The 43,359-nt window shown below is 64.0% G+C and carries 42 protein-coding genes and 3 pseudogenes; 36 read left to right on the top strand and 9 right to left on the bottom strand.

All coding sequences use genetic code 11. The annotated features are described in order from the left end of the window. Positions 1-218 precede the first annotated feature (218 nt). Genes EJI01_RS25855 through EJI01_RS25840 form a run of 4 tightly spaced genes read left to right on the top strand, consistent with a single transcriptional unit; the run spans position 219 to position 12,813 of the window. Positions 219-866, top strand: a complete 648-nt coding sequence (locus tag EJI01_RS25855) for a hypothetical protein (protein WP_126839979.1) — start codon at positions 219-221, stop codon at positions 864-866. A 35-nt stretch (positions 867-901) separates the two neighbouring features. Further along, positions 902-11,599, top strand: coding sequence for a DNA/RNA non-specific endonuclease (locus EJI01_RS25850; protein ID WP_126839978.1), 10,698 nt, complete (start codon positions 902-904; stop codon positions 11,597-11,599). Positions 11,600-11,608: 9 nt separating this feature from the next. Continuing rightward, positions 11,609-12,010: a hypothetical protein gene (locus EJI01_RS25845; protein WP_126839977.1), complete on the top strand. Its 402-nt coding sequence runs from the start codon at positions 11,609-11,611 to the stop codon at positions 12,008-12,010. A 59-nt stretch (positions 12,011-12,069) separates the two neighbouring features. Then, complete coding sequence (locus EJI01_RS25840) at positions 12,070-12,813, top strand: hypothetical protein (protein ID WP_185879058.1); 744 nt, start codon at positions 12,070-12,072, stop codon at positions 12,811-12,813. A 100-nt stretch (positions 12,814-12,913) separates the two neighbouring features. On the opposite strand, the gene EJI01_RS25835 is transcribed toward EJI01_RS25840, so the two are convergent. Further along, positions 12,914-13,972: a DNA-binding protein gene (locus tag EJI01_RS25835; RefSeq protein WP_126839975.1), complete on the bottom strand. Its 1,059-nt coding sequence runs from the start codon at positions 13,970-13,972 to the stop codon at positions 12,914-12,916. Positions 13,973-14,094: 122 nt separating this feature from the next. Between EJI01_RS25835 and EJI01_RS25830 the strand changes: the two genes are divergently transcribed. The 4 genes from EJI01_RS25830 to EJI01_RS29485 all read left to right on the top strand — a co-directional run bounded on the left by EJI01_RS25830 (position 14,095) and on the right by EJI01_RS29485 (position 16,857). After that, positions 14,095-15,219 (top strand): site-specific integrase, encoded by a 1,125-nt coding sequence (locus tag EJI01_RS25830; protein WP_126839984.1) that lies wholly within the window; start codon positions 14,095-14,097, stop codon positions 15,217-15,219. Positions 15,220-15,313: 94 nt separating this feature from the next. Next, entirely contained in the window at positions 15,314-15,526 is a 213-nt protein-coding gene (locus EJI01_RS25825) for a type II toxin-antitoxin system VapB family antitoxin (protein ID WP_126839974.1), read from the top strand. Then, the gene (locus EJI01_RS25820) at positions 15,526-15,909 is read left to right on the top strand and encodes a type II toxin-antitoxin system VapC family toxin (RefSeq protein WP_126839973.1); all 384 of its coding nucleotides are present in this window, start codon (positions 15,526-15,528) and stop codon (positions 15,907-15,909) included. Before EJI01_RS25825 ends, EJI01_RS25820 begins: the two co-directional genes overlap by 1 nt. A 609-nt stretch (positions 15,910-16,518) precedes the next feature. After that, complete coding sequence (locus EJI01_RS29485) at positions 16,519-16,857, top strand: hypothetical protein (protein ID WP_260602686.1); 339 nt, start codon at positions 16,519-16,521, stop codon at positions 16,855-16,857. Positions 16,858-17,232: 375 nt separating this feature from the next. Here the strand turns inward: EJI01_RS29485 and EJI01_RS28915 are convergent, their stop codons facing one another. Then, positions 17,233-17,460: a 3-keto-5-aminohexanoate cleavage protein gene (locus tag EJI01_RS28915; protein ID WP_260602685.1), complete on the bottom strand. Its 228-nt coding sequence runs from the start codon at positions 17,458-17,460 to the stop codon at positions 17,233-17,235. Positions 17,461-17,743: 283 nt separating this feature from the next. Between EJI01_RS28915 and EJI01_RS25800 the strand changes: the two genes are divergently transcribed. From EJI01_RS25800 to EJI01_RS29480, 10 genes are all read left to right on the top strand, one after another. Further along, positions 17,744-18,400, top strand: a complete 657-nt coding sequence (locus EJI01_RS25800) for a TetR/AcrR family transcriptional regulator (protein ID WP_126839971.1) — start codon at positions 17,744-17,746, stop codon at positions 18,398-18,400. Positions 18,401-18,575: 175 nt separating this feature from the next. Beyond that, positions 18,576-18,878 (top strand): 2Fe-2S iron-sulfur cluster-binding protein, encoded by a 303-nt coding sequence (locus tag EJI01_RS25795; protein WP_126839970.1) that lies wholly within the window; start codon positions 18,576-18,578, stop codon positions 18,876-18,878. A gap of 23 nt (positions 18,879-18,901) precedes the next feature. After that, positions 18,902-19,489 (top strand): NAD(P)H-dependent oxidoreductase, encoded by a 588-nt coding sequence (locus EJI01_RS25790; protein ID WP_126839969.1) that lies wholly within the window; start codon positions 18,902-18,904, stop codon positions 19,487-19,489. 9 nt (positions 19,490-19,498) lie between these two features. Next, entirely contained in the window at positions 19,499-20,833 is a 1,335-nt protein-coding gene (locus EJI01_RS25785; RefSeq protein WP_126839968.1) for an amidohydrolase family protein, read from the top strand. Then, entirely contained in the window at positions 20,830-21,300 is a 471-nt protein-coding gene (locus EJI01_RS25780; protein WP_126839967.1) for a RidA family protein, read from the top strand. Before EJI01_RS25785 ends, EJI01_RS25780 begins: the two co-directional genes overlap by 4 nt. 51 nt (positions 21,301-21,351) lie before the next feature. After that, positions 21,352-22,215, top strand: a complete 864-nt coding sequence (locus tag EJI01_RS25775; RefSeq protein WP_126839966.1) for a creatininase family protein — start codon at positions 21,352-21,354, stop codon at positions 22,213-22,215. 63 nt (positions 22,216-22,278) lie between these two features. Beyond that, positions 22,279-23,271, top strand: coding sequence for an ABC transporter substrate-binding protein (locus EJI01_RS25770; RefSeq protein WP_126839965.1), 993 nt, complete (start codon positions 22,279-22,281; stop codon positions 23,269-23,271). Positions 23,272-23,273: 2 nt separating this feature from the next. Then, positions 23,274-24,110, top strand: coding sequence for an ABC transporter ATP-binding protein (locus tag EJI01_RS25765; RefSeq protein ID WP_126839964.1), 837 nt, complete (start codon positions 23,274-23,276; stop codon positions 24,108-24,110). Positions 24,111-24,217: 107 nt separating this feature from the next. After that, positions 24,218-25,003: an ABC transporter permease gene (locus EJI01_RS25760; protein ID WP_126839963.1), complete on the top strand. Its 786-nt coding sequence runs from the start codon at positions 24,218-24,220 to the stop codon at positions 25,001-25,003. A gap of 90 nt (positions 25,004-25,093) precedes the next feature. Continuing rightward, on the top strand, positions 25,094-26,470 hold the full coding sequence (locus EJI01_RS29480) for an FAD-binding oxidoreductase (protein ID WP_126839962.1): 1,377 nt from the start codon (positions 25,094-25,096) through the stop codon (positions 26,468-26,470). 60 nt (positions 26,471-26,530) lie between these two features. On the opposite strand, the pseudogene EJI01_RS29475 reads toward EJI01_RS29480, so the two are convergent. Then, a pseudogene (locus tag EJI01_RS29475) lies at positions 26,531-26,797 on the bottom strand (TRAP transporter large permease subunit); the annotation flags it as partial. A 137-nt stretch (positions 26,798-26,934) separates the two neighbouring features. Between EJI01_RS29475 and EJI01_RS25740 the strand changes: the two are divergent. After that, the gene (locus tag EJI01_RS25740) at positions 26,935-27,480 is read left to right on the top strand and encodes a hypothetical protein (RefSeq protein WP_126839960.1); all 546 of its coding nucleotides are present in this window, start codon (positions 26,935-26,937) and stop codon (positions 27,478-27,480) included. Then, positions 27,437-28,013 (top strand): annotated as a pseudogene (locus tag EJI01_RS25735) (amino acid ABC transporter ATP-binding protein); the annotation flags it as partial. The gene EJI01_RS25740 and the pseudogene EJI01_RS25735, both read left to right, overlap by 44 nt. 47 nt (positions 28,014-28,060) lie before the next feature. Here the strand turns inward: EJI01_RS25735 and EJI01_RS29470 are convergent. The 3 genes and pseudogenes from EJI01_RS29470 to EJI01_RS25720 form a co-directional block, all read right to left on the bottom strand. Next, positions 28,061-28,208 (bottom strand): annotated as a pseudogene (locus EJI01_RS29470) (ExbD/TolR family protein); the annotation flags it as partial. A 69-nt stretch (positions 28,209-28,277) separates the two neighbouring features. Continuing rightward, positions 28,278-28,604 carry a type II toxin-antitoxin system RelE/ParE family toxin gene (locus EJI01_RS25725; RefSeq protein ID WP_260602683.1) on the bottom strand — a complete coding sequence of 109 codons (327 nt, stop codon included), beginning with the start codon at positions 28,602-28,604 and terminating at the stop codon, positions 28,278-28,280. After that, positions 28,601-28,852: a type II toxin-antitoxin system ParD family antitoxin gene (locus EJI01_RS25720; protein ID WP_126839959.1), complete on the bottom strand. Its 252-nt coding sequence runs from the start codon at positions 28,850-28,852 to the stop codon at positions 28,601-28,603. The genes EJI01_RS25725 and EJI01_RS25720 overlap by 4 nt, the downstream gene beginning before the upstream one ends. Before the next feature lie 166 nt (positions 28,853-29,018). Here EJI01_RS25720 and EJI01_RS25715 point away from each other — a divergent pair, with 166 nt between their 5' ends. Both EJI01_RS25715 and EJI01_RS25710 read left to right on the top strand, forming a co-directional pair. Then, entirely contained in the window at positions 29,019-29,390 is a 372-nt protein-coding gene (locus EJI01_RS25715; protein ID WP_260602682.1) for a YlcI/YnfO family protein, read from the top strand. After that, the gene (locus tag EJI01_RS25710; RefSeq protein WP_126839957.1) at positions 29,387-29,698 is read left to right on the top strand and encodes a type II toxin-antitoxin system RelE/ParE family toxin; all 312 of its coding nucleotides are present in this window, start codon (positions 29,387-29,389) and stop codon (positions 29,696-29,698) included. The genes EJI01_RS25715 and EJI01_RS25710 overlap by 4 nt, the downstream gene beginning before the upstream one ends. Positions 29,699-30,099: 401 nt before the next feature. On the opposite strand, the gene EJI01_RS25705 is transcribed toward EJI01_RS25710, so the two are convergent. Beyond that, a complete protein-coding gene (locus EJI01_RS25705; protein ID WP_126839956.1) occupies positions 30,100-30,462 on the bottom strand; it encodes a transposase in 363 nt (120 codons plus the stop codon). A gap of 8 nt (positions 30,463-30,470) precedes the next feature. On the opposite strand from EJI01_RS25705, the gene EJI01_RS25700 reads away from it, so the two are divergent. After that, positions 30,471-30,761 carry a hypothetical protein gene (locus EJI01_RS25700; RefSeq protein ID WP_126839955.1) on the top strand — a complete coding sequence of 97 codons (291 nt, stop codon included), beginning with the start codon at positions 30,471-30,473 and terminating at the stop codon, positions 30,759-30,761. Positions 30,762-30,857: 96 nt separating this feature from the next. Here EJI01_RS25700 and EJI01_RS25695 read toward each other — a convergent pair whose 3' ends face one another. Beyond that, complete coding sequence (locus tag EJI01_RS25695; protein ID WP_221885716.1) at positions 30,858-32,564, bottom strand: acyl-CoA dehydrogenase family protein; 1,707 nt, start codon at positions 32,562-32,564, stop codon at positions 30,858-30,860. A 321-nt stretch (positions 32,565-32,885) separates the two neighbouring features. Here EJI01_RS25695 and EJI01_RS25690 point away from each other — a divergent pair, with 321 nt between their 5' ends. The 9 genes from EJI01_RS25690 (at position 32,886) to argE (ending at position 41,080) form a co-directional block, all read left to right on the top strand. Continuing rightward, positions 32,886-33,725, top strand: a complete 840-nt coding sequence (locus tag EJI01_RS25690) for an AraC family transcriptional regulator (protein ID WP_126839954.1) — start codon at positions 32,886-32,888, stop codon at positions 33,723-33,725. 283 nt (positions 33,726-34,008) lie between these two features. Continuing rightward, positions 34,009-35,001 carry a class I SAM-dependent methyltransferase gene (locus EJI01_RS25685; RefSeq protein ID WP_126839953.1) on the top strand — a complete coding sequence of 331 codons (993 nt, stop codon included), beginning with the start codon at positions 34,009-34,011 and terminating at the stop codon, positions 34,999-35,001. A gap of 47 nt (positions 35,002-35,048) precedes the next feature. Then, positions 35,049-35,867 (top strand): hypothetical protein, encoded by an 819-nt coding sequence (locus EJI01_RS25680; RefSeq protein WP_126839952.1) that lies wholly within the window; start codon positions 35,049-35,051, stop codon positions 35,865-35,867. Between the two features lie 61 nt (positions 35,868-35,928). After that, on the top strand, positions 35,929-36,228 hold the full coding sequence (locus tag EJI01_RS25675) for a DUF1330 domain-containing protein (protein WP_126839951.1): 300 nt from the start codon (positions 35,929-35,931) through the stop codon (positions 36,226-36,228). A gap of 81 nt (positions 36,229-36,309) precedes the next feature. Continuing rightward, positions 36,310-37,224: a DMT family transporter gene (locus EJI01_RS25670; RefSeq protein ID WP_126839950.1), complete on the top strand. Its 915-nt coding sequence runs from the start codon at positions 36,310-36,312 to the stop codon at positions 37,222-37,224. Between the two features lie 22 nt (positions 37,225-37,246). Beyond that, positions 37,247-37,972, top strand: a complete 726-nt coding sequence (locus EJI01_RS25665) for an alanyl-tRNA editing protein (protein WP_126839949.1) — start codon at positions 37,247-37,249, stop codon at positions 37,970-37,972. Positions 37,973-37,979: 7 nt separating this feature from the next. Beyond that, positions 37,980-38,612 (top strand): Rieske 2Fe-2S domain-containing protein, encoded by a 633-nt coding sequence (locus EJI01_RS25660; RefSeq protein WP_126839948.1) that lies wholly within the window; start codon positions 37,980-37,982, stop codon positions 38,610-38,612. 258 nt (positions 38,613-38,870) lie between these two features. Further along, positions 38,871-39,944 (top strand): Glu/Leu/Phe/Val family dehydrogenase, encoded by a 1,074-nt coding sequence (locus EJI01_RS25655; RefSeq protein ID WP_126839947.1) that lies wholly within the window; start codon positions 38,871-38,873, stop codon positions 39,942-39,944. Continuing rightward, positions 39,941-41,080: an acetylornithine deacetylase gene (argE, locus tag EJI01_RS25650; protein WP_126839946.1), complete on the top strand. Its 1,140-nt coding sequence runs from the start codon at positions 39,941-39,943 to the stop codon at positions 41,078-41,080. The genes EJI01_RS25655 and argE overlap by 4 nt, the downstream gene beginning before the upstream one ends. A 280-nt stretch (positions 41,081-41,360) precedes the next feature. Here argE and EJI01_RS25645 read toward each other — a convergent pair whose 3' ends face one another. Further along, positions 41,361-41,564 (bottom strand): hypothetical protein, encoded by a 204-nt coding sequence (locus tag EJI01_RS25645; RefSeq protein WP_126839945.1) that lies wholly within the window; start codon positions 41,562-41,564, stop codon positions 41,361-41,363. Positions 41,565-41,680: 116 nt separating this feature from the next. Here EJI01_RS25645 and EJI01_RS25640 point away from each other — a divergent pair, with 116 nt between their 5' ends. Genes EJI01_RS25640 through EJI01_RS25625 form a run of 4 tightly spaced genes read left to right on the top strand, consistent with a single transcriptional unit; the run spans position 41,681 to position 43,307 of the window. Continuing rightward, a complete protein-coding gene (locus tag EJI01_RS25640) occupies positions 41,681-42,124 on the top strand; it encodes a heavy metal-responsive transcriptional regulator (protein ID WP_126839944.1) in 444 nt (147 codons plus the stop codon). After that, on the top strand, positions 42,121-42,369 hold the full coding sequence (locus tag EJI01_RS25635; RefSeq protein WP_221885715.1) for a glutaredoxin: 249 nt from the start codon (positions 42,121-42,123) through the stop codon (positions 42,367-42,369). Before EJI01_RS25640 ends, EJI01_RS25635 begins: the two co-directional genes overlap by 4 nt. 12 nt (positions 42,370-42,381) lie before the next feature. Beyond that, the gene (locus tag EJI01_RS25630; RefSeq protein WP_126839943.1) at positions 42,382-43,077 is read left to right on the top strand and encodes a cytochrome c biogenesis CcdA family protein; all 696 of its coding nucleotides are present in this window, start codon (positions 42,382-42,384) and stop codon (positions 43,075-43,077) included. A gap of 32 nt (positions 43,078-43,109) precedes the next feature. Beyond that, entirely contained in the window at positions 43,110-43,307 is a 198-nt protein-coding gene (locus tag EJI01_RS25625; RefSeq protein WP_126839980.1) for a GDCCVxC domain-containing (seleno)protein, read from the top strand. Positions 43,308-43,359: the final 52 nt, after the last annotated feature.

Below are 43,359 nucleotides of genomic sequence, written 5' to 3'. Positions count from 1 at the left end.
GGGCGTGATCGGACTGCGCGGCGCCGTGAAGGGCCTGAACTACGACCTCTTCGTCGGCGCGCCGATCAGCAAGCCCGAGGGCTACCGCACGGCCAGTACGACCGCCGGGTTCAACCTCAACTTCAACTTCAACTTCTGAAAGCTTTGCTGTGAACCCGTTTTTTCTTCGTGTGATTTCGTGTCTTGCGGTCGTGGGGCTAGCGGGTTGTGCGGCGCGCATGCCCCTGGACAGCAAGACAACTCAGCTCGATCTGGACAAGCAATCGTATGTGCTCGCCAGCCTCGAGATGTCGCAGCGCGACAGCACGCGGCTGGTGCCGTGGCCGCTGGCGGTGAGAGTGCTCCCGGCCGGCGCGACCTCCGCCCGCGACTCGATGCCATTCAAGATCGATGAAGAAGGCATGGACTATGGGGACGGCTCGCGCTATGTGGCGCTGATTCGAATCGCGTTGCCCCCCGGGAAGTACAGCTTTGCCGGCGCTTTCGGACAGATCAAGAAGTTCCCCGTCAATGGAACCTGGCATCTGCCGCTGGGGCTGGCCTTCGAGCTTCCCGAAAGATCGGTGATGTATGTCGGGCGCATCAGCGCGGAACTGCGGCCCAAGAAGGATCACGAGTTTCGCGCCGGCAGCGTCATTCCCTTGATCGATCAGGCCGCGACCGGAATCTCGGGCGGAACCTTCGACGTGGTCGTTGCGGATCGCTCGGGCATCGACCTGGAAGCGTTCCGTTCGAATTTCCCGGCGATGAAGGGCGTGGAGATCAAGACATCCGTCCTCCCGCCATTCGACCGAAGCTCCATCGACCGCGCCTACAGCGGCGTCGAGAAGCCAGCCACGGCTTCATCCGTGTCCGCGGCGCAGTAGTCGCGCTGCTTATCGAGCGACCTCGGGGAAAAAAGATGAACAAGCACCTTCACCGCATCGTCTTCAACGCCGCTCGCGGAGTTCGTATGGCCGTTCAGGAGACGGTTAGGAGCGCGGGCAAGGCGACGGGGGCGACCTCGGGCGTGGTGGCGACCACGCTGGCTGGCCTGCTGGCCGTTGCACCGGCGCCGGCGCAGATCGTCGGCGCGCCGGGCGTGGCGCCCAACCTGCGGCCCACGGTGCTGCTGGCGCCCAATGGCGTGCCCCTGGTCAATATCCAGACGCCCAGCGCAGCCGGTGTCTCGCGCAACCTCTTCCACCAGTTCGACGTTCAGCGCAATGGCGCCATCCTCAACAACAGCCGCACCGATGTGCAGACGCAGTTGGGCGGCTTCGTCCAAGGCAATCCCTACCTGGCGACGGGCCCGGCGCGCATCATCCTCAACGAGATCACGAGCGGCAACCCGACGCAGCTGCGCGGCTACGTGGAAGTCGGCGGCCAGCGGGCCGAGGTGATCATCGCCAACCCGGCGGGCATTGCGGTCGATGGCGGCGGTTTCATCAACGCCAGCCGCGCGACGCTCACGACCGGCACGCCGCAGCTCAATGCGCAGGGCGGGCTCGACAGCTATGTGGTGCGCGGCGGCGCCATCAGCATCGATGGCGCCGGGCTCGATCTGAGCCGCACCGACTACGCGGCCATCCTCGCACGCGCCGTGCAGGTCAATGCCGGCCTCTGGGCCAACGAGCTCAAGGTGGTGACCGGGGCCAACCAGGTCTCGGCCGACCACGGGCAGATCAGCCCGACGACGGGCACCGGCCCCACGCCCACCTTCGCACTCGATGTCGCGCAGCTCGGCGGCATGTACGCCAACAAGATCATGCTGATCGGCACCGAGGCCGGGCTGGGCGCGCGCAATGCCGGCACCATCCAGGCGGCGAACGGTGCGGGCACGCTGGCCGGTGCCGGCCAGCTCGTCGTCACCGCGGCCGGGCGGCTGGAGAACATCGGCACGCTGCAGGCGAGTGCCGGTGCCAATCTGAATGCCGACAGCCTGGCCAACAGCGGCCGCATCGCCGCCGGCGGCGAACTCAAGATCGCGACGCAGGGCACGCTCGGGAACGCGGGCGGCACGCTCGAAGGCCCGAGGGTCGAATTCGCGAGCGCGGGCGGCGACATCGACAACCGCGGCGGCACCATCCGCCAGACCAGCAGCGTCGGCCTGACGGTGGCGGCACCGAGCTTGAGCAATACCGCGGGTGGCGTGATCGGGGCGGAGCCGATTCCCGAGGCGCCTGCGCAGCCCAATCCCGGCACAGGCACGGGCGGAACAGCCACCGGCGGCACCACGGACCCCGGCACGCCGACCACGGGCGATGGTGGTGGCACTGGCACTGGCACTGGCACCGGCACCGGCACCGGCAGCAGCGGCGGCACGGCGCCGTCACAGCCCTACGTGCCTCCCGCCCCCGGCAGCCTCACCGCCGCCGGCGCCATCCTCAACGATGGCGGCCGCATCTATGCAGGCGGCCCCATCGCCCTGCAGACGCCGCAGATCAACAACAACGGCGGCTCGCTCGCCACGACGAGCCTGGCTGTCGGCGGCCCGAGCTTCAGCAACGTGGGCGGCACGGTCAACGTTGCGAACAACTTCAGCGCCCATGTCGACCGCTTCGACAACACCGGCGGGAGCCTGCGCGCAGGCAGCCTGAACATTGCCGCGACCGGCGACGTGGTCAACCAGGACGGCAAGCTCGAGAGCAACAGCGATGCGAGCTTGAGCGCCGGCGGCGCGCTCGACAACGCGCGAGGCACCGTCTCCGCGGCAGGCAGCTTGACGGCCAATGTCAGCGGCGCACTCGACAACAGCGCCGGCACCCTGCTGGCGAACCAGGGCGTTGCCCTCGATGCGCAGTCGCTCGACAACAGCAAGGGCAGCATCCAGTCGGCCACTGCCGGCACGCGGCTCACGGTGACGAATCAACTGCAGAACGCACAAGGCACGATCGGCGCGGCCACGGACCTGTCGATCCAGGCGGGGAGCCTGAGCAACAGCGGTTCGCTGCGCGGCAGCAACGACACCAAGATCGACGTGGCCGGCGCACTCGTCAACGACGGCAGCATCACGGCCGGGCGCCACGCGACCGTCACCGCCGGCAGCCTGCAAAGCACCAGCGTGCTGGGCGCCGGCATCCAGGCCGATGGCAAGCTCGGCAGCGCCGGCGATCTGAGCGTGACGACCACCGGCGCGTTGGTGGCCACCGGCACCCAGCTTGCCGCGGGCGATGCCGTGCTGCAGGGCGCGAGCGTGGACCTGTCATCCAGCACCACCAGCGCGGCGAACATCGCACTGACCGCCACCCAGGGCAATGTCACCACGAGTGGTGCGACGGTCGCCACGCCGGGCACGCTGAGCGTGACCGCCAAGGCGCAGTCTGCTCAAACGCTGGTGAACGATGCGGGCATCCTCAATGCCGGCCAGCTCGACCTCCACGTCTCCAACATCGCCAATACGAACGGCGGCGAGATCGTGCAGACCGGCACCGGCGCAACCACCATCGCGGTGTCGGGCTCCCTCGACAACAGCGGCGGCACCATCGCAAGCAACGGTGCCACCACCATCGCGGCGGGCAGCCTGGGCAACCAGGGCGGCACCATTCGTGCGGCCGAAGACTCCGATCTCGCGCTGACGGTGACGGATCTGCTGGACAACAGCCAGCAGGGCGAGATCGGCGCCGGCGGCAACATCACGATCCATGCGGGCCGCCTCGGCAACGACGCCGGGCGCATCACCGCGGTGGGCGACGTGTCCAGCACAACGACCGCTGCCACCAGCAACGCCGTTGGCACCATTGCTGCCAACGGCAACACGACCCTGAACGCCGGAAGCCTGAACAACAACAAGGGCACCATCTCCGGGCTGGGCAGCGTGACGGCAAGCGTTCAGGGCGCAGTGATCAACAACACGGGCACCCTGATCGCCAACCAAGGCCTGACGCTCCATGCCGGCGCGCTGGACAACGCGCAGGGCACGATCCAATCGGCACAGGCCAGCGCTCGGCTGAACCTGGGCGGAGCGTTGACCAATGCCCAAGGCCAGATCAGCGCGGCGACCGACCTGAGCATCCAGGCCGGCAGCCTCGCCAGCAGCGGCAATTTGCGCGGCAGCAATGACGCCACAGTCACAGTGGTTGGGCAACTGGCCAACGACGGCAGCATCACGGCCGGCCGCCATACGACGATCAATGCTGGCAGCCTGCAGAGCAACAGCACCGGTGTGCTCGGCGCTGGCATCCAGGCCGATGGCAAGCTCGGGGGGGTGGGCGATCTACACGTGACGACCACTGGTGCACTGGTGGCCGCGGGCACCAACCTCGCCGCCGGCGATGCCGTTCTGCGAGGCGACGACATCGACCTGTCCTTCAGCAACACCAGTGCCGCCAACGTTGCGCTCACCGCCACCCAGGGCAACGTCGCTACGAGCGGAGCAACCATTGCCACGCTGGGCGAGCTGAGCGTGACGGCCAACAGTCAAAGCAGCCAGACGCTCGTCAACCAGGGCGGCAAGCTCAATGCCGGCCGACTGAGCCTGAGCGTCTCGAATCTTGTTAACACCAATGGCGGCGAGATCGTCCAGACCGGCACCGGCGCGACGACCATCGCCACCTCGGGTGCCATCGACAACACCCAGGGCCGCATCGCCACCAATGGCCAGGACCTGAGCCTCTCGGCCGCGAGCTTCGCCAACAGCGGCGGCAAGATCGAGCACGCGGGCAGCGGCGCCCTGAGCATTGGCGGCGGCAGCTACAGCGGCGCCAACGGCCAGATCACTGGCAACGGCGCGCTGATCGTCAACCTTGCGGGCGACTTCAACCAGGACGGGGGCCACACCTACGCCAAGCAGATCACCATCGATGCCGGCGCCTTGAGCAACCAGGGTGGCAAGATCGTCCAGGGCGAAGCGGGCGCCACGCGCATCACGGTGGTGGGTGCCTTGAACAACAACGCCGGCACCATCGCGAGCAACGGCAACACCGCCGTCGCCGCGGGCAGTCTGAGCAACCAGGGCGGCACCCTCCGTGCGGCCGAGACTTCGAACCTCGGCCTGACAGTCGACGGCATGCTGGACAACAGCAGCAAGGGAGAGATCGTCGCGGGCGGCAATGCCACGCTGAATGCCGGCAGCCTGAACAACAACGCCGAAGGGCGTATCACCGCGGTCGGCGATCTCAGCGCGACCGTTGCCGGTACCCTGACCAACGTCGACGGCACCTTGGCCGCCAACGGCAACACCACTGTCGAAGCCGCCAGCCTGGACAACACGCGCGGCATCACCGCGGCCGTCAACGGCGACCTGCGCGTCACCACCGCAGGCATCACCGACAACAGCACCGGCAAGCTGCAAGCAGGAGGCGACGTCGCGCTCGCCAACGGTGGGCTCGTGAACGCCGGCGGCAAGGTGGGCGGCGACAGCCTCTCGGTCGACACCCGCGGCAACGCGCTGAACAACACGCAGGGCACGCTGGCGGCGACGCAGGGCGTCGACCTGAAGTCGGGCGTGCTCACCAACACCGCCGGCCTGATCCAGTCCGGCGGTGCGATGCGCATCGACACCAATGGCCAGGCGCTCATCAATACTGCAGCCGCCAGCTACGACAACAAGCAGGGCGGCATCACCAGCGGCGACACGCTGACGTTAAGCACCGGCGCCGTGAACAACACGGCTGGCTTCATCGGCGCGAAGGGCGCGCTGAGCGCCAGCACGCAAACCTTTACCAATGCCACCGGCGGTATGGTGCTCGGCCAGGGCGCGGTGGCCATCCACACCAATGGCGCCGGCTACGACAACCGCGGCGGCCAGACGCAGGCCATCGGCGACCTGCGCATCGATGCCGGTGCGATCGACAACACGGCCAGCCTGATCCGCTCGCTCGCGACGACGACGCTGAATGCGGGCACGCTGGCGAACGCCAGCACGCAGGGCGCCGAGCAGGGCATAGAGGGCCAGAACGTGGCCCTCTCGACCGGCAGCCTGAACAACAACACCGGTGCCATCCGCGCCGACGTCAACGCCACCATCACCAGTGGCGGCAGCGTCGACAACACTGCAGGCCTGATCTCCGCCGGCGACACGCTGACGATCAAGGATCCGAGTGCGGCCAATCCCGCGGCCAAGACGCTCGACCTGGCCAACACGAACGGCACGCTGGTGGCGGACAAGACCCTGCGGATCGATGCTGCCCGGTTCAGCGGGGACGGCCGGGCCGTCTCGGGCCAGGACCTAAGCATTGCCCTGTCGCAGAACATCGTCAACAACGCCGAGGTGGCCGCCAACGGCAACCTGACCTACACCACCACCGGCGACTTCATCAACAACGGCAAGCTGCTGGCAGGCGAGACGCTCACCGTCGGCGGCAACAACGTCGAGAACACCGCCAATGCGGAGATGGCGGGACTGAACACGACCGTCAACGCCGCTGGCACCCTGACCAATCGCGGCTTGATCGACAGTAACGGCGCCACGCAGATCAACGCTGGGATCGTCAACAACGTGGGAACCGGCCGCATTTACGGCGACCGAATCTCCATTGCTGCCGGGACGCTCAACAATGACGCCGAAACCGCAAACGGCGTGACCAAGGCGGGCACCATCGCCGCGCGCTCAAGTCTCGATATCGGGGCCAACACCATCCGCAACCGCGAGCATGCGCTGATCTTCAGTGCCGGCGACATGTTCATCGGCGGTGCGCTGGACGCCAACCGCTACGCCACGGGCCAGGGCGCCACGCTCAGCAACCACAGCGCCACCATCGAATCGCTGGGCAGCATGGCCATCGCCATGGGCGCCATCAACAACTGGGACATCCATTTGCAGGTGGGGCAGCAAAGCACGCATTCGACCACCTCGATACTCGCCACCATGGACGGCAAGTCCTGGGACCGTAGCGACACCTGGGGCGATGACGCCAGCCGCTACGTGTTCCATCGCAACGCCGACGGCTCCGTCGTCGTCGTGGGACAGGGCTGGGGCATCTGGGACAGCACCATCGACGCCACTACCGACTACGCCACGCACACCGACCCGGCGCGCATCGTGGCCGGCGGCAACATCGACATCAACGGCTTCCTCCACAACCGCGACAGCCAGGTGCTCGCCGGCGGCACCCTCACCGCCGCAGGCTCCAAGAACGAGGCCACGCAGGGCACCAAGACCTCCACCGTCACCACGCTTGTCACCGGGTACATGGCCAGCAAGCCGGGCACGGGTCCGAACAACTTCACCGTGCTGGGCCCGAACACGACGACCGACACCATCAACGTCGGCAGCGTCCGGTATGAGTCCAACTACCTTGGGATCAGCGGCTCCGCACCGGCTTCGGCAACTGGTGCGGCCGTGAATGCCAATGCGGGCGGCACCGGCGGCGTGAACGGCGGCCCGCGCCCCGGCACCATCGTCGAAGTCCCGGCCAACGTGGGCGGGGTCGCCAAAACCTCGGGCAGCAATGCCGGCGCCGCCGACGGCCTCGGCGGGCCTGGCGGCACCACGTCCACGCAACCGAGCGGCGCCGACGCCACCACCGTGGATGCAACGGGCAGTGCCGGTGGCAGCACCGCATCGAGCTCCGGGGCCGGGGCGAGCCGGACCATTCCGATGGTCGTTCGCACCAGCACGCCCAACACGTCGGTGCCCACCGCCAGCCTCTTCAACACACGCCCCGACCCCGGCAGCCGCTACCTGATCGAAACCGATCCGCGCTTTGCCAACTATCGCAACTGGCTCGGCAGTGACTATCTGCTCGACAAGCTGGGACTGGACCCCGACACCATCCAGAAGCGACTGGGCGACGGCTTCTATGAACAGAAGCTCATTCGCGAGCAGGTCGCCCAGCTCACCGGCTACCGCTATCTCGACGGCTTCTACAACGACGAGGACCAGTACACCGCGCTGATGAATGCGGGGGCTACCTTCGCGCAGCAATACGGCTTGCGCCCCGGCATCGCGCTCACAGCCGAGCAGATGGCGCAACTCACCAGCGACATCGTCTGGTTGGTCGAGCAAACCGTCACCCTGTCCGACGGCAGCACGCAGCAGGTATTGGTGCCGCAGGTCTATGTGCGTGTGCGCCCGGGTGACATCGACGGTTCGGGCGCACTGCTCAGTGCGGACGCCGTCAAGATCAAAAGCAGCGGCGACGTGACCAACACCGGCACCATCGCAGGCCGCACCTTGGTGAGCATCAACGCCGACAACATCAACAACTTGGGCGGGCGCATCAGCAGCGGCAATGTCGCCCTGGATGCCGTCAACGATCTGAACAACATCGGAGGGACGATCGATGCGCGCGACAGCTTGTCGCTCAAAGCCGGGCGCGACATCAATGTCCGCACCACGACCACCACCAACAGTGTCGGCCTGAACAGCACCACCAGCATCGACCGCGTGGCGGGCCTGTATGTGACCAACCCCGGCGGCACGCTGGTGGCCAGCGCGGGCCATGACGTGAACCTGATCGGCGCCATCCTCGAGAACAAGGGGCCGGGCGGCTTCACCTCGATCAGCGCGAAGAACGACATCAACCTGGGGACGGTGCGCGAGTCCACGACCGTCGTGGGCATGGGCATCGGCAGCAACAACTCGATGAGCGCGTCCTCCTCGCGCGAGCTCGGAACCACCATCACGACCAATGGCACCACCGTCCTCAAGGCGGAGCGCGACATCAACGCACGGCAAGCCACCGTGGATGCCGGCAAGGGCCTCTTGAGCGTGCAGGCCGGGCGCGACATCAACATCGCGTCGGGCCAGGCGCAAACCTCCGGCAGCTTCTCTGCGCAGTGGACCGACAAGGGCGTGACGCGCAGCACCGACAACAAGCTCAGCAGCGAGTTCGCCAACAGCACCAGCATCGGCAGCAGCTTCTCGGGTGGCCTCGTTTCGCTCGCTGCGAAGAACGACATCTACATCGAGGGCTCCCACATCAGCGGCACGCAGGGCGTGATGATCGACGCCGGGCGAGTCTTGAGCATCGTCGAGGGACGCAACACCACCTATTCCTCAGCCGAACAGGACCGCAAGACCAGCGGCGTGAGCGGCTTGCTGGGGATGGCGGTGGGCGCGCCGATCACCCCCGTCTTGCCCTTCTCCAAGGGGAGCACCACAGGCATCGAGCTGCAATCCGATACCGCTTCCGCCAGCACCATCACCAGCAGCCAGGGCGGCGTGCTGCTGCAGGGCGGCACCGTGAACATGGTGGGCGTGCAGGTCGATGCCGCCAAGGACATCACCATCAACGGCGGCCAGGTCACCATCCAGGCGGCCACCAACACCAGCTCGGTCACCGGCACCAGCAGCACCAGCGGCAAGGGCCTGACAGCCAACCAGTTTATCTGGCACGACCCGAGCACCGGCATCAACGCGAAGCGGACCATCACCACCGAGATCCAGGACAGCACGCTCACGCGTACCACGCTCAATGGTGCCAACGTGACCATCAGCGCCGCCGACACGCTCGCCATGTTCGGCACCACGGTGAACACGCCGGGCACCCTCGCGCTCAACGCGGACACCCTGCTCCTGGGCACGCAGACCACCGAGCACAGCCAGAGCGAAACCAGCCAGGGGCGCGACCTCGGCTACCAGAAGGCGAAAGACAAAGGCACGCAGGACCAGACCACCCACTACAACCAGTTCAATGTCGGCAACCTGGCGGTCAACGCCAACCAGGTGCAGGCCGGACTCGGCGCGAGGGACAGCCTCGAACAGCTCGCCAAGCAGCCCGGCATGGGCTGGGTGGAGCAACTCAACAACGACCCGAAGCTGCAGGGCAAGATCGACTGGGTCAGGGTCGAGGAAGCACATAAGAACTGGAACCATGAGCAGCAGGGGCTCACGCCGGAGGGCGCGGCCATCGTGACGCTGGTGGTGGCGTACTTCACGGCCGGGGCCACAACTGGCGCAGGCGAGGCTGCGGGCAGTTCGCTGGGGGCCGCCAACTCGATAACGCTCTCGAACGGCACCCTCTTTGTGGGCCAGGGCCTGTCGACTTCCGGCGCCGTCATTGCGGGCGCCACCACGGCCGGCCTTACGGCACTGGCCAGCCAGGCGGCCGTGGCGCTGATCAACAACCAGTTCGACATTGGCGCGACGCTGGACGATCTCGGATCGAGCTCCAGCGTCAAGAACCTGCTGACGGCCATCGTCACGGGCGGGGTGCTCCAGGGGCTGGATCTCAACCCTACCGGCTTGCCGACCGTTGGCGGTGGTACTCAGCAGTTCATGACGCAGTTGGGCCAGAACCTCACCGCCGGCGCCGCGAGAGCGGTGATTGGCACGGCCATCAACGGCGGCAGTCTTGAGGAGAACTTAAAGGAGGGGCTCAAGTCGGCCATCCTGGACACCATCGCTGCGCAAGGTGCCAATGCGATTGGTGACAACCTCGACGGCTTTGCCAACAAGGTGGCGCACGCGATCGCGGGGTGCGTGGTTGGGGCGGCCAAGGCCGATAGTGCGAGCGGATGTGGGGCCGGTGCGCTCGGTGCAGCGATTGGTGAGATCGCGGCCGAGGCCTACGGGCGCCAAGCCGACACGGTGCAGTTCGCCGGACTCATGAGTGGCCTCGCAGTTGCCGTCACGGGCGGAGATGCAAGCCAGATCAATATCGGCAGTCAGGCGGGGAGCAATGCTGCGGCGAACAATTTCTTGGCTCACGACGAAAACCAAGCCAGAAAGAAGGCCATCGTTGCTTGCAATAGCGGAGATGACGCAGCCTGCGCCGAACGCGACGCGTGGAATGCCAAGGACAAGGCACGCGACGACAAGCTGCGCGCGGCGTGCTATGCCGATGGTGCGAGCCAGCAATGTGCTCAATGGATCAGCTTTGCGAAGGCGGCGGAAGCCACGTACCGAAGCACGCCGGACAACGCTTCGCTGCGCGATGAAATCCGCTTCGGCATGTACTCGGATGCGGCAGAGCGAACCGAAATCCAGCGGCTTATCAACAGCACCCCTCATGCGACCCCAATGGGCGCGCAGGGCGAAGCAGTTCTCAGATCACTGGCCGAGCTCACGCTCGATCTAACGCCCGTCGTCGGGGACATCAAGGGGCTCTTGGAGGCCGAGACGCCGTTCGACTACACCCTGGCGGTAGTGGGTGCCCTAGGGCCGATGGGCGATGCGGCCAAGCTACTGATCAAAGAGGCCAAGGCGCTGTTGGATGCCGGCGATGCGGCTGGCGCGGCAGTAAAACTGGCGGACGCGCAAAGCACGATCAAGGCGACCGTGGGCAGCAAGGGCGCGTGGGACACGGCATTGAACGGTCAACTCAAGCCCGGAGCGGTCTATGAATTGAGCAACGGACACAAATACGTCACCGATGCTTCTGGCCGGGTGGACAAGGTCGAGGGCACGTTGGCGCTGAATGCAATGGACCGCAATCCCTATCAGCAGTGTGCTGCTGGAAAATGCGGTGCAGCAAAGGACGAGGGCGGTCATTTGATTGCCTCCAGCCTGGGGGGCGCAGGTGACAGAATCAACATCGTGCCGCAGGCGTCCACGCTGAATCGGGGTGACTGGCGAGCGATGGAAAACGAATTCAGAAATGCGCTCAAGGAAGGAAAATCTGTGACGGTGAAGATCGATGTGGGCTATCCGGCTGGGGGAGGGGTCAGACCGAACGCTTTTCTTGTCGAGGCGACCGTCGGAGGTGTTATCAAACGTTTCCCTTTCACGCAATAGAGGCTAGTGATGATTGAAACTGTCGAAGATGCATATGAAGCGATTGGGAGAGTCCTTGCCAATAAGGCCTCTCCAGATTGGTCATCCCTGCGTGCCGTCTGCCCTATTCTCAACAAGGGGTGTGGTGGCGTTGTGACCCTTCAAGCAGGCGCTAAGGGCGAAGCTGACATTCCGATCGGGATGGACGTCTTTGCGCTGCAAGATGCCTGCATTTTTCTCCGAGATGATCTTCTCAGGACCACCGGCCAGCGCATCTGGGGCCTGACCTTCACGCTCTATCCTGATGGCAAGTTCAACATTGAGTACGACTACAACAAGCCCGAGGGCTACGAGGAAACAGACGAGACCATGGACCTCTCGCAAGCGCTGGAAGACTTGCAAAAGCAGGGTATCAGCGCTCCCAAAAAGTAGGCACAACGCGACCAGATCAGAAGACAGAGATGCCAAGCGGCGTTCGCAATCCAGTGTCCATGTATGGCATCAGCCGTGGGGCCAGGCGCTGGAAGGCGTCTATCACGCGCAACAAGGTGCGCCTCTTCAAATCATTTGCGTTCGGTACGCACGGTGGGCGCGGGGCCGCGCTCGCGCATGCGCAAGCTTGGCGCGACGAGATCATGCGCAGCCATCCGCCCATCTTCAGGCGAGAGAAAGCAGTTCAAGCACGCAGCAACAGCAAAACCGGCATACCCGGCGTCACCTGCCGCACCGACGCGCGGGGGAAGCCTCTGGGATGGACGGCAAAAACCCAGCTTGAACGTGGCGTACAGGTCCAGAAATGGTTCTCGGTCGTCCGCTACGGCAACCACGCCAAGGAACTGGCCATCGCCGAGCGCCAAAGGCAGTTGGAGCAACTGACGGGCCATTTCTTCGCGCATCCGTCGGACCGCGTGGCGGCGGCAATGCCCGCACAGAAGCGGCCGGCCCCGCTCCCGGAACCGCTTCTCAGGCGCAGGAAAGCCCAGACGGCAGCGAGCACCAACACGAGCGGAACTCCGGGTGTGACGTGCTTGCGCTGGCCGGACGGTACGCCCCGGGCGTGGAAAGCCAAGACGCAAAAGAAGGGAAGCAAGATCTTGGAGAAGACTTTCTACGTTGCCACCTACGGTAACGACGAAGCCAAGGCGCTGGCGATCGCCGAACGCCAGCAGCAGCTACAGCAGATGGAAGGATGGGCTTCTCCGCGTCCGACAGAATCGGATTGTGGGGTGGCCTGAAGCGGAGTAGTGCACTAGGGGTGTCTCGGCCGGCGCCATCGGGACGGCGCGCCTCGCCGCGGAAGCCGAGGCGCTCGCCGCGAGAGGCTCCGGCGCACGCCTACGCCTTACCTCTCCCAGCGGATGGCTTGCGTGCCCCTTGCGGTTTGCGCACTACAGCCAACGCACCCGCCAGCAGCGCACGTGTTGCGTCATGCGATTTCTTCTCTTCGCCGGACTGCCGCTGGAAGTCGTCCAGGCGCTGCTGCAGCGCTGCGCCTTGCGACTGGGCCTGCGCCAGCGCGATGCCGTGAGCGGCGAGCTGATCCCTCAATGCGCGTTCAGTCTGCTGGGCGGCCTGCTGAGCATCGCGCAGCGCCTGGCGGTCGACGTCACGCAGCTGGGCCGCGGCTTCCTCGCCGCGCACCCTGCGTTGCTGTTCTCGGGCCAGCTCCGCCTCGAGCTGCTTCGCCGCCTGACGCGCGCGGTCGACGTCGGCGAGCATGCGTTTTTCCTGCGCGGCATGGCGTGCCTCGGCATCCCGCAGGTCGCGGTCTCGCGCGGCCAGAGCCGCGGCATGCTCCTGCCGCAATGCCTCCTTGCTGGCGCTGGCTTCCAGCAGCAGGGCATCGAGCCTGGCGATTTCGTGATCGGTCGAGGCGCGAAGACGCTGCGCCTCGACCGCCTGCTCGGCCAGCTGTCTTTCCAGGGCCTCGCGAGCCTGCTGAGAGGAGGCGAGGGCCGCGTTGAGGCTGGCACGCGCCTGCTCGAACGCGGCTTCGCGCTGAACGAGCTCGGTTTGCCCATGGCGCAGAGCTTCTTCGTTCTCACGCAGCTCGGCACGTGCGGCCTCCATCTCCTGGCGCTGCACCTGCTCAGCTTCGCGACGTGCCGTCTCCCACAGCAGCCGCGTGGCGTTGCGAACGCTCACCGGCACGCCATCCGCGTCGTTGCCCGCCGCAAGGTTCGCCGAAGGGGTGGCGCCGCCGGCCAGCCGCGCCCCCAGCGACGCGAACCAGCGCTCGAGCATCGGACTCACGGTGTTGGGCGACCCGCGCCCGATCTTCTGGCGCACGCGCTCGATCGTGGGCCGCAGGCCTTCGTGAAGCAGCAGGTCGGCCGCGCCCCAGACGTCGTCTTCCTGGATGCCGCGGGAGAGTGTTTGTCGAATTTCAGCCATCTGACCCTCGTACTTTCCGTAACCACCGCCCGGCCCCGCCCAATATTTACCCTCGATAAGGGATAGTTATCGTGACTTATTCGTGTATGATGTATCAGATCATACGTCATACATATGAAATCATGAAGCCAGCAGCTCCTCAAGAATCAGGGTTGGTGCCCGCGCAGGAGCGAAGTCTCGGGCTCGATCCCGCGCGGCTCACCGGCATGGCCGAGGACGCCGCGCGCGCGCTGCTGCGCGAAGGCGAATCGGCCAACACCCGGGCCTCTTACGGCTCGGCCATGCGGTACTGGGCGGCCTGGTACGCCGCGCGCTACGGTGATGTGTTGCGCATGCCCGTTCCGGTGCCGGTCGTCATCCAGTTCATCGTCGACCACGCCGCGCGCAAAGCGGACGCAAAGGACACGAAAGGCGAAGCCGATCTGGTCAGCGAGCTGCCACCGGACGTTGACCAGGCGCTGGTGGCCAACGGCTACAAGACGCGGCTCGGCGCGCCCGCGCTCAACACGCTCGTGCACCGCATCGCGGTGCTGTCGAAGGCACACCAGCTGGCCAAGGAGACCAACCCCTGCGCCGACCCGCTGGTGCGCGAGCTGCTCGGCCGCACGCGCCGCGCCTATGCCAAGCGCGGCGCGCGCCCGCACAAGCAGCGCGCACTCACCAAGGACCCGTTGCAGGCGGTGCTCGCGACCTGCGACGACTCCCTGCGAGGAAAACGTGATCGCGCCCTGCTCCTGTTTGCCTGGGCGACCGGCGGGCGGCGCCGCTCGGAGGTGGCCGCGGCCACGCTCGAGAACCTGCGCCGCGTCGATGCAAAGTCTTATCTCTATACGCTTGTGCACTCCAAGACCAACCAGGCCGGCGCCGAGCGACCGGAGGATGTGAAACCGCTGGTGGGGAGCGCGGCGCTCGCCGTGCAGGATTGGCTCGCCGTGCTGACGGAAAGAGGGATCAAGGAAGGCGCCCTCTTTCGGCGCATCCGCAAGGGCGGCCACCTCGGCGAGGCGCTCGCGCCGGCCGCCGTGCGCGACATCGTGAAGGAACGGTGTGCGATGGCGGGTGTGGAGGGAGAGTTCTCGGCGCACTCGCTGCGGGCCGGCTTCGTGACGGAAGCCGGCCGGCAGAACATGTCGCTGCCCGAGACGATGGCGATGACCGGGCATCAGAGCGTGGCGACCGTCATGGGGTACTTCCGCGCCGAAAGCGCGCTCGGCAGCAAGGTCAGCCGGATGTTGGATGAACCATGAAGACGTTCCACCGCATTCTGTACCCGAGCAGCTCCGATAGCCTACGCGCTCGCATCCAGATTGATGCACAATTGCATCATTTCAGGCGGCTGACATGCGAACGACCGTGACAATCGACGATGCGCTTTACGCAAGAGCCCTGGATGTGGCAGATCCCGGGATGGATAAGGCCGAGTTGTTTCGCGAGGCCATAGAGACCTTTGTTCGCGTCCGAGCTGCCAAGCGCCTCGCCGCGCTCGGTTCGTCTGCACCTAGCATGCGAAGTGTTCCTCGCCGGCGCTCTCGGCGCCCAGCAACGCACTCCTGATGGGGCCCGTTCTTGTCGACACCTCCGTGTGGGTCAACCATTTCCGGCACCGGAACAACGCCCTGATGGCGCTGTTGCAGGCGGATCTCGTTCTGACACATCCGATGGTCGTTGCCGAGCTGGCATGCGGGACGCCGCCGGAACCGCGACGGCGAACACTGGGCGATCTGGACCTATTGCAGAAAGTTCAGCAGGCAAGTCTCACCGAGGTCAGGGACTTCATCGAAAGGGAACGGCTCTACGGCCTCGGTTGCGGCTTGGTGGATCTCTCATTGCTCGCATCCACGATGCTCATGCGGCCCGCCGAACTCTGGACGCTCGACAAGAACCTTGGCGCGCTTGCCGCGCGCTTTGGCGTCATGCATCGGGCAGCACTGCACTGAGCTTGCGCGACCGGCTGTGTTCGCCTTCAGGACCGCGGGTGCGGAGTACGCCTATTCGGGCGACGATCCAGGCCGACCTCCTCCGCGATGTCCTTGTTCCTTGTTCTGCTGCCCCTGCGCCGCAAGCAAGATGACCCCGGCGCGCTGCTGCAGCCACGCCCCGATGCTTCGCTGCTTAGACCGCATGCGCAACCCGCCAATCCGCAAAGGCCAGTTCAATCTCGCCAAGCTGCGTCTTCGGGGCCAGGCCGCGCCTGCAATTTGGAGCGCGGTGCTTTCGGCCTGACATCGCGGCACTCTCGCAATGTCACGCGGCCGCGAACGATTTTCGAGCCCCCTGCACATCGAAAGTTCGGCTTTCGCCTCAAGGAAGAAGCTCTTCATGGTCTCACGGTCGACGAGTTCTCGCCGCAACGGCCCGGATTGGGATCCAATCGACTCGCTTATCCGTTTATGGCGGCCTGCACGAAGATCGGTTCCCAGTCGAGGATGTGCCACGGTCCACTGGCGATGTGCTGAACGAAGACGACGGGGATTGCCTTCGCCACCGGGCGTGCCTTGGTAGAACTGATCCTACGAGCTGCGCGAGATGCGTACCCGCGACCACTCATGGTGCCACACGCGTTGACGGTGGGAGAGATCGCGGCAATCGTTCAAGAGTATGGAGTCGCAGCGCATTTCGCGAAGGAGGCCGGCTTCGATGGGGTGCAGGTTCACGCTGGCAACGGCTTCCTGCTCGATCAGTTTCTGCGCGACGGCCCAACGCTGTTGCGCATGCCATCCTGGCTGGGCGTCGGGCTTCTTGAGGAGCGGGAGCTGCCGCTGGCGCCGGGTGACTACAAGGTCACGCCCGGGGACAGCTGGACAGTGACATTGCTCAAAACCGGCGAGACGATCTACTCGGGCATTGGGCCCGTCGAGGTTATCCGCTCGCCGGCGCCTTTCTAGACCGAACCGATTGCCCAGCGACAATCCGCGGAAGGCCCAAGGCAAGCGCATCTCGTCAGACATTGGCGGCAACGCCCTGCAGACGATCAAGGACATGGGTGCTGCGGGCCAAGCTGGCCCGCACCAGTGCCGGTAGAACTACGCATCGCTGGCGCCATCCGATGAGACGGTGAAGGTCGGCAGGGCGTTCCTGCCGCTGACCCTCGGGTTGGGCGAGGCGATGACAGGAGCGACAAGGCGCTGGTGATCGGTAAGATCTACCGCAAGCTGCAGGTCGTGCACATGAAGCAGTGCGCGTGCGGCGCGCTCTGGTTGGCGATCGACGCCTTTGACGAACCTGGTCCGCTGCCGGCAGGCGAGAAGCCGATATCCGCATCAGGCCCCAGTCACGGTTGTTCCACACGCCTTCACGCCTAGGATCTGGCGCGCCTGCGCCGGGCTCGCGAGCGAAGCACCGAGTTCCTCGACCAGGCGGCGCGCCTTCATCACCTGCTGCGCATTGCTCTCAGCGAAGACTCCCTTGGAGATGAAGGCGTTGTCTTCCATGCGCATGTGCCCCCCAGCAGCACGGATTGCAACGCCATCGGGAATTGGTTGCGGCATCCGAGCGCCTCCATGGTCGTTGATTGGTGTTGGCATCGATCCCGTGCGCCTGCGCGTGTTCCGCGGCGAGCGGGCCGAGCAGCGCGATGCAGAGCTGTTCTGCCGGGACGTATTTGCGGCATCCTTCGTCCCATTGAGTGCATTGGCCCTATACGATGATCGAGGAGGCGAGTGCGCCTCATGTCGGCTTCTGGAAAGTGTGAGGCGGCCATCCAGGCCGCCAGCGGGCAGAATCGGCACCGTCTATCACCCCTCCCCTCCGACCACTGTGTCCGTCCAGTCCATGACCGAACCTGGAATCGATGCCCCATCCGCCGCACTCCTGAGCCGTGCCAAGCAGGGGCGCGAGCGCATCCTGGGCGCCATCCGCGAAGCGGCCATTGCCGAGTTCAGCCGCCATGGGTTCAAGGGCGCGTCTACCAAAGCCATCGCCGAACGCGCGGGCCTGACCAAACCCCAGCTGCACTACTACATCAGCAGCAAGGAAGAGCTCTATGAAGAACTGCTGTACTCCGTGCTCAACGGCTGGTCGGGGGCCTTCATATTCGACAGCAACAGTGACGACCCAAAGAAGGTGCTGAGCAGCTACGTGCGCAAGAAGCTGGACTACGCGCTGGACAACCCGGGCCTGTCGCGCATCTTCACCACGGAGGTGCTGGGCGGCGGGCTCAACCTGGGCAAGTACTGGCCGGTGGCCGTGAAGTCAACCCAGCAGAAGGTAGAGCTGATCAACCGCTGGATCGCCGAAGGCCGCATGCGCGCTGTAGACGCCAGGATCCTGCTCATGCAGATCTGGGGCATGACGCAGCACTACGCCGACTACGGCGTGCAAGTGCACATCATGCTGGGCCTGGCGCCCGATGAACCCATCGACCGTGAGCACATCGTGCGAGAACTCACCACTTTTGTGCTGCTGGGCTGTGGCCTCGCACCAGATTAGGCCACCCCCAACGTTCCGTGCGCGGCAGGTCCGCCCACAGCCCGGCAATTCTCGACTCAAAGGCGAGCGCCCGAATAGGTGGCCTGAAGTGCCCCGGTCGATCCAGAGCGTTGCCAGGCAACACTGGCACACCGCTTGCATAGTTTGACCAATCGATCAAATCGAATGGTCAAAAATGCAAATTCCTGCCACGGCAACTCCCCTGCCTGCCACTGAACAGGCCTTTGAACTGGTGCTCGCGCGCAGCCAGATGCGGCTGCCCGTAGAGCCCGGTGAAAGCATGGCTGACGTGCTGCTACTCGCCGGCGTGGCCATCGACACCCTGTGCGAACAAGGCGTGTGCGGCACCTGCGTCACTCGCTGGCTCGACGGCGAGCCCGACCACCGCGACAGCTGCCTGAGTACCGACGAGCAACTGACCCATGTGGCCGTGTGCTGCGCGCGCAGCCATGGCCCGACTCTCACGCTCGACCTCTGACTCCGTTTGGCAGAGCACCCGCAATGCGCATCCTCGTGATCTATTGCCACCCGGTGGAAACCAGCTACAACGCGGCCCTGCATGCCGAGGTGGTGCGCAACCTGCGCTTGGCCGGCCACGAGGTGGACGACTGCGACCTGTATGCCGAGGACTTCAGCCCCGTGCTGAGCCGCGAGGAGCGCCTGGGCTACCACGAGGTGCCGAACAACCGGCTGCCGGTCCAGGGCTATGTGAACCGCCTGCTGTGCGCCGAGGCCGTGGTGTTCTGCTTTCCCACCTGGTGCTTCGGCATGCCGGCCATGCTCAAGGGCTTTTTCGACCGCGTGCTGATGCCAGGCGTGGCCTTCGACATCAGCGATCCGCACAACGTGAAGCCCTCGCTCACGCACATCAAGCGCATCTCGGCGGTGGTCACCTATGGCCGCCCGCGCTGGACGGCCCTGCTCATGGGCGACCCGCCGCGCAAGTCCGTCACGCGCTACATGCGCCTGCTCACGGGCGGCAAGGCCCGCGTGGACTACCACGCCTGCTACCACATGAACGTGGCCACGCCCCCGCGCCTGGAAGCCTTCAAGGCCCGCGTTGGCCAGGCCATGGCGCGCTTTGCCTGAGGGATCGGCATGCACGTATCCAACGCCCCCGACCACATCGTCCGCGCCCGCCTGCCCCGCTGGCTGCTGCCCCGGCAATGGCCCGCCAGCGGCGGCCAGCCAGCGCTGGCCGATCTGCACTGGGCCCAGGGCCGCATGCGGGGCAAGGTCCCGCACGACCCGGCGCGCCCCCTGCCTGCGGGCGCCACCTGGGACGTGGGTGGCGCCCTGGTTCTGCCGGGCCTGGTCGACGCCCACACGCACCTTGACAAGGCCTTCACCCTGCCGCGCATGGGCACGGTGAAACCCGGCCTGCTGGGCGCCATCGAAGCCATGATGGTGGACCGCCAGGACTGGACGGAGGCCGACATCCACGCCCGCGCCAGCCGCGCCCTGCAATGGGCCTATGACGCCGGCGTGGTGCACCTGCGCACGCACTGCGACTGGTGGGAGCCAGAGGCCCAGCCCCTGGCGTGGAACGTGCTGCGCGAGCTCGCGCAGGAATGGACCGGCCGCATCACGCTGGAGCGCGTGGGCCTGATCCCGCTGCACCTGTACACCGAGCGCAGCGCCGCCATGCACCTGGCACGCACCGTGGCCCAGAGCGGGCCCGGCGCCCTGTTGGGCGGCTTCGTGCACTCGACCAACTGGAACCCGCGGGCCCTCCGCCACCTGTTCGATGCCGCGCAGCGTCAGGGCCTGAACGTGGACCTGCACGTGGACGAGGAACTGCACCCCGGCGCGCTGGGCCTCGCCACCACAGCCGCGCTGTTGCAGGAGCTGCGCTTCGAAGGCCACGTGGTCTGCGGCCACACCTGTGCGCTGGCCGCGCAGGACGAGGCGACGGCGCTGGCGACCCTCGATGCGGTGGCGCGCAGTCCCATCACCCTGGTCACCCTGCCCATCACCAACCTGTTGCTGCAGGACGCCACCACCGGCCGAACACCTCGCCAGCGCGGCCTCACCCTGATCAAGGAAGCGCATGCGCGCGGCATCCCGGTGCTGGTGGCCAGCGACAACGTGCAGGACCCTTTTTGCCCCGTGGGCAGCTTCGATCCACTCGAAGCCCTGGCTTCCGGCGTGCTTGCCGCGCAGCTCGAAGCACCGTTCGACCGCTGGTCCGAATCGCTGTGCCGCACCGACTGGCTGCGCCGCGGCCCGGACGCACTGCCGCTGCAGCCCGGCAGTGCGTCCGACCTGATCGTCTTCAACCAGGCGGACTGCTGGGGCTTTCCTTCGCGCACGCAGCCCCGCGTGGTGCTGCGCCAGGGCCGGGTGGCCAGTGGCCATGCCAGCGCCGCATGGCACGTGGCTGACACCCACCCCAGCACTCCTACCCACACCCCTGCAAAAAGCATCGCATGAGCGCCCCCGCACCCACTACCCCGGGCATCGCCCAGCCCCTGGCCCGCTACGCCGCGTGGCGACGTGCGGGGGACATGGTGTTCCTGTCCGGGATCATTGCGGTCGACCCGGCGGCCAGCCACATCGTGCGCGGCTATGCCGATATACCTGACGAGGCGGCCACGCTGATCGGCCGCACGGGCGAATTCAGCTGCGACATCAAGGAGGGGCCGGTCCTCGCACAGAGCTGGTATGTGCTGGACCGCATCCGCCAGACCATCGAGGCTGCTGGCGGGCAGATGTCGGACGTGATCAAACTGGTGCAGTACTTCAAGAACCTGGACCACTTTCCCCAATACAGCCGGGTGCGCAAGCTGTTCTTTCCGGGCGAGCCACCGGCTTCCACCGTGGTGGAAGTCAGCGGCATGCTGCCCACGCCCGACATCCTCATCGAGGTGGAAGCCACTGCCTGGCTGCCGCAGCGCTGACCGCGCCGCCCGCCTTCCCGCACCGCATCGCCTTCAAGAAAGACCCGCCCCATGCTGCACGGCTACAACCCGCCCCACCGCTACCTGCCCTACCTGAGCTGGACCGAGATCGTCGACCTGCCGGACAAGGAGAACATCGTCATCGTTTTGCCGACCGGCGCCACCGAGCAGCACGGCCCCCACCTGCCATGCGCGGTGGACACGGTGATCAGCGCGGGCGTGGTGGGCCATGCGCTGGACCGCCTGCCGGCCGAGGTGCCGGCCTTTGCCATGGCCCCCATCACCTACGGCAAGTCGGAGGAGCACCTGCACTTTCCGGGCACCGTCACCCTGAGCGGCGAGACCCTGCTGGCCACCATGAACGAGGTGGGCGAGTCCGTGTACCGCGCGGGGTTTCGCAAGCTGCTGTTCGTCAACGGCCATGGCGGCCAGCCGCAGGTGATGGAGATGTGCGCCCGCGAACTGCGCCTGCGCCATGGCGACTTCATCGTGGTGCCCAGCTTCACCTGGCGCGTGCCGCACGTGGCGGGCCAGTACCTGTCGGACAAGGAAAAGAAGCTGGCCATGCACGCAGGCCATGCCGAGACGGCGCTGATGCTGGCGCTGGCGCCCGACACCGTGCACATGGAGCGCGCGGTGGTCAACTACCCGCCCGTCTTCGAGTCGCCCCTGCTCTCGCCCGATGGCCGGCCTGCCTGCGCCTGGAGCGCGCGCGACTTCGGGCCCAGCGGCATCATCGGCGACCCGCTGCCCGCCACGGCCGAGCAGGGCCACGCCATCCTCGATTCGCTGGCCGTGAGCTGGGCCGCCGCCATCACGGAGCTGCACCACCTGCAGTGGGCCGCACGCCCAGAGCCCACCTGGGGCCGTGCCAGCCACACGGGCCACGTGGAGCACTCGTCCAGCCGGGCATGAAAACTGCCCACCGCCTGCAAGCCACTTTCATTTCCTCTCCAACCACCCCACCGGAGCCTTGCCATGATGAAGACTGCCTCCCGCCTTTCCAAACTTGGTGCAGCCGTGCTGCTCGGTCTTGGTGTCATGGGCGCGGCCCACGCACAGGAAAAGTTCACCTACATGACCAACTGGTACGCACAGGCCGAGCATGGCGGCTTCTACCAGGCTGTGGCCACGGGCCTGTACAAGAAGTACGGCCTGGACGTGACCATCAAGATGGGCGGCCCGCAGGTCAACATCGTCCAGATGATGGCGGCCGGCCAGGCCGAGTGCGTGATGGGCTCCAGCGACCTGCAGATGATTCAGATGCGTGAAGGCGGCGTGCCCGTGGTGAACGTCGCGGCCGTGTTCCAGAAAGACCCCCAGGTACTCATCGCCCACGACGACGTGAAGAAGTTCGAGGACCTCAAGGGCAAGACCATCCTGATCGCCTCGTCGGCCCAGCGCGGCTACTGGCCCTGGCTGAAGGCCAAGTACGGCTTCACCGATGCGCAGACCCGCCCCTACACCTTCAACATCCAGCCCTTCGTGGCCGACAAGAACACGGCCCAGCAGGGCTACCTGACGTCCGAGCCCTTTGCCATTGCCAAGGCGGGCGTGAAGGCCAACACGCTGATGTTCAGCGACCAGGGCTACCCCGCCTACGCCACCACGATCTCGTGCATGGAAAAGACCGTCAAGGAGCGCAATGCCGCCGTGGCCTCGTTCGTGAAGGCCTCGATGGAAGGCTGGAAGAGCTACCTGGCCGACCCGGCTCCCGCCAATGCGCTCATCAAGAAGGACAACCCCAACATGACCGACGAGCAGCTGGCCTACAGCGTGGCCAAGCTCAAGGAAATGGGCATGGCCACCGGGGGCGACGCCGCGACGATGGGCATCGGCATCATGACCGACGCCCGCGCCAAAGCGAGCTACGACTTCCTGGTGGACGCCAAGCTGATCGATCCCGCCAAGGTCAAGCTGGCCGACACCTACACCACCAGCTTCGTCAAGGACCTCAAGGTTCTGCCCTGACCATGAGCCCCGCTGACACCCCGCCAAAGGCACAGAGCCCTCACGCGGCACCACCCCCGCCGGCCGTGGAGGTGCTGTCTGCCGAGAAGACCTACCCCAATGGGATCCAGGCCCTGCTGCCCGTGGACCTGACCATCGAGGAAGGAGAGTTCGTCACCCTGCTGGGCCCCTCCGGCTGCGGCAAGAGCACACTGCTCAAGATGGTGGCGGGCCTGCTGGAGCCGACCGACGGCCAGCTGCACCTGTGGCGCAAGCCGGTGGCGCGGCTGGGCGAAAGCGGCAAGAAGATGGCCTTCGTCTTCCAGTCGCCCACGCTCATGCCGTGGGCCAGCGTGCAGACCAATGTGCGCCTCCCGCTGGACCTGGCCGGCGTACCGCGCCAGGAGGCCGACGCGCAGGTGGCAGAGGCGCTGGCGCTGGTGGGGCTGTCGACGTTTGCGGCGGCCCTGCCGCGCGCCCTGTCGGGCGGCATGCAGATGCGCGTATCGATCGCGCGCGGCCTGGTCACCCAGCCCGACCTGCTGCTCATGGACGAGCCCTTCGGCGCGCTCGACGAGATCACGCGCCACAAGCTCGATGCCGACCTGCTCGACCTGTGGCGCAAGAAAAAGCTCACCGTGATCTTCGTGACGCACTCGATCCACGAGGCCGTGTTCCTCTCCAGCCGCGTGGTCATGATGGCTGCACGCCCGGGCCGTGTGGTCGAAGAGTTCCGCATCGACGCCCCCTACCCCCGCACGGCCGACTTCTTGGTGTCGCCCGAGTTCAGCCGCTACGCCAAGCGGCTGCAAGACAGCCTGCTGCGCGCCAGCGCCGACACCGAGGAGGCCCTCGCATGAGCACGCCATTTCCAACCGCTCCCGCGGCCGCACCCATCGCTGCGCGCAGCGCACCGCCGTCCCGTGCAGCGGCCCCGCCCAGGGCCGCAGCACGGCGCACACCGCTCATGGCGCAGCCCCGCGTGCAGCGCGTGGTCTACCCGCTGCTGGTCGGCCTGGTGCTGATCGCACTGTGGCAGGGGCTGGTCACCGGCCTGGAGCTGCCGCCCTACCTGGTGCCATCGCCGCTGCTGATGATGAAGACCCTGCTCACCGACTGGGCCGCCCTGGGCGCCTCGCTCTGGGTCACCGTCAAGATCACGGTGCTGGCCTTTGGCGTGGCCACGGTGGCAGGGGTGTTGATCTCGTTCCTGTTCGTGCAGAGCAAGCGCATCGAGACCGCCCTGTTCCCCTATGCCGTGCTGCTGCAGGTCACGCCCATCGTGGCGGTGGCGCCGCTCATCATCATCTGGGTGAAGGACCCGACGGCCTCCATGGTGATCTGCGCCGCGCTGGTGGCCCTGTTCCCCATCATCAGCAACACCACGCTGGGCCTGCGCAGCGTGGAGCCCGACCTGCAAAGCTACTTCAAGCTCAACCGCGCCACACGGCTGCAGACGCTGCTGCGCCTGCGCATCCCGAGCGCGCTGCCCTGCTTCTTCGGCGGGCTGCGCATCTCCTGCGGCCTGGCATTGATCGGCGCCGTAGTGGCCGAGTTCGTCGCAGGCACGGGTGGCACGGGCGCAGGCCTGGCCTACCAGATCCTGCAGGCCGGCTTTCAGCTCAACATCCCGCGCATGTTTGCCGCCCTGTTGCTGATTTCGCTCACCGGCGTCGCGCTGTTCGTGCTGATGGCCTGGCTCACGCGACTGGCGCTGGGCGGCTGGCATGCCAGCGAGAACTCGCAAGACTAGACCCCTGCCCCTCCCCCACACCTGGACTTCGCCCGCGGGCGATGTGGGGGACTCCTTCGCCTTCACCGCCCTCCCACAGGAGACAGCACCATGACCCCTACCGCCCACCAATTGCCCGACCTGTTGCGTGACCTCGACTGGATTGCCGACCCGCTGCGCGTAGGCCGGCTTTCGCAGGACTTCGCCTGGTTCAGCCCCGTGCTCAAGCGCGACCTGGCGGGCAAGCGCGGTGACATCGCCGTGCGCCCGCGCACCGAAGACGAGATCCGCAGCGTGGTGGCCGCCTGCGCCCGCGCCGGTATTCCCATCACGGTGCGCGGCAGCGGCACAGGCAACTATGGGCAAAGCACACCGCTGCACGGCGGCGTCATCCTGGACCTGAGCGGCTACAACGGCTTCGGCTGGGTGCGCGGCGGCGTGGGCCGTGCGCAGGCCGGCATCCGGCTCGCAGATTTCGACGCACAGGCCAGGCCACTGGGACAGGAGTTGCGCTGGCTGCCCTCCACCTACCGCAGCGCCACGCTGGGCGGGCTGTTCGGTGGCGGCTTCGGCGGCGCGGGCTCCATCAACCACGGACCGCTGGCAGCCCCCGGCAACGTGCTGGCCGTGCGCGCCATGACCGTGGAGGCCGAGCCCCAGATCGTGGAGCTGCGCGGCCCCGAAGCCATGCTGCTGCACCATACCTACGGCACCAACGGCATCGTGCTGGAACTGGAGGTGGCACTCACGCCCGCGGTGGCATGGACCGAATGCATCGCCACGTTCGCGCAGTTCGATGCGGCGCTGGAGTTCGCCGACCGTTTCGGCAGTGCGCCGGGCCTTGAGAAAAAGGAGGTCTGCTTTCTCGCCGCCCCCATTCCGGACTACTTCGCCAGCCTGGCCGAGCACCTGCCCCCCGGCTGCCATGCCGTGATGGTGCTGGTGGCACCGCACTCAGAGGCGGGCATGCGCGACATGGTCGCCCGGCACGGTGGCCAGGTCACCTACTGCAAGACCGCGGACCAGGTGGAAAAAAGCCGCAAGACGCTCATCGAATACACCTGGAACCACACCACGCTCCATGCGCTGAAGGTGGACAAGGGGCTCACCTACATCCAGAGCGGGTTCGACCCCATGCGCAAGCTCGAGCAGGCCAAGGCCCTGGAAGCCGCGCTGAAGGGTGAGGTGATGATGCACCTGGAGTTCCTGCGCACCAAGGAAGGCGCGTTCAACTGCAGCGGCCTGCAGATCATCCGCTACACCACGGAAGAACGCCTGAACCAGATCATGCAGATCTACCGCGACCACGGCGTGCAGATCAACAACCCCCACGTGTACATCGTGGAAGACGGCAAGCAGAACAACCTGGATCCGGCCGTGGTGCGCGTCAAGCGCCGCTTCGATCCTCTGGGCCTGCTCAACCCTGGAAAGCTGCGCAGCTGGGTGCCCCCTGCCACGACAGCAGAATCTGTAGCCCAGACTGCGTAGCCGAGTACGTCCTGCGGCCCTCAGAAGGCGGTCATCGGCCGCTCGCAATCGCGCCGCCACAATCGACGGCGGGATGACCTGCCCTCTCACGCCCGAGGCCGCGATGAGTGCACCGCAGCGAGCCTTGTCGTGGCCTGCGGCCACCATCATCGGCAGAAGCAGCGCGGTGAGCGCGGCTGCATCCGCCACTGCAGACCCCGGCAAGGCCGACAGCAAGACGGCTGCGAGGATCGCCACGTAGCCCAACCCGCCCCTGATGTGGCCGACGAGGGCCAGCGCGATGATGCGCTTGGACAGGCCGCCCACGTTCATGATCTTTGCGCAAAGCTGTGCGGCGTGTCTCGCCAGATTGTGAGCGGTGCATTGAGGCGCCTGCAGCTCGCCGGGGTCGTTTCTCTCGAGTATGGCGGCGTGAGAGTACCTGATGTTCCAGCACTCAATCGGTTTGCCGGCGTTGTCTACCAATGAACGCCTCGAACTTCGGCTCGCCGTCGGTCGTCACCAACCGCTCAGTGCTGAGCACAGCGTCGGCAGTGATTGTGGACACAGGGAACTACTCTACCGGCAGCGAGAAGGCCGCATCGCCGAGATCGATAGCGTGGGTGACAGAGAGCGAATGGGTGGCGCGGCTGCTCAGTGCGCGGTTCGTCAAAGCGTTCAACGAATACGCCTCGGCGATGCGCTACTGGTGCGCCTGGTACGCCGCGCGCTATGGCCAGGCGCTGCGAATGCCCGTTGCGGTGCCGGTCGCCATCCAGTTCATCGTCGACCACGCCGCGCGCAAAGCGGATGCGGATTCCAAGGCCGGCCTGTCGACGGGATTGGTGACCGAGCTGCCGCCGGACATCGACCAGGCGCTGGTGGCCAACGGCTACAAGGCGCGCCTCGGCGCGCCGGCGCTCAACACGCTCGTGCACCGCATCGCGGTGCTGTCCAAGGCGCATCAGCTGGCCAAGGCGCCGAATCCTGGAGCGGCACGAGCAAGGCAGCATTCGCGTCAACGGCGTTGAGTTGAACGATGACCTGCGGCGCATCGAAGAGGTGCGGCGCGATGCCGGCATGGTGTTCCAGCAGTTCAACCTGTTCCCTCACCTGAGCGTATTGGACAACTGCACGCTGGCGCCGATCTGGTCGAAGAAGATGCCCAGGGCCTAGGCCGAGGAACTGGCGATGAGCTACCTCCAGCTTGCGCATTCCCGAGCACGCGCACAAGTATCCGGGCCAGCTTTCGGGTGGCCAGCAACAGCGCGTCGCCACTGCGCGTGCGCTGTGCACGAACCCCAGCATCATGCTGTTCGACGAGCCCACTTCCGCGCTCGATCCGGAGATGGTGAACGAAGTGCTCGATACCATGGCGAGCCTGGCGGAGGAAGGCATGACCATGCTGTGCGTGACCCACGAAATGGGCTTTGCGCGACGCGTGGCCGATCGGGTGGTATTCATGGACGAAGGCAGGGTGCTGGAGATCAATACCCCCAACGGCTTCTTTACGAATCCTCGGCATGAGCGCAGCCGCGCATTTCTCGACCAGATCCTGCGTTGACGTCGGGCGCTAGTGTTGGCAAGAAGTTTCCAGACTAACTGGACCTGCTACTTCGCTTCCGGCTCTGTGATGAAGCCGATCTTGCGTACGCCGGTCTCGCGCGCCCGCCTTGTCGCCGCGGATGTGCAACTCGGGTTGCGGATCCTTGGCCGCTTCGGTCGCAAGTCGCGTCTTCAGTTCGGCGTCGTCGATCTTACTAAATCGCTCCTACATTTCGACAATACAATTTGTCTTATGTTAAATTATTGTTCGAAATGATGTCAATCACTGCTCGCCAAGCTCATCGCGAAGAATGGCGGCAATGTTTTGGCGCTCACCGAGCAGACGGACAACGTCGAGATGATCATCCGATTCAAAGTAGAACCACTGCACGGGAAAGCCCGTGACGCGCCATGCGCGCAGCCGCGGTATGTCGCACAGCTTCCCGAGCCGCGGCGATCCCAAGGCCGGCATGCGCTGAATCGGCTCCAGTGCAGCCAGAGCCGCGTCGAAGAAGCGCTCGCCAAGTGCACGATCGCCCTCGCGTACGTAGTACTGAGCGATTTCGACAAAATCTTGCTCCGCCAGCGGCCTTAGCTTCGCGCGCTTCAACGCGAACTTCCCAGCGCTCGTTGTTTCAACTCAGCGGCGACTTTTCGAGTGACCAAGCGCCCCTTTCCCGACTCGAGCCCCTCTTTGATCAGTTCGCGCAGCTGCTTCTTTGCCTGATCCTCCTGGTCCTTGCGAATCAACTCCCGAAGGTATTCGCTCGTGTTCCCATATGCGCCAGAGCGCACCCGCTGATCAACGTAGCTGCGCAAGGCCTCAGGAAGCGCGAAGCTCATGGTGTTGGTGCTCATGGGGTAAATCTTGGTACGACTATCAATAGTTGTCAATACCATCAACCGCGCGGGCATCGATCAGACAAGCAGTCGTGTGGATTGACGTTCTTCGCTGTCGATATCGCGTACCTGCTGGGCCCCGCGGGGCCCAGCAGGACCTTCAACCTGCGCGCGCCATCCCGGCATGAAATTTGATGCAATTTGGCCATCAAGCCGGCTCTTGGCCTCGCATAGCAATTGCTCTACAATTGCTTTTGTGAAGACCGCTCAGTTGCCTCCCATACGCGTCGAGCCATCCGTCCGCGATGAGATCGAGAGCGTGCTACGCCAAGGCGAAACCCTGTCCCAGTTTGTGGAGAATGCGGCGGTGCAGGCCGCCCAGCGTCGCAAGTCTCAGCAAGAGTTCCTTGCGCGTGGCCGCGATTCATTGAAGCGGGCGAAGAAGAGCGGCGAGTACTACTCTGCTAAGGACGCGCTCGACGCGATGCAAGAGCGCCTCGACGCGCGCATTTCGCAGCTCGTGCAAGAGAAGCGCGGCAGAGCCGCTCGGCCGTGACCTACACGGTCACCCTGACGCGTGAGGCGCTTGAAGATCTGCTGCGTCTTGAAGACTTTCTCGTCGAGTCCGCTCTGCAGCACGCAGACTTCGATCTGCCGCGTCGTGCAATAGCGGCCATCCGCACGGAGTTTCGAATTCTGGAAACGAATCCGTTCACTTGCCGCATCGCCGACGCTGACCGGCTCGAGCGCGAACTGGTCATTCCATTCGGGGCTTCGGGATACGTAGCCTTGTTTCGAGTCATCAGCGAACGAGAGGTCGTGGTCGCTGCGATCCGCCACCAGCGCGAAGACGACTACCACTAGGATTGGGCTCGACGCGGCGCGCGGATTCAATGGATCGGTGCCCGCAGACAGACCAGTGGCCTCGGCAGTTCCGACGGTGATCGGCATGCCCCGGGCCAAATGGGCCGCGCGCGCAACCGGCGCCGTCAGCCGAACAGCCAGGCCGTTGCCCCATTCCTGGACAGTCTGTTGAGCTTTGATCGGAGTTGCAGACCTCGCACTTTTCATTGGAACTGAATGAGGCAATTCTCGCCCCTCGCCGTCGCGTGTCAACACGTAAAAACAGGACGTAGACTAGGATTGGGCAAGATTGATTATGTTAACTCACTGGTGCAGCAGGCTCAGCGTAGGAGCCCTACGGGCGGCTTGTTCGCCCCCGCAAATGCACCCTGCGCGGGTCGGTGAGCTGCGCGCGCTCGGCGTCAGGAGCCTTGTAGTAGGTGCTGCGGAAGATTCATGGCTCGGCATCCTTCGGCGATGGAGATGCCATGGACCCCTGAGATGATCGACACCCGATCGCTGCTGAAGCCGGCAGCCTGGCGCATTTTTTTGAGGACATCCAGCTCCATGGTGAGTTGGCCAACCTTGCGCTCGAGCGCGGCAATCTTGGCCTCGGCTTCGCGGGCGCGCTCGACGTAGTCGATCTCGTCGGTGAGATCGCCTCGGCGGCACTTGTCTACCCACAGCATCAGCAGCGTGTGGGTGATGTCGTGGGCCTTGGCGATGGACTTGAGACTGCCTTCGCCGTTCAGATACGACTCGACGAGCCGCCTCGAGGGGTTCACTTCACAAGATGGGTCAATTTTCGGCCGGCGCCAACAAGCGGTGGGGCCAGGTAGAACAAGGCATCGGCAAGGCAGGCAACAAGCAAGCACGTGCGTTGCTGGGTCGAACTCGCCTGGGGCTGGTTGCGCTTGCAGCCCGACAGCGCGTTGACGAAGTGATTCAACCGGCGCCGGCAGCGGAAAGCGGATGCGACACGTGGGCATCGTGGCGCTGGCACGGCGCCTGGCATCGCGCCTTGGCGCTCGTCGCGCACGGTGAAATACCGGCGGGTGCGCTGCTGCGGCAGACCGCGGCTTGAAGCGCCGCCAGCAACGCGGGTCTGCCTAGAATGGCGAGGAGCATATTGATGCTATCGATGTTGCCTCTTCAGGATTGGGAGCAACGACCACACCCGTCAAATAGATGCCGACTGTGCTGCCGCGGTCACGTCGGCGCGCGAGACGATTTCGCGCAGGTCTGTCCCAATGGCCAGAGTGCCCATTACACCGGCGTGTTGACCGCCCAGGCGCGACTCCACAAAGCGCTGGGCGACCGCACCATCACTGTGCTTGAGTATCTCGCTCGCCTGAAGCGCAAGGGCCATGCGCGTCACGACAGCGCGCGAGTTGCCCTCATCAACCGGACCCGCACCAAGATCGTCGCGCAAACCGGCGATGAACTTCGCATGCGCTGTGTTGGCAACTTCCGGCTGGGAAATTTCATCCAGGAAGACTTCGAGCGAACCCTTTTCACGGCTGAGCGCGCGCACCACGTCCATGCACATCATGTTCGTCGTGCCTTCCCAAATCGAATTGAGCGGCGCCTCGCGATACAGCCGCGCGACGGGATTTTCCATGATGAAGCCGTTTCCGCCGTGAATCTGCAACGCCTCATAGACGAAGTACGTCGCGCGCTGGCAGTTCCAATACTTGACCACAGGCGTTGCCACACGAGCAAGAAGTCGCTCCCGTTCGTTCGATTCCATGCTGTCGGTCGCCCGTGCGACGCGCATCGCCGACAACATGGCCGCTTCACTTTCCAGCGCTAGATCGGCCAGCACATTCGTCTGCATCGGCAGGTCGGCCAGTCGGCGCCCAAAACCGTTGCGCGTTGATGCGTGATTGATCGCCAATGTCAGTGCTTGGCGCATCAGGCCCGCCGAGCCCACCGCAAAGTCCAGGCGGGTCAGGTGCGCGTGCGACAGAATCTCCCGGATGCCGCGTCCCTCCTCGCCGACCAACATCGCCCAGGTCTTGTTGAACTCGACTTCGCTCGATGCATTGGAGCGGTTTCCGCACTTGTCCTTCAAGCGCTGTACGGCAATGTGGTTCGCGCTGCCATCCGGCAGGAAGCGCGGAACGAAAAGGCAGCTGACGCCGGACTTTGTTTGAGCCAGCGTGTAGAAGCCGTCCGAGGTGGGAACTGAAAAGAACCACTTGTGGCCCGTCACGTTGTAGATCCGGGCGTTGCCCTCAGTTCCAACGAAGGTGGCAGTGGTCTGGGTCTGTCGCAGGTCGGAGCCGCCCTGCTTCTCGGTCATGGCATAGCCGATCACGGCACCCGTTTTTTGCGAGAGCGGCAGGCGGCGCGGGTCGTAGTGCCCGGAGAGTGTCTTTTCCCTCCAGATTGCAAACTCCGGGCGCCCTGCAAAACCGGCGCAGGCAGCGTAGGCCATACCGATGGGGCACCCGGTACCGTTTTCGACCTGATTCCACAGGTAGCTCAGCACCGCGCGTGCAAAGTGAGCCGATGACTCGTCGGTTGTCCAGGCAAGGCTGTGTACGCCATGCGCGAACCCCAGCGCCATCAGTTGATGCCAGGCGGGGTGGAACTCGACCCAGTCCAGACGGTTGCCGAAACGGTCATGCGTGCGCAGCTGGGGGCTGTGCTCGTTGGCCAATCGTGCAAGGTCTTGCACCTGTTCATTGCCTGCCAATGCGCCGATCACCGTCGCGTTGGGAATGCTCCAGGACGCATGGCGTGCCACGAGTTCTCGCAGGGCCACATCGCCTGTGAATGCGTTATGGCCGATGCAAGGATTGGCCTGATTGAATACCTTGTGCGTTTCGACGCCATTGGCCAACGGGAACTCGAACGCCAGTGCGGTACTTTCAAGGGGCATATTCATGACGGTCTCCAAGGGCTGGCCGCGCTGCAGGCCATCCATCAAAAGCTGGGCCACGCCATGGTGAATCATTCCTCGCGATTCGTGAATCTAAATTCTTCTTTCGTGAGTCAAGCATCCGGTACACCAAACCGACGAAGTGGCACAGCCCTTGCTTGCTCAAAGTACCGCGACCTGGCGGCCCCCGCCCTCGATCGCGCTGTAGATCATTGGATAGACGACTCCGAACTCGCGGCTGCTTTTGCTCACCATTTAGGTGCCATGCAAGCGGTCGGACGCTGGAAGCGTTGCAACTGCTGATCCAAACGGAGGTTTGCGTTGGCCAAGCTGGACCCTCTGAATACATCGCGCTACTGGCATGTGCCCGGCTTGCCGGGCATGGACATGCTGCATGCGGACTTCACGACGCATGAATACGCGCCTCATGTGCACCATTCCTTCGTGATTGCGGTCACCGAGGTCGGAGGCGCGGAATTCAAGAGTCGCGGCCGAACGGGCATTGCCCATCAGCAAGCACTCCTCGTGTTCAACCCAGCCGAGCCCCATTCGGGTCGCATGGGCGGCAGCGCCCGCTGGCGCTACCGCTCTGTCTATCTGGCCGAGCCGGGAATCAAGCACCTGATGTCAACACTGGGGATCGATCAAACCCGCTACTTCGGGTCGAACATCTTTTGCGATCAGGACCTCATCGCCAGCTTTCTGGAACTTCATCGAGCCTTCGACGGAAGCAGCGAGCAGTGGGACCCCTTGCGGCAGCAGGAGTTGTTCGTTCACAGCTTCGGAACGCTCTTCCAGAGCCACGCACAGCCAGGGCAACGCGTGCTCCAGGTGCCCGCAGATGCCCGCGTGCTTGCGCCAGTGCTGGAACTGCTGCGCGACGCCTTCTCGGAGCGATTGACCCTTGAGCAGATGGCGGCGACCGCCAACCTGACGCCGTTCCAACTGATTGGTGCGTTCAACCGGACGATCGGATTGACGCCCCACACGTACCTGACGCAGTTGCGGCTCAGGGCAGCCATTGGTCACCTCACGGCAGGCCGGCCCTTGATCGAAGCCGCCATCGCGAGCGGCTTTTACGACCAGAGCGCCCTCACCAGGCATTTCAAGCGCACCTTCGGCATGACGCCTCTCCAGTACGTGCGCGCCCAGACCTGCTGAGAGAGGTCGTCTCTCAGGCGCTCGAGCCGCGCGCTGAGGGACTCCCGCTCCCTTGCTCCCGCCAGGGTTCGAGCGGACGGCTCCGCGCGCGAGCACGCCCTCTTGCGGCTTTGCCGTGCCGCAGAACCTGAGTTGATCTCGAGCCGCCTCTGGCGCTACTGCTCCGGTCGCAATTTTTGCCAATACGGGCGCCCAGACGCTGACTATCGTGCGATTAAATGGTTTGCAGCCACTGCAAAGTAATCAGTTGTTTTTTCAATGGTGTTGAACACACAGGTGCCCCATGCAAAACGTTGATCGCGGTATTACTGGCTCTTCGCTCGCAGGCTCTGCAATCCTGCTGGAAATCGGCGCAGAGTATGGAATCATAGAAATTCTCCAGAATTCACCGACCGTAGACGCTGCAACAGTGTCTCGGTCCTGTGGAATAAAGGAGTCCGTAATTTCCGCCTACCTCGACTCCCTGAGCAAGGCAGGAATCATCGAGGAGTTGAACACAAAAACACCGATAACCTATCGGGCTGGCAGCAATTTCGACGAACTGATCAACGAAGTCGGATACCTGTCGTGGGCGCTCCGCGCTTGCGCCCCCTTGATAAATAACGCGAAAGAATTTTCGGAAAACAACGAAGAAGCACAACTCAAATACCCCAGAAGCGGAGGACTGGTCGCCCGCACGTCGAAATGGATGGGCGACAAATCCTTCTATCCGCAGCCGGAAAATGCCATTGCCGCCATGGCACCCAAGAAAATCGTGGATCTTGGATCTGGCTCAGGCGGCTTCCTGATTCGCATGCTCAGAAAAATTCCCGGCTCCAAGGGCATTGGAATCGACCTGAGTGCGTCGGCCACCGAACAAGCCGTTCGCGCAGCCAGTGAGGCGGGGATGAGCGACAGGCTTCAGTTCGTGACCGCCCCCATCCAGATTCTCGTGGAAGACGCATCACTCATCAGGGATGCGGACATCATCCACGCCGGATTCGTCATGCACGATCTTCTCCCCGCCGAGGAAGAAATCCTCGACGCGTTGTTGCGCGCTTGCTGCGCCAATGCGATCAAAGGCACGCTGATCATCGTCGATGCCATTCCCGTCGCTCAATCGAACTGGGAAAGACCATTCGCCGCAGCATTCAATCATTTGCACAATCACTTCATGTCTAGGAAGCTTCTGAGCGAAGACGAGTGGACTGAAAAATTGTTCCGCGCGGGCTTTTCAAACGTGCGGGTTGAAATCCTCGATCACCCTGGAGGGCGCATGTTGATGGCAAGCAAATAATGAAATTATCACGGCATTTTTTTAACACCTGTAATTAGGAGTGAGAAATGAGAGTTACCATTTCCGATCTGGTTGAGAGAGTTAAAAGTCATCGCTGCTATTCGCATCCGATTTTCAAGAATTGGGTAAAGATCGAACCTGAGCCGCCCGTTGTGGGAGCTCTTTTTCACCAGATCCAGAGTTTCTGCGCCTCGACGCGTCCAGGATGGAATTTTCCGACCGCACTCAAGGAGCATGGCCTGCACAGGCAAAGCGAGTTGCTGGAAGAAATTGTCGAGAGCGAATCGGGCCACGGCCCCGAGCTGGCGACGATGGCGGGATACATTGTCAACCAATCGGCTGACAAGCTCATTTTTTCGGACCTCTACAACCAGGAGCAAGTCGAAGCGAAGCTCAAGGACTTTTCCAATCAATTGCTCGGGTCTTTGCCTGGGTACGACATGGAAACCGGAATGACCGCGCAAGTTCGAAAGGCCATCGGAGTATTCGATCATCGCAAGCTGACGGACATCGAAAACACCTACAGGAATCTCGGCACCACGCTGGCGCTGGAAATGATCTCCAATCAGCAATTGATCCCGGGCGAAAAGTATTGCCTGGTGGACAGCGGCATCTACAACGCGGACCTCGATGTGCCCGAAATGCACTACCTTCTGGAGCACTGGGGTGAAGTCGGAGCCGAGCAGCATCACGAGCAAAACGCCCGAACCGCGGTCGAGCTCGCCTTGAAAACGGAGTACGCCCATCTGGTCATCGAGGGCGCTGACGACTTCCTCGACTCGCTGACCGGCCTCTGGGACGTTCTGGATGCAGCCTTGTTGCAATCCGGTGTCGCACAGGAGAGGAAAGTGGACGCCTATGTCTAGCAAGCGGCCGAGCCCCTTTCAAGCTTGAGCAGCGCTTACAGCGCCGAGTCAGGTTGTTTATATGGTCGCTTATTTGATTGGTCGGATGTCCATTGTGGATCCGGATCAATACAACGAATACAAGCAACTCACGCCCGGGATCATAGAAAAATTCGGAGGCAAATTTCTGACGCGCGGAGGCGAGCGCATGCACCTGGAAGGCGCCTCGGATGATCGACGCGTGGTTCTTGTCGAGTTCAAATCTGCCGATGCGGCGAGAAAATTCTACGAGTCACCGGAATATACCTTTGCACGAGAATTGCGAAAGGATGCCGCAGTCGACATGCAGCTCATGGTGATAGAGGGATTTGAAGAAGGATAGATCCTCGCCCTGTCCGTTGACACTCCAAAAAACAAACCGGCTGACACGGCCGACGGAGACTCGGTCGTGTCGGAATAAAATATGACGACGTCCATCGCCCTTCCTGCTGCTTCAAAGAGCAATTTCCTTTCCTTCGTCGCGCTGCTGCTTGGTGCGGCGGCCTTGGCGCTGGGTGGTGTTTTTCTTCGAAATAGCGAATTGCCGCCGACCGCCAGTGCGGTCTATCGGGTCGCACTGGCGATTCCGATCTTCTTCCTGCTCGACATGCTTGCGGCGAGAGCCGAGCCCGTGCACACGACGGGGCCGGCACCCGAACAGACGCCTACCATTCCGATCAAGCTCATTCTCGTCGGATTCATTTTCTCGGGAAATTTGGCGCTCTATCACTGGTCCATGACGCTGACCACGCTGGCCAATTCCAATCTCCTTGCCAATCTTGCGCCGATCTTCGTGGTGCTCGGGTCCAATTTGTTCTTGGGCAAGAAATTCAGTTCCGGTTTCTTGTTCAGCATGTTGTTCGCGTTGGCAGGCGCCTTCATCCTGATCGGCCATCGACTCGACTTCGGCTCGAATTACATGACAGGAAATCTATTGGGACTGTTGACGGCGGTTTTTTACGGCTCATACCTTTTGGCGGTTAGCCTCGTGCGCTCGAATTATCGAACGATGACCGTCATGGCATGGAGCAGCGTCGGCACGCTGATCGTTCTTTTGCCTATCACGCTTCTGCGCGGCGAATCACTTGTGCCGCGCACGATTCATGGCATGCTGATGCTGCTGGCGCTGGCGGTCGTTTCCCATGTCGGAGGTCAGGGTCTCATCGCCTATGCGCTGGCCAAGCTTCCAGCTGCGCTTTCTTCGATCACCCTGCTGATACAGCCTGTCATTGCGACCGTGCTCGGAGCCTATTTGTTTCACGAATATCTGAGCGTCACCGAATTTGCGGGAGGCGTGATCATTCTGATCGGCATCGTTACCGCACGACGTTTTTCATAGACATCCCAAAATCGAGGAATTCATGTCACCTTACCTTTGCCATACCCAGCCCGATTGCTTTCGATTTGAAGCCGAAGTTATAGCGCGTCGTCCGACTGCCGTTCTTCTCGATCGGTCTTTCTTTTATCCAGGCGGCGGCGGGCAATTGGCAGATCGTGGCACACTGCAATGGAATGGCGGCGAGATCAAGATCAGCCGGATCGAAATGGAGGGCGGCAATGCGTGGCACTGCTTCGACGAAACTGACGTTGCCACGATTCCCGCCGAAAAGGTCATCGCAAACGTGGATCAGGATTTCCGGTTCATGATGAGCCAATTGCACACGGGCCTGCACATTCTCAATGCGCTTGTCTATCAGCGCTTCGAGGGCTCGCTGGTGACGGGCGTGCAAATGGCAGCCGACGGTACGGCCCGCATCGACTTCGACCTGCCCGAGGCCGACAACAACGATCTGCGCAAGCTCGAACCGGAGCTCAACACCCTCATCTCGGACGGGCTACAGGTGAATGCGGTGTACCTCGATGCGACCGAACTCGCACGCGAACCCGGGGTGCTCCGCAGCCGGTCCGTTGCACCACCAAGCCAGCATGACGGCACGACACGGATCATCGAAATCGCGGGGCTGGACCGGCAGGCCTGCGGCGGAACCCATCTTTCGAAGACTTCGCAATCGGCGCCGTTGCGCATCCTGAAGATCGAGAACAAGGGGCAGCACAATCGAAGGATCCGAATCGGCTTGGTCAGATAGGGTGAGCATGCCCATCGAACCGATCCCCTCGCGCCCTCTGCCCGAAGGATTTCTGCCTCCGAACTGCACGTTCTCCGAGCAGGACTGGCCCGTTCTGGCCAGGCAATGGTTTCCAGTCTCTCGCGTCGACGAGGTATTGGCAAAACCGAGGCAGGTGACCTTGCTGAATCTGAGATTGGTCATCTATCGCATGCCCGATGGCATTCGTATCGGTCGCGACACGTGCCCGCACCGCGGGCTGCCGCTGAGCACGGGACGCATCGAAGACGACGAGCTGGTTTGCGCCTATCACGGCCTGCACTTCGGGTCCGACGGGCAATGTCGCAAGATCCCCGAGAAGCTCGCACTCAATGCAGCGGAATGTTTCAGGATCACGATGTTCCCGGCTGTTGAATGCCATGGTCTTATCTGGACCTGCTTGATCCCGCAGGGCGAGCCCAAATTCCCGGAAATTCACTCGACGATTGAAGCTTCTGACCAAGGTGATGTGGCGAAATTCGAATTCTCGAGCAGTGAAGCAACGGTCGAACTCGGCAATCACCATTCGCTGCGAGATCTCGCGCTGAACGAGTACCGAAGGCTGTTCAACGAGATGGGACTGACCACGGCAGCGCACGCTTTGCTGCTGTCCCGCGCCTGATCCACCGGCTTCAAATTTTCACCAATATCACCGCGTCACCCCCTGTCATGCTGTGCCGCACAGCGAGGCCATCACATGACGCAATCATTCCGCCAAGCAAGCCCTGAAGTCCTGACGCTCACCAGCGCGGTGCTCGATGTTCGTCCAGTGGCGCTATTGCTATATCTACACCGCTTATTGCTGTATCTAGCTCGCGTCTCCGAGCATTGACCCGACGGTCTTGCAGCTACTCGTTCACATGAAACTCACAAGGATCAAATGACTGTCTTCTCTACCGAGTCTTTTGCGGACCACGAACAAGTCGTCTTCATATCCGATGATCGAGTCCAGTTGCGAGCCATCATCGCTGTCCATGACACGACGCTCGGGTCAGCCCTGGGTGGTTGCCGCATGTACCCCTACGCCGACGAAGCTTCCGCGTTGCGTGACGTACTTCGCCTGTCGCGCGGGATGACTTTCAAGGCCGCGGCCGCAGGGCTCCGACTGGGTGGCGGGAAGGCGGTGATCATCGGAGATCCTCACAAGGACAAGACACCCGAACTGTTGCGGGCCATGGGCGTGGCGATCGATCGGCTCGGAGGCCGCTACATCACCGCCGAGGATGTTGGAACCACCGTCGCCGATTTCGCCTGGGTGCGAGAAGGCACCCGGCATGTGGTCGGCTTGCCAGAGGAACTGGGCGGTACTGGAGACCCTTCGCCGACCACTGCATTGGGGGTCTACCACGGCATCGTGGCCGGCGTCGCTCATCGATTGGATCGTGACCTCCGCGGACTGACGGTGGCTGTGCAAGGCCTGGGCAACGTCGGCTGGAGCCTGTGCCGGTTGCTCGTCGACGCGGGGGCGCGTCTTGTGGTGTCCGATATTGATGCGGCGCTTGCACGCAAGGTCTCTGCCGAATTCGATGCGCAGGTCGTCGATCCCGACGCAATCTACGCCGCCCAGGCGGACGTGTTTGCGCCGTGCGCGATGGGTGCGATCGTGAACGATCAAACCCTGCCACGGATGAAGTTTCGGGTGATAGCTGGTGGAGCGAACAACCAACTGGCCCGCGATGAGCACGGCAAGCAGCTGCGCGACCGGGAAATCCTGTACGCGCCGGACTTCGTGATCAACGCCGGTGGCCTGATCCGGGTGGCATCGGAGCGCGACGGCTTCGATCCCGCGGGAGTGGATCTGCAAGTCGAGGCCATCGGCGCCAGGTTGCGCCGAATCTTCGAACTGTCCGACCGGACGAGCGCACCGACCCAGGCCGCGGCCATGCAGCTCGCGCAAGAACGGTTGAGCGGCGGCAACGCCAGCAACAGCACCCGGGTCGAGCGTGTTGCATGACCACCATCGAGATCTTGCGGACCCTGGTGGCATTCGATACGACGTCGCATCGGTCGAACCTCGATCTGATCCATTGGATCGCCGACTACCTGGCAGTGCATCGGGTGAAAGTGCATCTCGTGCACAGCGAGGACGGAGGGAAGGCGAACCTGCTTGCCAGCATCGGCCCCGACACGGTGGGCGGCATGGTGCTCTCCGGGCACACCGACGTCGTGCCCGTGGCCGACCAGAAATGGAGTTCCGACCCCTTCACGCTGGTCGAACGCGATGGTCGATTCCATGGTCGCGGCGCAGCGGACATGAAGGGCTTCATCTCCGCCTGCCTGTCGGCCGTCCCTTCGTGGCAGCTGCGGTCATTGAGTCGTCCGATTTACTTCGCGTTCTCCTACGACGAAGAGATCGGGTGCCTCGGTGTTCCGCAGCTCGTGAACCGTTTGAAGACCCAAGTGGAAGCGCCTGCACTGGCCATCATCGGCGAACCGACCGAGATGCGGATCGGCGTCAGGCACCGCGGTTTTTTCGGGCACCGGGCCCTCTTCAGTGGATTGCCCGTGCATTCGAGCGATCCGTCGCTCGGCGCCAGCGCGATCGAGCCCGCCGCCTACCTCGTCACCTGCCTGGCCGGGCTGCGACGGAGCTTTGCCAGGCAGGGTAGCGAGGCCACGCTCAACATCGGCCGGATCGACGGAGGCACCGCGATCAACATCGTGCCAGGCTGCTGCGAGGTCTTGTGGGAGTTCCGTCCGCAAGACGAAGCGGCAGCGGAACTTGTGCGCGATGCGGTCCGGGATGCCTTGACGAACCTTCCCGCCGGCGTCACGGTCGAGGCCGTGCAGGTCGCCGGCGTGCCCGCACTGTCGACGCGCAACAACGACGCAGCGGTCTCGGTCGCACGCGAACTCGGAGCGCTCTGGCCGGAGGCAGACCTGCCGTTTGGCACCGAGGCGGGCTTCTTCCAGCAGGTCGGTATTTCAACGGTGGTATGCGGCCCTGGCTCAATCGCCCAGGCGCATCAACCGGACGAATGGATCTCCGCAACCCAGCTGCAGGCGGCCGATCGCTTCATGCAATCGGCCGGTGCATGGGCGCTCTCAGAACCCGGTATCCGACACCCCCCATCATTTCAGACAGCATAAGATTATCGACGCAGCCGCGGTGGCTGACGCCACCGCGCTCGCCGCCAACGGGACCCCGGCGCAAGGCGCGGAGGCCCACGACGCCACACGCCGGATGGTTCCCGCTGAGGTCATCGGCAACGCTCGTTGTAGAGACAGACCGACCATCACGCATCTGGAACATGCTCGTTGACCAATGGAAGCACGCGGGCGGCAGCCAGTTGTAGGCAATCTCTGGCGATCTTGAGATCAGGCGCGTACGGCAATTGCAGGGCACCAAGTGGACCCTGCGGCGTCGCAATCAAAAATTGAAGTGATGACGGCGGCCGCCAATGCACAAGTACCCCTGCTCCACCGAGGCCTCACAGTCCGGTTCGGCCTTCGCAAGCTGCTCCAGCGCACACATCAAGCACTCAGCGACTTCCCACCGCCGCTCGGCCACCGCATGCCTGTAGAGCCTGAGCACCCCTTCTTCCAGGCTCGGATAAACGTGGGTGTCGTTCATCGCATTTCCCCCATTACGGCTGCTGGCGCTACTTGCAACGTAGACGATTGCCCCATAGCAAGGTCAAGGCCAGGGGTGCTTGACCTTCGCCTTGGGGCGAAGGTTTATCGTTCGCTATGGCTTCCCCTGCATCCGCGCCCGGCCCCCTGACCGTCGGCAAGCTTGCCGCTTTGGCGGCCGTGTCGGCCAATGCCGTTCGCTTCTACGAGCGTGAAGGTCTGATGCACGCGCCGACAAAGACCGAGAGTGGCTACCGGCTGTATGGGCCTGAAGCGGTGCAGCGGTTGCGCTTCATCAAGCAGGCGCAGCACAGCGGCTTCACGCTCTCGGAGATTCAGGCGCTGCTGCAGTTGCGCGACCAACCGTCCTCGTGCTGCACCGACGTGCGCACCAAGGTGATCGAAAAGAAGCTCGAGCTGGAAGCCCGCATCAAAGCCATGAAGGAGATGTCCAGGGCGCTGGACCAGCTCATCGCCGACTGCAGCAACGACTCCCGACCCGTCGAGGACTGCTCGATCCTGGCTGCGCTGTCCAGAAGTGACCAAGGACCCCTCCGATGAAGGTTGAAGTGCTGCACGCCATCGGTTGCGAGAAGTGCCTTCGTGAACTGGACAGTCTGCGCGCCGCGGCGCTGCAGTTCGACCCCACCGTGGAGTGGACGGAGATCGACATCCTCGCTGCCCTTGACTACGCCGTCGAGCTGGGGGTGCTCAGACCGCCTGCAGTGGCCATCAACGGCGCACTGGTGTTTCTTCGCTCCCTTCGCCCGACGCGCTCGCCGCAGCGATTCGCGAGCGTCGCTTGAGCGCGGGCTGACATGGACATCGAGGCGTTCCAGCAGGCCGTCCAGAACGCTGGCGTAGCCGCGCTCGTGGTCAGCTTTCTGACCGGCTTTTTCTTCAGCTTCAACCCGGTCGCCCTGGCAGCCATTCCTGTTTCCCTGGCCTATGTGACGAAGGCGCGAGCGCCACGCCAGGCGCTGGTCTTCGGCTGCATGTTTATCGCTGGCATGGTGCTCACGCATGTGCTGCTGGGTGCGGTAGCCGGCTCCGGTGGCAAGGGGGTGCAATCCTTGCTCGGGCGCTACTGGGGACTGGTGCTCGGGCCGTGGCTCATCCTGATGGGCTTGCTTTGGCCGGGCTGGATTCGCATGCCTTTCAAGGGCCTCTCGTTGCACGCCAAGCGTGTCACGGGCTCCTGGGGCGCCTTCGCATTGGGCGTTCCCTTTGCCATCGCGATCTGCCCGGGGTGCACGCCGGCGCTGATCGTGCTGCTCGGCGTCGTGGCTGGCATCGGTTCGCCGGTCTGGGGGGCGCTGCTGCTGCTGGCCTTCGCGCTCGGGCGCGCGGTGCCGATCGCATTGGGTGCCAGCGCCATGGGCTGGCTGGAGAAGCTGCGGCCCCTTGCGCGCTACCAGCGCGCCTTCGACATCGTCGGCGGTGTCGCACTCGTTCTCATGGGCCTGTACATGCTCAATGCCCAGTTCTTCTGGATACCTGGGCTGGCGATCTGACACCGAGGGGCACCATGCCTTCGCAACCCTCAATCAATGCCGCGCCACTTGAATCGGTGCTGACCTGTCCACACTGCGGCCACGCCAAGCGCGAGACGATGCCGATCGATGCCTGCTTGTTCTTCTACCAGTGCGAAGGCTGCAACGCGGTGCTGCGCGCGAAGCCCGGGGACTGCTGCGTGTTCTGCTCGTTCGGGTCGGTGAGATGCTCGTCGGTGCAGGCGCAGTGAGCGGCGGCCCGGTGACGGTCACCTCATCTTGCTCGTACGGAACTCGATCGCT

It is taken from the genome of Variovorax sp. MHTC-1, from assembly GCF_003984645.1.
GTDB lineage: Bacteria > Pseudomonadota > Gammaproteobacteria > Burkholderiales > Burkholderiaceae_C > Variovorax.
The sequence above is the reverse complement of the archived record's forward strand: the minus strand, read 5'-3'. Positions and strand labels throughout refer to the sequence as shown.

Excerpts from the sequence above, each read along its gene's own strand:
- EJI01_RS29485 (WP_260602686.1), top strand. The coding sequence starts at position 16,519 with ATGGTGCCACACGCGTTGACGGTGGGAGAGATCGCGGCAATCGTTCAA.
- EJI01_RS25695 (WP_221885716.1), bottom strand. The coding sequence starts at position 32,564 with ATGCCCCTTGAAAGTACCGCACTGGCGTTCGAGTTCCCGTTGGCCAAT.
- EJI01_RS25640 (WP_126839944.1), top strand. The coding sequence starts at position 41,681 with ATGGCTTCCCCTGCATCCGCGCCCGGCCCCCTGACCGTCGGCAAGCTT.
- EJI01_RS25675 (WP_126839951.1), top strand. The coding sequence starts at position 35,929 with ATGGTCGCTTATTTGATTGGTCGGATGTCCATTGTGGATCCGGATCAA.
- EJI01_RS25840 (WP_185879058.1), top strand. The coding sequence starts at position 12,070 with ATGTATGGCATCAGCCGTGGGGCCAGGCGCTGGAAGGCGTCTATCACG.
- EJI01_RS25670 (WP_126839950.1), top strand. The coding sequence starts at position 36,310 with ATGACGACGTCCATCGCCCTTCCTGCTGCTTCAAAGAGCAATTTCCTT.
- EJI01_RS25820 (WP_126839973.1), top strand. The coding sequence starts at position 15,526 with ATGGGGCCCGTTCTTGTCGACACCTCCGTGTGGGTCAACCATTTCCGG.
- EJI01_RS25720 (WP_126839959.1), bottom strand. The coding sequence starts at position 28,852 with ATGAGCACCAACACCATGAGCTTCGCGCTTCCTGAGGCCTTGCGCAGC.
- EJI01_RS25660 (WP_126839948.1), top strand. The coding sequence starts at position 37,980 with ATGCCCATCGAACCGATCCCCTCGCGCCCTCTGCCCGAAGGATTTCTG.
- EJI01_RS25655 (WP_126839947.1), top strand. The coding sequence starts at position 38,871 with ATGACTGTCTTCTCTACCGAGTCTTTTGCGGACCACGAACAAGTCGTC.
- EJI01_RS25785 (WP_126839968.1), top strand. The coding sequence starts at position 19,499 with ATGCACGTATCCAACGCCCCCGACCACATCGTCCGCGCCCGCCTGCCC.
- EJI01_RS25780 (WP_126839967.1), top strand. The coding sequence starts at position 20,830 with ATGAGCGCCCCCGCACCCACTACCCCGGGCATCGCCCAGCCCCTGGCC.
- EJI01_RS25795 (WP_126839970.1), top strand. The coding sequence starts at position 18,576 with ATGCAAATTCCTGCCACGGCAACTCCCCTGCCTGCCACTGAACAGGCC.
- EJI01_RS25800 (WP_126839971.1), top strand. The coding sequence starts at position 17,744 with ATGACCGAACCTGGAATCGATGCCCCATCCGCCGCACTCCTGAGCCGT.
- EJI01_RS25700 (WP_126839955.1), top strand. The coding sequence starts at position 30,471 with ATGGGTCAATTTTCGGCCGGCGCCAACAAGCGGTGGGGCCAGGTAGAA.
- EJI01_RS25715 (WP_260602682.1), top strand. The coding sequence starts at position 29,019 with ATGAAATTTGATGCAATTTGGCCATCAAGCCGGCTCTTGGCCTCGCAT.
- EJI01_RS25855 (WP_126839979.1), top strand. The coding sequence starts at position 219 with ATGCCCCTGGACAGCAAGACAACTCAGCTCGATCTGGACAAGCAATCG.
- EJI01_RS25765 (WP_126839964.1), top strand. The coding sequence starts at position 23,274 with ATGAGCCCCGCTGACACCCCGCCAAAGGCACAGAGCCCTCACGCGGCA.
- EJI01_RS25845 (WP_126839977.1), top strand. The coding sequence starts at position 11,609 with ATGATTGAAACTGTCGAAGATGCATATGAAGCGATTGGGAGAGTCCTT.
- EJI01_RS25635 (WP_221885715.1), top strand. The coding sequence starts at position 42,121 with ATGAAGGTTGAAGTGCTGCACGCCATCGGTTGCGAGAAGTGCCTTCGT.
- EJI01_RS25850 (WP_126839978.1), top strand. The coding sequence starts at position 902 with ATGAACAAGCACCTTCACCGCATCGTCTTCAACGCCGCTCGCGGAGTT.
- EJI01_RS25835 (WP_126839975.1), bottom strand. The coding sequence starts at position 13,972 with ATGGCTGAAATTCGACAAACACTCTCCCGCGGCATCCAGGAAGACGAC.
- argE (WP_126839946.1), top strand. The coding sequence starts at position 39,941 with ATGACCACCATCGAGATCTTGCGGACCCTGGTGGCATTCGATACGACG.
- EJI01_RS25775 (WP_126839966.1), top strand. The coding sequence starts at position 21,352 with ATGCTGCACGGCTACAACCCGCCCCACCGCTACCTGCCCTACCTGAGC.
- EJI01_RS25760 (WP_126839963.1), top strand. The coding sequence starts at position 24,218 with ATGGCGCAGCCCCGCGTGCAGCGCGTGGTCTACCCGCTGCTGGTCGGC.
- EJI01_RS28915 (WP_260602685.1), bottom strand. The coding sequence starts at position 17,460 with ATGCCGCAACCAATTCCCGATGGCGTTGCAATCCGTGCTGCTGGGGGG.
- EJI01_RS25665 (WP_126839949.1), top strand. The coding sequence starts at position 37,247 with ATGTCACCTTACCTTTGCCATACCCAGCCCGATTGCTTTCGATTTGAA.
- EJI01_RS25630 (WP_126839943.1), top strand. The coding sequence starts at position 42,382 with ATGGACATCGAGGCGTTCCAGCAGGCCGTCCAGAACGCTGGCGTAGCC.
- EJI01_RS25645 (WP_126839945.1), bottom strand. The coding sequence starts at position 41,564 with ATGAACGACACCCACGTTTATCCGAGCCTGGAAGAAGGGGTGCTCAGG.
- EJI01_RS25830 (WP_126839984.1), top strand. The coding sequence starts at position 14,095 with ATGAAGCCAGCAGCTCCTCAAGAATCAGGGTTGGTGCCCGCGCAGGAG.
- EJI01_RS25685 (WP_126839953.1), top strand. The coding sequence starts at position 34,009 with ATGCAAAACGTTGATCGCGGTATTACTGGCTCTTCGCTCGCAGGCTCT.
- EJI01_RS29480 (WP_126839962.1), top strand. The coding sequence starts at position 25,094 with ATGACCCCTACCGCCCACCAATTGCCCGACCTGTTGCGTGACCTCGAC.
- EJI01_RS25790 (WP_126839969.1), top strand. The coding sequence starts at position 18,902 with ATGCGCATCCTCGTGATCTATTGCCACCCGGTGGAAACCAGCTACAAC.
- EJI01_RS25825 (WP_126839974.1), top strand. The coding sequence starts at position 15,314 with ATGCGAACGACCGTGACAATCGACGATGCGCTTTACGCAAGAGCCCTG.
- EJI01_RS25770 (WP_126839965.1), top strand. The coding sequence starts at position 22,279 with ATGATGAAGACTGCCTCCCGCCTTTCCAAACTTGGTGCAGCCGTGCTG.
- EJI01_RS25680 (WP_126839952.1), top strand. The coding sequence starts at position 35,049 with ATGAGAGTTACCATTTCCGATCTGGTTGAGAGAGTTAAAAGTCATCGC.
- EJI01_RS25740 (WP_126839960.1), top strand. The coding sequence starts at position 26,935 with ATGAACGCCTCGAACTTCGGCTCGCCGTCGGTCGTCACCAACCGCTCA.